This window comes from Kribbella sp. NPDC000426, from assembly GCF_040300265.1.
Taxonomy (GTDB): Bacteria; Actinomycetota; Actinomycetes; order Propionibacteriales; family Kribbellaceae; genus Kribbella.
Map to the genome: position 1 here is coordinate 837558 of NZ_JBEPDK010000005.1, position 55508 is coordinate 893065.

The following is a 55508-nucleotide window of genomic DNA, read 5'->3' on the forward strand; positions in this document are numbered from 1 at the left end:
AGATCCTCAACCTGACCCACATGTGGGGCTACGCGTTCACGATGCCGGTCGGCTCGCCCGGCGAGTTCGCGATCGACCAGATCGAGGTCTACGGCAAGGCCGACCCGGCGCTGAAGGCCAGTGTCACCACCGACGCCGGCGTGTACCCGGTCAAGGAAGGCGGCACCGCGCAGGTGAAGGTGTCCGTCACCACCACCGGCGGCACGCCGCTCGAAGAGCCGGTCACCGTCGACTACAAGACCGGCACGGGCAGCGCCGGCGCCACCGACTACACGCCCGTCGCAGGCACGCTCACCTTCCCGGCCGGTACGGCGTCCGGCACCAGCCAGACTGTGGCGGTCACGACGAAGAAGGACCACACCGCCGAGGCCGCCGAGACCATCCCGCTCGAGCTCACCGTCACCGGCGCGAAGGCGCCCGCGAACCCGGTCGTGGTGATCAACGCGCACGACCTGCCGTACCTGAACGCGAAGCTGCCGATCACGAAGCGCGTCGACGACCTCCTCGCCCGGATGACGACAGCCGAGAAGGTCGGCCAGATGACCCAGGCAGAGCGCAACGCGTTGCGGTCCCGCAGCGACATCGCGTCGTACGCGCTCGGCTCGCTGTTGTCCGGCGGCGGCTCGGTCCCGACACCGAACACCCCGGCCGCCTGGGCCGCGATGATCGACAACTTCCAGCTGAATGCGCAGGCGACCCGGCTGCAGATCCCGTTGATCTACGGGGTCGACGCCGTGCACGGGCACAACAACGTGGTCGGGGCAACGATCCTGCCGCACAACATCGCGATCGGCGCGACCCGCGATCCGGCCATCGCGCAGCGGGCCGGTGAGGTGACCGCGACCGAGGTCCGCGCGACCGGCATCCCGTGGGACTTCGCGCCGTGTGTGTGCGTGGTCCGCGACGACCGGTGGGGTCGCGCGTACGAAGGATTCGGCGAGGATCCCGCGCTGGTGCAGTCGATGGCGACCGTCGTCACCGGCCTGCAGGGCAAGGCCGACGGCAGCCAGCTCAAGCAGAACAACCACGTGCTCGCGACGGCCAAGCACTTCGTCGGCGACGGCGGTACGACGTACGGCAGCTCGACGACCGGCTCGTACAAGATCGACCAGGGCATCACGCAGGTCACCCGGCAGCAGCTGGAGACGTTGCATCTGGCACCGTTCAAGACAGCCGTCGACCTCGGTGTCGGCACGGTGATGCCGTCGTACTCGAGCATGTCGATCGACGGTGCGCCGCCGGTGAAGATGCACGGCGACGGTGAGCTGATCAACGGCGTACTCAAGCAGCGGATGGGCTTCGACGGGTTCGTGATCAGCGACTGGCAGGCGATCGACCAACTGCCGGGCGACTACGCGAGCGACATCCGTACGTCGATCAACGCCGGCCTGGACATGATCATGGTGCCGACGAACTACCAGGGCTTCACCCAGGGACTGACCGACGAGATCGCGGCCGGCCGGATCCCGATGACACGGATCGACGACGCCGTCCGGCGGATCCTGACCGAGAAGTTCAAGCTCGGCCTGTTCGAGCACCCGTACGCCGACACGTCGAACATCTCCTCGATCGGATCGGCCGCGCACCGGGCGGTCGGACGCGAGGCTGCGGCGAAGTCCCAGGTATTGCTGAAGAACGACGGCAATCTGTTGCCTCTTGCTCCGACCTCGAAGGTTTATGTTGCCGGTAGCAACGCCAACGACCTGGGCAACCAGATGGGCGGCTGGAGCATCACCTGGCAGGGCGGTTCCGGTGCGACGACCACCGGTACGACGATCCTCGACGGGATCAAGCAGGTGGTGCCGACGGCAACGTTCAGCGCGGACGCCTCCGCTCCGCTCGAGGGCCACGACGTCGGTGTGGTCGTGGTCGGCGAACGCCCGTACGCCGAGGGGATCGGTGACGTCGGCAACGGTCACGACCTGCAGCTCACCGCCGCGGACAAGGCCGCCGTCGACAAGGTGTGCGGTGCGATGAAGTGCGTCGTGCTGATCGTGTCCGGGCGCCCGCAGGTGATCGCGGACCAGCTCGGCAAGATCAACGCCGTGGTCGCGTCATGGCTGCCCGGGACCGAGGGCGCGGGTGTTGCCGACGTACTGTTCGGGAAGGTCCCGTTCAGCGGTCGCCTGCCGGTCAGCTGGCCGCACGCCGAGGACCAGGAGCCGTTGAACGTCGGCGACGCGTCGTACAACCCGCAGTACCCGTTCGGCTGGGGGCTGACGTCGCAAGCCGCTGCCCGGCAGGCGTTGACCGATGCCCGCAACAGCCTGCTGCGCAAGCACGATGCCTACGCGGTGGCGGCCGGGGTCGCGGCGAGCATCGCGCTCGGCGTGAAAGACTGGTCGGGGCCGCAGGCAACTATCGCACTGGCCGCGGCCGCCCAGTCCGCCAAGCTCCTCGAGCGCACCAAGGCCGACACCTTCGCCGAGGACGACGCCGTCGTCGGCGTCGCCCGCTGGATCGCCCAGAACCACGTCGGCCAGAACCTCGACGAGTCCGCGTCCAAGCTCATCTCGGACGCGGACCACCTGCTGCTCAGCGGAAGCCCGAGTGCCGCGGTCAGCAAGCTGACCGCGGCATCCAAGCTCTGATCGAGACTGGGGGTGGGCTCAGCTCACCCCCACCAGCTCACGATCGACTGGCGCCACGGCCTGCTTGTGCAGCCGGTTCGGCCACCACGCGCGACGGCCGAGCAGGACCATGATCGACGGCAGCATCACGATGCGGACCAGCGTGGCGTCGATGAGGACGGCCACCGCCAGGCCGACACCCATCTGCTTCATCTCCAGCATCGCGAGAGTGGCAAAGACGGCGAACACGGAGACCATCACCGCGGCCGCGCTCGTCACCACGCCGGCGGACTCGGTGATCCCCTTCCGGACGGCCTCGCTCGGGGTCAGCCCCGCCGCCACGCCTTCGCGGATCCGGTTCAGGACGAACACGTGATAGTCCATCGACAGCCCGACCAGGATGACGAACAGGAACAACGGGATCCAGGACACCACGAACCCACTGGACGTGAACCCGAGCAGGCCTTCCGCCCACGAATGCTGGAACACCAGCGACAGCACCCCGAAGCAAGCCGCGACCGAGGCAAGGTTCAGGACCGTCGTCACCACGGCGATCGCCACGCTCCGGAACGTCACGACCATCATCACCAACGTCAGCGCCAGCACGAAGGCGATCACCCAGGGCAGCTTGTCCCGCTGATTGTTGCCATAGTCAACCGACTCGGCCGAGTCCCCGCCGACGGCCCACCGGGTCGATCCCAAGGCGGCCGGCGCCAACTGCCCCCGCAACTGCCCGAGCGCCGTCTCGGCATTCGCACTGCCTTCCGGCAGCACCGAGACCAAGGTCAGCACGGCTGTGCCGTGCGCCTGCCGGATCGTCTGTCCCGGCGGTACGACGAACTTGCCGCTCTGCACAGCGGATTCCTGCAGTCCGGCCAGCTCCGCGACCGCATCTCCGCCCTGCGCGACGACGTTGTACGACAGACCTCCCTGCGACGGGAAGTTCTCCTGCAACGCCTTCAGCGTGCGCACCTCGGGAATGGTCTGCGGCAGCGTGTTCAGATCGGCCGACTCGGTCTTCATGCCCAGCGCGGGCACAGCGAGCGCCACCACGACGACTGCGGACAACGACAGCGCCGCACGCGGATGACGCAGTACGGGAGCGAGGATGCGGCGGCTGATGCCGGCCGGACCGATGCGCCGGTTGAGCCGCCACAGCAGCGGGACGCGCGGCCGGTCGACCCGGTGCCCAAGCTTCGCGAGCAGCGCCGGCAGGACAGTCAGCGAACCCAGGACCGCGACCGCGACGACGACGATCGTTGCCGTTGCCATCGAGGCGAAGGTGGCGTCCTGGGCGACGTACAGGCCGGCCATCGACACGATCACGGCCAGGCCGGAGACGACGACCGAGTGCCCGGACGTCGCCGCGGCGATCTCGACGGCGTCGAGCGTGCTGCGACCCTTCTGGCGTTCCTCGCGTTCGCGTTTGAGATAGAAGAGCGAGTAGTCGACGCCGACCGCCATACCGATCAGCAGTACGACGTTCGCGACCGAGCCGCCGTCCGGGAAGAGGTACGACAACGGCGCGTAGAACCCCAGGGCGGCGCCGACGGCCGAGAAGGCCAGCAGGACCGGGATCCCGGCCGCGATCAGGGCGCCGAAGGCGAGCAGCATCAAACCGAAGGTGATCGGGAGGCTGAGCTTCTCGGCCTTCGCCAGGTCGGAGCCCACCTGCTTCCAGACTCCTGCGTTCACCGACGCGTTCCCGGCCTGGGCGATGGTCAGCGCCGGGTTCGCCTGCTGGACCTCGGCGGTCGCGGCGACGACCTTGTCGATCGAGTCGGCCGCGTCGTCCGCCGTACCTTTGAGCTCCATCGGGAGGAGCACAGCTCTGCCGTTCTCGGACCAGACCGGCTTGCCGACGGCCTGGATCGAGGGCAGCGCCGTCAGCTTCTGCTGGAGCTGGCCGATGGCCGTGGTTGCGGCGGCCTTGTCCAGCGGGCCGTCGGGATCGGTGATCAGGACTGTTTCGGCGGGGCGCTCGCCCAGGCCTGCTTTCTCGATCAGCTCCGCGGCCTGGCCGGACTGACCGACCCAGTTGTCCTTGGCCTGCGTGTGTTGCTTCGGGATGGCCACCGACATCCCGACCGCGACGACGACGAGCAACAGCCAAAGGCCGATCGCCCGCCATGGATGGACAGCACTCCAGCGCGCGACGCGCACAGTCACTGATCCCCTGCTCATTGTCCCCACCTCTCCGGCGGCCGGGCCCGCTGCCCGGTCAACAAGAGCCTGGCCGGGTCGGCTGCGGATCTCAGGAGTCCTGGATCCCCGGCCGAGGTGGAGGTAGGTCTACCCGGCCACCGGTTCGGCTGTCCTGGCGCGGAGGCGGCGGAGCATGCGGGCGTCTTCGAAGCCGACTGTGCGGGCCGCCGTTTCGATGGTGGTGCCGTGGCCGATGAGATGTTCGGCGCGTTCGAGGCGGAGGAGTTGCTGGTAGCGGAGCGGGGTGAGGCCGGTGGCGGTGGTGAATATGCGGGTCAGCGTGCGTTCGCTGACGCCCACCTGGCCGGCGAGGTCGGAGAGCAGGAGGCGGTCGGCGTACCGGGTGTCGATGACGTCCTGGACGCGGTGGGCCAGATCGCTGAGATGACCGCGGTGGCGGAGCATGGCCGACTCCTGCAGCTCATCGCCGTTGCGACGGGCATAGACGACCATCTCGCGAGCGACCCGGGCCGCAGCCTCCGCGCCGTGGGCGACCGCGACCAGGTGGAGTGTGAGGTCGATACCGCTGGCGATGCCGGCCGAGGTGATGACGCGGTCGTCCTCGACGTACAACACATCACGGACGATGGCCGCCCGCGGGTAGCGGGCGGCCAATTCGTCCGTCAGATCGTGGTGGGTCGTGAACCGCCGGCCGTCGAGCAGACCGCTGGCGCCGAGCGCGTCGGCACCCGAGCAGACACTCGCGACCGTACCGCCTGCCGCGTGGTGGTCGCGTAGCCGCTGACGGGTCCCCGGCCCGATCGGCGGGACCGGCGACAGCCGCGGCGATCGCCACCCGGGCACGACGATCAGGTCGTCCGGTCCGACGTCCGGCCAGTCCAGTTGTGCCCGTAACGGCACGCCCTGCGCGGTTGTGATCTCTTCGGACTCGGCGACGTAATGCACCTCGTAGGAGTACCCGAAGTCGTTCGCGGTCGTGAACACCTGGGCAGGCCCGGCGAGATCCAGCAGGTGCACCTTGGGCACCAGCACGAAGACCACCCGAGTGGGACGCATCCGGTCAGGATGTCACGGGTACGGCGGTGAGCTCGTCAAGTGTCCGGATCGTGGCGAACCGGCCGGCCAGCACGTACTCCGTACGCTCGGCCACCTGCTCCGCCGTCAGGGTCCGCGGATCCGCCAGGATCTCCTCGACCGAGGCCTCGTCGCGGATCGACCAGTGCGCCAGCGCCATCGTCGCGGTCGCCTCGGTCACGAATACCACCTCGTACCCGAGGTCGGAGCCGACCCGGGCGGTCGTCTCGCAGCACTGCTCCGTACGGATGCCGCTGACAACGATCTCGGCGATGCCGTGCTGGGTCAGCAACTGCTGCAGATTCGTTGTGGTGAAGGCATTGTGGGACGTCTTGGTGATCATCGGCTCATCGGGCAACGGTTCGAGGCCGTCGATCAGCCGGACATGTCCGTTGGCCGGGTCGAACGCGCCGCCGGTGCCGGGCTCGGTGTGCAGCACCCAGACGACGAGGTCGCCCTTGTCGCGGGCGGCGTGCACCAGACGGTTGACCCGGTCGGCGATGTCCGGGTGGTTCACCAGCTGCCAGTTCGGGCGGGTCCGGAAGGACTCCTGGACGTCGATCACGATCAGTGCGGTTCGGCTCATGGCCCCAGGATGACCCCCGGACGGCGTACCGGAGAAGGCTCGATCGAGGCCGGGACCGGACCGATCCGGTCATCCCGTCGAGCACCGTGAAGAGATCGGACGAATTCACACCGATCCGAACTGTTCCAAACACCGGTCTGGCGCGCCTATCGTGCCAAGGGTCTGCTTCTACAACGATTGAGGGGATTGCGATGCCCGATCACCTGCCCCGCCGCCAGGTCCTGCGGACCGCCGGCGCACTGGGCCTCGGTGCCGCCGCCGCGGGCGCACTCACCAGCACCGCGGACGCCACCACCCGCACCAGGGGGACGCCGGATAGGTTGGCCGCCATGGGCGAACATCACGGCAAGCTCGAGATCCGCAAGGACCCGTTCGGCACCACCCCGGACGGCCAGGGAGTGGACGTGTACACGTTCACCAACGGCCGGGTGACGATTTCGATGCTCACCTGGGGCGCGACCATCCAGAAGGTCGTCACGCCGGACCGGCGCGGGAGGAACGAGAACATCAGCCTCGGCTTCGACAACCTGCCGGACTACGCGGCGCTCAGCCCGTACTTCGGCGCGACCATCGGCCGCTACGGCAACCGGATCGCCAAGGGCCGGTTCACGCTCGACGGGACGACGTACCAGATCCCGATCAACAACGGCGAGAACGCCCTGCACGGCGGCACCATCGGCTTCGACAAGAGGGTGTGGAAGGCCGAGGTGGTCAAGTCCGACAAGTCCGTCGGCGTCGCGTTCACCTACGTCAGCCCCGACGGCGAGATGGGCTTCCCCGGTGAGCTCACCAGCACCGTCACCTACACGCTGGACCGGCGCGACAACCTGCGGATCGACTACCACGCGACCGTCGCGGGCAAGCCGACCATCGTCAACCTGACCAACCACGTGTACTTCAACCTGCTCGGCGAGGGCAACGGCACCATCTACGACCACGTGCTCGAGCTCAACGCCGCGAAGTACACCCCGGTCGACGTGAACCTGATCCCGACCGGCGAGATCGCACCGGTCGCCGGTACGCCGTTCGACTTCAACCGGCCGACCGCGATCGGCGCCCGCCTGCGCGGCGACCACCAGCAGCTGGTCTTCGGTCGCGGCTACGACCACAACTTCGTCATCGCCGGCCACGCGGACCACGACGGCATGCGCCTGGCGGGCCGCTTCACCGAGCCCGAGCACGGCCGGACGATCGAGGTCCACACCGACCAGCCCGGGGTCCAGTTCTACAGCGGCAACTTCCTCGACGGCACCTTCCTCGGCATCGGCAACAAGGCCTACCGCCAGGGCGACGCCTTCGCCTTCGAGACCCAGCACTTCCCCGACTCCCCCAACCACCCCAACTTCCCGTCGACGGTCCTCCGCCCCGGCGAGACCTACAAGAGCACCACCATCTACTCGTTCGGCACGAAGTAGCCGTACCGAAGAACGGGTAGTGGTCGGGCCGGAGTACCTCCGCCGAGCCTGCCGACAGCGTGGTGGTCCTGCGCAAACGGGACCACCACGCGTTCTTCGGTACACGACGCGCTGACCGGCAAGCAAGGGTCACCTAACTTGCCTAGGGTTGGCCTTATGGTGCTGCAGATCCCGTTCGAGGATGCCTTCAGGTTCGATCCGTCGCCGACGTTCGCCGAGCTTCGGGAGCGTGAGCCGGTGGCGCGGGTGCGGACGTTGGCGGGGGCCGAGGTATGGCTGGTCACGCGGTACGAGGACGTGAAGCTGGTGCTGGCGGATCCGCGGTTCTCGCGGGCCGCGGTGGTGAAGCAGGGGGCGCCGCGGGTCGCGCTGGCGAAGCCGATGCCGAACAGCCTGACCACGACCGACCCGCCGGAGCACACCCGGCTGCGAAGGTTGGTGGTGCCAACGTTCGCGCACCGGAAGATCGAGCGGACCCGGCCGTGGGTGGCGGAGTTGTCGGCGCAGCTGGCCGAGGACGTCGCCCGGGCCGGTGACGGCGCCGACATCCGGCAGCTCGTCGCGTTGCCGTTGCCGATCCAGGTGATCTGCCAGCTGCTCGGCGTACCGTATGCCGATCGCGCCCAGTTCCGCGAGTGGACCGAGCTCGGGTACAGCATGAAGATGGCCGAGAAGGACCTGGTCGAGGACGCGATGACCAACCTGACGGCGTACATCGAGGACCTGGTCACCAAGAAGCTGGCGAACACCGACCAGCCGGCCGAGGACCTGCTCGACGAGCTCGTCCGGGCGCGCGAAGAAGGCGACCGGCTCAGCCAGGAAGAGCTGATCGCGTTCGGCGTGAACCTGCTCGTCGCCGGGCACGAGACGTCGGCGAACCAGATCTCGAGCTGCGTCGCCACCTTGCTGCGCTGGCCGGAGAACTGGGCCCGGCTGGTCGAGGAGCCCGAGCTGGTCCCGACTGCGATCGAGGAGCTGCTGCGGTTCAATCGGTTCAGCGAGGTCGGTCAGCTGCGGGTGGCAGTCGAGGACATCGAGCTGCACGGCGTACAGATCAAGGCCGGCGAGGGCGTGATGGCCGCGCTCAACTCGGCCAACCGGGATCCGCGCGCGTACGAGGCCCCGGACGAGCTGCGGGTGGATCGGCAGGACAACAAGCACATGTCGTTCGGCTTCGGGCCGCACTTCTGCCTCGGCGCACAGCTGGCGCGGATCGAGCTGCAGGAGTCGCTGCTCGCGCTGGTCCGCCGGTTCCCGCGGATGAGCCTCGCGAAGCCGGCCGAAGAGCTCGAGTGGCGTCGCGTGCTGGTCAGCGGTCTCGCAGAACTGCCGGTGAACCTGGGAGGTCCACCGGCAGCTGGATGACTCAGTTCTGCGAGGCGAACACGACCCCGTGCTCGGTCTCGTACTGCTCGATGAAGCGGGCGGCCATCGGCTCGCTCGACGCGATCGCGTCGGCCAGCGTCTTCGCCGTCCGCTCGTGGCCGGCCGGCCAGTCGGACAGCAGGGCGTACGCGCGCATCCGCTTCTTCTCCAGCGCGGTCGGCTCCGGCTGGTCCTCCACGACCACCGGCTCCGGGTCGGGCAGCACCGGCTCCACCTTCGGGGTGGTGATCAGCGCCGGCGGCTGCGGGTCGGCCGGTCCCGCGAACGGCGACGGCGGCTTGGGCTTCTCGACAGTCGGCTCGGCCTTCGGCTGCGGCGCGAACGGCTTGAGCTTGCCCGAGGCACCGTTGATGTTGCCGTTGACCACATGCTGCGGTTCGGCGGCGTCCTCGACCACGACCGCCTCGGCGACCGACTCGTCGCCCTCCGGCGGCTGGTCGACGATCGCCATCAGCTCGCCGGTCCAGGCGTCCTCGTCGCCGCGCAGCGACACACCGGTGTTGTCCACCCGCCGCGGCTGCCCGCCCTCGAGCACCCAGACGGCGGCCGGCACGGCCGGACCATCTTCGGGCTCCGGCGGCGGAGAGATCGCCTTGGTCAGCTTGTTGGTGATGACCTCGTAGTTGATCCGCTCCTCGAGCATCCCGGCCAGCCGGTCCGGGTCGTACGTCGTCTCGGCGATCTTCGCCAGCCGCTCGTCCTGGTGCTCGGACCGGATGTACTCCGCGACGGTGCCGGCGATCGCCTCGCGACGACTCCGGTTGCGGATCTGGTGCTGGGCCGCGCGCAGGCTCTCGTACAGGCCGTAGCCGTGCTCGATCGCCAGCGAGCGCGCCAGCCAGGTGACCCGCGGCTCGCGGGCCCACTGCACGACGCCGTACACCGGGCCGGTCTCGCGCATCTGCCCGGCGCGGCGCAGTGCGTCGCGGCGGCGGGCCGAGCTGTGGATCAGCCAGAGCACGTAGGCGAACGCGGACAGGCCGCCGAAGCCGAAGGCGAGGAACCGCTCCTCCGGCCGCCAGTGGCCGACCACGTTGAACACGACCGCGACGAGCGCCGCGAAGAACGACATCGCGCGATAGGCGTAGGCCTGCTCACCCTTGCGCCGGCGCAGGTCGGCCAGGGCCGCGGTGGCGACGCCACCGAGCTCGAGCACCGCGACCGCGGGCGTGACGAGGATGATCTTGAGCAGCGGTGAGAAGCCGTCGCTCGGCCAGGGGATGTGGGTCACGCCGGCCCAGACCTGGCCGACCAGCGCCGCGGCAGCCGCGGTCGCGTAAAAGGCGTAGGCGACTTTGTCCGCACCGGTAAGGGGTACGTTGACCAGTTCGCCAGTACTGGTGCTGCTGGTGTTCTCCTGCAAGACGTGCACTCCTGACCGGTTTGGGCTCTCCGGCAGTTCGTCGGGTGGGTGGAACGGCGGCCCCCATATAGCGCGCTGCACGAGGCTACCGGTTTCCGGCCCCGGAAGGGGAGGCGAATCCGGAAACGTCTCGAACCTCCCCACGACAGCTGTCATTCAAACGACTCATATCCTCGCATCCATGGTCCCGTCCGTGCGCTCCCTCCCCGACCCCGCCGCCCTCGCCGCGCACCTGGCCGGACGCTACGGTCTCGATTTCACCGGCGCCGTCCTGCTCCGTTCGCTGGTGAACGACGTGTACGAGCTGACCGCCGGCGACGGCGCGCGGTACGTCCTCAAGCTCTACCGGTACGACGGTCGCCATCCCGACGAAATCCGTTGGGAGACAGGGCTTTCGGCACATCTGCAGTCGGCCGGCGTACTCGTTCCGGCGGTGGTCCCGCTGCTCGACGGAGACTCTGTCGGGCTGCTCGACACACCGGAAGGACCTCGTGCGTTCACCCTCTCGTCGTACCTCGAGGGGAGCAAGCCGGAGCGGCCGTTCACCGACGAGTTGTACGCCGCGTTCGGCGCGCAACTCGCCGCATTCCACAATGCCGCCGGCAACTACACCTCGCCGTACTTCCGCCGGCCGGCCGACGTCGTCCACCGGCTCGACGAACCGCTCGAGCAGATTCTCGCTGTGGACAACTCGGAGGAAAACCTGCTCCGCTCGCTCGCGGGTGCTGTACGGAACAACCTCACGCAGTACTCAAAGGCAGGAACCTGCCACGGCGACGTCACGCTGGACAATGTCTTGTTGACCAAGCAGGGACTTCTCCTCCTCGATTTCGACCTCGCCGCGGTCGGCCCGCCGGCCGCGGATTTCACCGGCGTCGCGACCACGCCGCACTGGGACGCGTTCAAGACCGGGTACGGCGGGATCAGCGCGGAGGACGAGGCCGCGATCCCGTACCTGCAGGTTGTCGGGAGCATCTTCAACCTGCGCTTCCACCTCGTCGACAAGCCGCAGTTCCGCGGCTCGGAGTCGCGGGCCGAGGGATGGGCGGCGGCGGAGCTCGACGGGCTGCGCGCGGCCGCCGCAGTACTGCTCTGAGTTCACAGGAAGGTGCCAGCAAACGTGGAGCCTGTCTGAGGGCGCGCCGCACATGCTGGGGGTATGAGGGTTGCGGCGCGGTCGTTGAGTGTGCGGGTCGCGGCGGCGATGGTGGTGCTGGTTGCGGTGATGAGTCTCGTGATCGGGGCGCTGACGACCGCCGCGATCAGCTCGTACCTGACCAAGCAGCTCGACGGGAAGGTCGACGCGGCGCAGGGTCGCGCGATCGGCGGGCTGAAGAACGGCGGACCGCCTCCCGATTCGCCGCGCGGGCAGGACGCCGGCACCGTCACCGCCTACGTCCAGGGGTCTGCGAAGGCCGGCCTCGTGATCACCGCCGAGGGCAAACTCACCCAGCTGTCGGACCAGGCGATGGGCGTGCTCAGCGAGGTGTCGGCCGGCGAGAACAGTACGGTCGATCTTCCCGCCCTGGGCGAGTACCGGGTGCACGCGTCCAGCGTCGACGGGGTCACCGTGATCACCGGGCTGCCGACGAAGGACATCCAGAACACCGTCAACAGCCTGATCGGCTGGGAGATGCTCTTCGGCGGCATCGGCGTACTGACCGCGGGTGCGGTCGGGGTCTTCGTCGTACGGCGTCAGCTGCGTCCACTGCGCCGGGTCGCGCAGACGGCGCGCGAGGTGGCGGGCCTGCCGCTCGACACCGGGGCGATCGGGGTGACCGCCCGCGTGCCCGACCAGCTGACCGACGAGCGCACCGAGGTCGGCCAGGTGGCGGTCGCGCTCAACACGCTGCTCGGTCATATGGAGAACGCGCTCGACGCCCGGCATCGCAGCGAGCAGCAGGTCCGGCAGTTCGTCGCCGATGCATCCCACGAGCTCCGTACGCCGCTGACCACGATCCACGGCTACGCACAGCTGAGCCTCCGCCAACGCGATCCCGAGCTCTACGGGCACGCCATGGGAAAGGTCATGGTCGAGACCACTCGCATGGCGTCGTTGGTCGAGGATCTGCTGCTGCTCGCCCGCCTGGACGCCGGCCGCCCGCTCGACCGCCGGCCGGTCGACCTGTCCCAGCTCGCCCGCGACTCGGTCACCGACGCCCAGATAGTTGCCCCCAGCCACCATTGGGAGCTGGAGCTGCCGCCCGAGCCGATCGTCGTCATCGGTGACGAGCAGCGCCTCCATCAGGTCGTCGCGAACCTGCTCACCAACGCCCGCCGCCATACCCCGCCCGGTACGACGGTCACCGTCGCGGCCAAGCTCGCCGACCGGTCCGCCGTACTCACCATCCACGACGACGGCCCCGGCATCCCCGCGGACCTGCTCCCGAACGTCTTCCAGCGTTTCACCCGAGCGGACACAGCCCGCACCAGCACCACGGGCGGCACCGGCCTCGGCCTCTCCCTGGCCCGCTCCATCACCGAGGCCCACCAAGGCACCCTGACCGTTACCTCGACCCCTGGAGACACGACCTTCGCCGTGACGCTGTCTGCCTGAGTCGCTATCGTGCGCTGATGAGCGGCACACGTGAGGCGTTGCTGATTGCCAACGGCAGCTACCGGAGCCCGCTCCTCAACCAGCTGAGGTCCCCGATCGCCGACGCCTCCGAACTCGCCGACGTACTCGCGGATCCCGAGATCGGCTGGTTCTCCGTCGAACGCGTCGTCGACGAGCCTGCGCACCGCAACTCGCAGGCGATCGAACGGTTCTTCCGGGACCGGCAGCCGGATGATCTGCTGCTGCTCCACCTGTCCTGCCACGGCGTGAAGGACGACGACGGCTCGCTGTACTTCGCGGGCGCCGACACGGATCTGGAACTGCTCGCGTCGACCGCCGTCCCGGCCGGTTTCCTGCACAAGCAGCTGGACCGGTGCCGGGCGCGGTCGATCGTCGTACTGCTCGACTGTTGTTACAGCGGTGCGTTCTTCCCGGGGATGAAGGGGCCGGTCACGATCGACGCAAGTGACCAGCTCGCCGGCACCGGGCGCGTCGTACTGACCGCCAGCAGCCGGACCGAGTACGCCTGGGAGAGCGCGCGAATGGTCGACCTCGAGGCTGCCGGTCCGTCCGTGTTCACCGAGGCGGTCGTGCACGGCCTGCGTACGGGTGAAGCCGACCGCGATCGTGACGGACAGATCGGCGTCGACGAGCTGTACCAGCACGTCTACGAGCGGCTTAACCGTGCCGGCGCCAAGCAGACGCCACGGCTGTGGTCCGAGCTCGAGTACCGCGTATTCGTTGCCCGGAGCCCGCGCGATGCTCGTCAGACGGTGGAGGTCCCCCAGCCGGCGCAGCCCGTGTGGCCGCAGCGGCGAGCCCGGCGCGGTCAGGACGCGCTCATCAGGCTGGACTTCGGGTTGCACGAGATGCTGAACGGCGTCCAGCGTGCGGTGGTCGTCGACACCGCCGTCATCTGCGACGGCTGCGGCGGCCTCGGGACGGCCGCCGATTCACGGGTCAGCCGGTGCGCAACGTGTTCGGGGTACGGCCTGCATGACGACAAGGACTGCGACGAGTGCGCCGGTTTCGGCACGGTGATCGAGGAACCCTGCTCGCAGTGCGAGGGCCGCGGCCGAGTGCGGGTACGACGGACTCTGACCGTCAAGGTCCCGCCGGGGGTATACGAAGGGACGCGGATCCAGCTCAGCTCCGAGGGCGAGGTCGGACCGGGCGGTGGACCACCGGGCGACCTGTACATCGAGGTCGCCGAACAGACCGACGAGACGTATCGGCGATCCGGCCTCGACCTGCGCCGTACGTCCCCGCTGACGATCTCTGCCGAGCTCGCGGCGGCCGGCGGACTGGTCGATCTGGAGACGCCTGACGGCCCGAAGCGGCTGCGGGTTCCGCGCAGCTCGGCGTCGGGGCAGGTACTCCGAATCGCCGGGCTGGGGTTTCCCGAACTCAAGAACCGCGACAACCGTGGAGCGTTGCTCGTCGAACTCGACGTACAGACCTGAGGCTGCCGTCGTCTACAGCTGAGCGGCCGGGCTGCCGACCCCGCGGAGGAGCGTGTCGACGAGTTGGGTTGCGAGGGCGTCGGTGTCGTCGGGGTCTTCGTCGCGGCGGTTCTGGCAGACCTCGTGGAGGAGTGCGTAGTAGACGCGACGGGCCCAGACCGGGTCGACGTCGGCCCGCAGTACGCCGGCCTTCTGCAAGCGCTCGAAGAGGCGGTCACATGATGCGACGACACCGGCCATGAGCTCGTCGCTCTCACTGCTGGCGGCCAGAGCTGTGTTCATCGAGAAGCCCCAGGACAGCTTGACCCGGAGCGCGTTCGCGGTCGCCTGGTAGAGGGCGACCATCGGCGGCGCGGTTTCGAGCCGGGCCTCGTCGACGGCGCTCGCGAGCTGCTGCGACGCCCAGGTCTTCATCGCCGTCACCAGCGCCACCCGGGTCGCGAACCGCCGGTGCACGGTCGTCCGCGCGACGCCGGCCGCGGCGGCGATCTCCTCCATCGAGGCGGACGGATTGCGGTTCAGAACCCGCTCGGCCGCCTCGAGGATCGTCCGCACGGTCCGCTCGGCGTCAGCACGCAGCGGGCGGACGGCGCTCTCGGTCATGAGAAAAGACTACCCGGAAGTCACGTCTCCTCGCCTACTTGCAACAATTGTGTAGCAAGTAGTACGTTTTCAAGGTCATCACCGATGCGACTAAGGATGGTCATGGATCTTCAGTTGAAGGACAAGAACGCGCTTGTCACCGGCGCCAGCCGCGGTATCGGGCTGGCTGTCGTCGAGCAGCTGGTCGCGGAGGGCGTGCGAGTCGTCGCTGTTGCCCGGACCAGTACGCCGGAGCTGCGCGACACCGGGGCCTTCGTCGTACCAGCAGATCTCGCCACCGCGGACGGGCCCGAGCAGGCCGTGGCCGCGGCGCTTGCGGAGGTGGGCGAGCTCGACCTGCTCGTGAACAACGTCGGCGGTGGCGACGGCGACCTGGCCGGCGGATTCCTGGCGATCGACGACGACGCGTGGCGGCAGCTGTTCGACGTGAACTACTTCGCCGCCGTCCGTACGACGCGGGCCGCGCTGCCGAGCCTGATCCGGCAGGCCGGCGCGATCGTGAACGTGTCGTCGAACGGGGCGCGGATCCCCTCGGCCGGGCCGGCGCCGTACACGACGGCGAAGGCTGCACTCACCGCATTGGGGAAGGCGCTGGCCGAGGAGTTCGGTCCGCAGGGCGTGCGCGTGAACACGGTCTCCCCCGGGCCGGTGCGGACAGCGCTGTGGCTGGACCCGGACAAGTACGGCGGTCAGCTGGCGCGGACGCTCGGCATCCCGCACGACGATCTGCTGGCCGCCCTGCCCCAGCAGACCGGCATGCTCACCGGCCGGATGATCGAGCCGGCCGAGGTCGCCGCGCTGGTCGTCCAGCTGTGCTCACCGGTGACCGCAAGCATCGTCGGCGCCGACTACCTGATCGACGCCGGCATCGTGAAGACCGCCTGAACACGGACCCCCAGGGATTCGGTCCTCAGCTCGCCGCGAGCGCCTTGGTTGCCTGTGCGGCGAGGCCGGCCGCGCGGGTGTCGTCGGAGAGGCCGTCGGCTACTAGAACGGCGTAGCGGAGGTGGAGGGTGTCGGCGGCGGGGAAGGGGAGTTCTTCGGAGAAGAACGGGGCGGGGCAGACGGCGGCGAAGTCCTCGGAGCGGACGAACCATTCCGGTGGGTGGCGGACGTTGTCGGTGGCGTCGGCGATGATGATCGTCGATGCCGTGTCGGTCTCGTCCTGGCGGGCGGTGAAGCCCATCCACGGTGCGCGCTGCCCGCGGAGTTCGTCGCGGCCTTTGCCTTGCGGGGCGAGGATCGTGCCGTTGGTGAAGGCACGCGGCCCGCGCCAGAACAACCCGCCGTACCCGGCGTTCGGCCGGCCGGCCGTGGTTCTCCTTCGTGTACGTCGGTCCGCCCCAGAAGTTGTCGTGCCCGAAGTGCGGCAACGACCACGACATCCCCTAGTAGCCGCTCTCCCGTGATGATTGCGCGGTCCATGGCGCCCCGAGCTCGCTGAACAATGCCAGCTCGTCCGAGGCCCGGTCGATCCAGTTCTCGACGTCGAGAACGATCGGCCGGCGCTCCAGTCCTTCGCCTTCCCACCGCACGAACTCGTCCGGGATCCGCGCCGGATCCGCTGCCGTCCGCACGGCCTCGACCACCCGCGTGAACCCGCCCGTCGCAGCTAACGGCACATACAGCGGTACGGCGGGATCCGCCCGATGCGCGAGCAGATTCTCCAAGAGGTCCGCCCGGCCGTACTTCGTCTCGCCGAGCAGGTCCGAGGCGTACTGCAGGACGGCGTCGCCCTCGGACCCGTGCACGATGACCGACGGCTCGAGGTGCTCGTCCGCGCACAGCGTGACCGCGACGAGGATCGTCGTACCGCGCGCGGTCACGATCCGGACCGTGGACGTGTCGTCGGACTCGATCGGGTTCGCGCGGTACAACTCCGTCTCGACCGACCGTACGTCGTCCACGCCGGTCGACCGGTCCAGCAGCAACGCCGCCGCGGTCGCATGGGCAAGCGGATTCGTCACCGCGCCATCAACGACATCGACACCGTCGAGCCGCCGTTTCCCGGCCCAGCGCGCCCGCTGGAAATACTTCGCAGTGCGCACCCACTTGCCAACCGCACTGATCCCCCGGATCTCACCTAGCTGCCCCGCTGCCATCAGCTCCGCGAGCTTCAGCGTCGCCTCGGACGCCTGCGCCTGGAAACCGACCTGACAGGCCCGCCCGGTCTCCGCGACCACGGCAGACAGTTCCTCGAACTCCGCAAGCGACGCCGTCGGCGGCTTCTCCAGCAGTACGTCGGCGCCCGCGCGCATCGCGACCGCGGCCAGCGGGACATGCGTCTGGATCGGCGTACTGATGATCACGACATCGACTTCGGTTGCCGCGAGCAACGCCTCGAGGCTGTCGAAGGCGCGCACACCCTCGGTCGGGCGGGGATCGGCGACCCCGACGAGTTCGGCCCGGCCGGCCGCGGCCAGCCGGGCGACGTTACGAACATGGGAGGCGCCGTGGCCGTGGACTCCCGCCACGGCCACGCGCGGCAACACTATTTGAGCTCCCCGTTGACCTCGTCCAGGAACGCCTTGGCAGCCGCGTCCGGCGCCTGCCGGCCGAACAGTACCTCGGTCGTGTACCGCTGGATGATCTTCTCCACCTGACCGCCGCCGACCGGTGGCGCCGGCGACGGGTCGCCGAGCTCCTTGCCGATGTCCTGGATGAACTTCGCGGACGCGGCGTCGGCCGGCTGCAGCTTCGGCGTCACCTCGGTGCGGATGTCGGTGTTCGGCGGCACGCCCCGCTCGGCGAGCAGCACGTCCCCGGCCGCTGCGCTGTTGGCCAGGTAGTTGACGAACTCCGCGGCCGCCTTCTGCTGCTTCGACCGCGACGAGATCGACCAGAACATCGAGCCCTTGTAGTACGAGCCGTTGTCGGCAGCCTTGCCGTCGGCGCTCGGGATCCGCAGCAGCTTCAGCTGCTGGCCGGTCGCCTTGCTGAACGCGACCAGCTGGTTGCTCCAGATGAAGCTCATCGCGAGCTTGCCGGTCGCGAACGCGGACTGGTCGAGGGCCGCGTTCATGTCCTGCGAGACGGCCTCGGCCGACGGGATCGCCTTCTGGTCGCGCAGCTTCAGGATGTACTTGAAGAAGTCGGTGGTCTTCTCCGGCGACACGCCGAGCTTGCCGTCCTTGGTCCACAGCGACTCGCCGTTCTGGCGGGCCCAGAGATTCAGTCCGGCCTCGTTGCTGCCCAGTGTGCCGGTCCCGGTGATCTTGCCGCCGGTCTTGGTGGTGATCTCGGCGGCGATCCGGGCGAAGTCGTCCCAGGTCCAGGTGGTGTCGTCCGGGATCGCCACGCCGGCGGTCTTGAAGGCGGCCGGGTTCACCACGACGGCGAACGAGTTGATGCCCGCGTTGAGCCCGTACAGGCCGCCGTCGAACTCACCCGCGCCCAGCGTGTCCGGCTCGAACTTGCCGGTGTCCAGGCCCTGCGCCTTCTTCAGGTCGAGCAGCGCGCCGCGGTCGGCGTACTCGCGCAGGTACTTCTCGTCCATCTGGATGATGTCCGGGGCGTCGTTCGCCGCGACGGTGGTGGCGAGCTTGTCCCAGTACCCGGCCCACTCGCCGAACTCGCCCTTGATCGTGACGTTCGGGTGGTCCTTCTGGTACGCGTCGATCACCTGCTGGGTCAGCTTGGTCCGGGTGTCCGACCCCCACCAGGTGAATCGGAGCGTGACCTTGCCGCCGGCATCGTCCGACGACCCGCCCGGACCGCCGGAGTCGCCGCCGCAGGCGCTTGCCGCCAGCAACGTGGTGGCCAGGGCCAGGGCCGTTGCCACGCGAGGGATGTGCAGCCTCATGATGTGGACCTTTCAGGGGTTACTTGATGCCGGTGGTCGCGATGCCCTTGATCAGGAACCGCTGGCCGAACAGGAAGGCGAGGAAGACCGGGACCAGGGAGACGACCGACATCGCGAACATCGATCCCCAGGAGCTGCTGGAGGTCGAGTCGACGAAGCCCCGCAACGCGACCGGGACGGTGTACATGTGCGGGTCGGTCAGGTAGATCAGCTGGCTGAAGAAGTCGTTCCAGGTCCAGATGAACGTGAAGATCGTCGTGGTGGCGAGCGCCGGCACCATCAGCGGCAGGATCACCCGCAGGAAGATGCTGCCCCGGCCGCAGCCGTCGATCCGGGCGGCCTCGTCCAGCTCGCGCGGGATACCGCGGATGAACTGCACCATCAGGAACACGAAGAACGCGTCGGTGGCGAGGAGCTTCGGCACGATCAGCGGCAGGAACGTGTTGATCCAGCCGGCGTGCGAGAACAGGATGTACTGCGGCACGATCACCACGTGGATCGGCAGCATGATGCTCAGCAGCATGATCGCGAACCAGAACTTCTTGCCGATGAACTCCAGCCGGGCGAACGCGTACGCCGCCATCGAGCACGAGACCAGGTTGCCGAAGATCGAGCCGAGCACCACCACCGCCGAGTTCAGCAGGTAGCGGGTGAACGGCTCGGTCAGCGCGTTCCAGCCGACCCGGTAGTTCTCGATCCGCAGGTCCTTCACCAGGATGCCGGGATCACGGAAGATCTCGTTGCCCGGTCGCAGCGAGCTGACCACCATCCAGATCACCGGGTAGAGCATCACCAGCGCGGACACCGCGAGGACGACGTGGATCACCAGCGGCCGGATCCGGGCCCAGGTGACGACCGAGGTCCGGCGGGCGGCGACAGTACGGTGCAGAGTCTCAGTCGTCATAGAACACCCAGTACTTCGAGGCGAAGAAGTTCGCGGCGGTGAAGACCCCGATGATCACGAGCAGGAACCACGCCATCGCCGACGCGTAGCCCATGTCGAAATTCCCGAAGCCCCGGTCGTAGAGGTACAGCGTGAAGAACATCGTCGAGTCCGACGGCCCGCCGCTGCCCCCGGAGACGACGAACGCCTGGGTGAACGACTGGAACGCGTGGATGATCTGCAGCACCAGGTTGAAGAAGATGATCGGCGTCAGCAGCGGCAGCGTGATGCTGAAGAACCGCCGCAGTACGCCGGCGCCGTCGACCGACGCGGCCTCGTAGTACATCGTCGGGATCTGCCGCAGGCCGGCCAGGAAGATCACCATTGGCGAGCCGAACGTCCAGACGTTCAGTACGACGAGTGTCCCGAGCGCCGTACTCGGGTCGGAGATCCAGCCCTTGCCGTGGATGCCGACCAGATCGAGCACCTGGTTGAGCAGTCCGGTCGTGCCGAACACCTGCCGCCAGAGGATCGCGATCGCGACACTCGAGCCGAGCAGCGACGGCAGGTAGAAGACCGATCGGTAGAACGCCATCCCGCGGACGCCACGGTCGAGTACGACGGCCAGCAGCAGGGCGATCGCCAGCTGCAGCGGGACCGACACGAACACGTACGTGAACGTCACCCGGAGCGAGTTGTGCAGCCGCTCGTCGGACAGCATCCGGGTGAAATTCTCCAGCCCGATCCACTTCGGAGCCTGGATCAGGTTGTAGTCCGTGAAGGACAGATAGAGCGACGCCAGCATCGGGCCGATCGTGATCAGAAAAAGCCCCAGCAGCCACGGCGCCAGGAAGAGGTAGCCGGCCAGGTTGTCTTTCCTCTGACCTGCGCTTTTCTTCCCGCGGAGGCTGCCCAGTTCGCCCAGCGCGCTCATTGTCACCACCTTGGAAAACGCTTGCCTTGGCCGGTCAAACTAGTCCAAGAAACCGGTTCCCGCAAGAGTTCGCCTAGGTCGGGACTGACCGGATCCGGCCGCCCTGCGAGGTATTGACAGGACAAAGTTCCAGGGCGACAGTTCTGAGCATTTGGCAACCGCTTACCGCCAGGAGATGCCGATGCTGCGACGTACTTTCCTCACCGGTTCGCTGACCACAGTTGCGGTCGGCGCACTGCAACCGACCACGGCGCGTGCTGAGGTAGCTGCTGTGGACGAGGAATTCCTGACCCTGCTGACCAACGCCAACCAGGCGCAGATCCCGCTGGTGCTGGCGAATTACCAGAACGCCGGCGACAGCATCCGCACGGTCGCGCGAAAGGCCCGGCGGCTGATCTCCGCGTACGTGTGGGGCAGGTCGTCGTACCACCATGACGCCACGCTGCTCGGGCCGCTGGGATGGCTGGTCGATCAGCTCGCGGCGCGGCAGCACGAAGACGGTCTGTACGACGTCGGCAACCTGCACTCGCCGCCCGACAGCTCGTTCGCGATCCAGGACGTGTGCGTCCTGTACTCGCTGCTCGACGCGGATGCCTCGGCGGAGACGGCGGCGCTGCGTACGACGCTCGCCACCGTGATCCGCAAGGCGGCGCCCGCGCTGGCCGTCGGCGGCGTACACACACCGAACCATCGGTGGGAGGTGTCGGCGGCACTCGCCCGCGCGCACCACCTCTTCCCGGACCGGCGGTACGCGGCGCGGATCGACGACTGGCTCGACGAAGGCATCGACGCGACCCCCGACGGGATCTACAGCGAACGCAGCTCGACGTACGCCGCCGAGGTGACGAACCCGTGCCTGCTGACGATCGCATGGCTCCGCGACAAGCCGGCCCTGGTCGACTACGTACGACGGAACCTCGACGCGACGCTGTACCTGCTGGAGCCGAACGGCGAGGTCGACACGACGGCCTCCCGGCGCCAGGACCAGAAGGGTCTGCGCGAGGTCTGGTGGTATCTGACGCAGTTCCGCGAGCTCGCGCTGCACACGAACGACGGCCGCTTCACAACTGTTGCCAAGAGCATCGAAACCCGCGGCACGGGTGAGCTCGGCGACTTCCTGGCCGAGGTGCTCGAGCGGCCCGAACTCGCCGCCACCCTCCCGGCCGCAGCGCCGGTACCGACCGACTTCGTCCAGCATTTCGCGTCACAGGCATCGGTGCGGGTACGCCGTGGCGCGCGGACCGCGACCGTATTCGGCGGGACCGACTTCCACGACATCCCGGTGATCTCATCGGGGCTGTCGACCAATCCGACGTTCTTCAAGCTCCGCAACGGCGCGGCGATCCTGGAGTCGGTTCGGCTGTCGCCGCAGTTCTTCAGCACCGGGCATTTCCGCAGCGACGGTCTGCAGGTGTCGGGGAAGACGTTCAAGCTGTCGTCCGAGGTGAAGGTCCCGTACCACCTGCCGCTGCCGAAGCGGTACCGCCGGTCTGATGGGCGCTATGCGTTGACTCCGGACGGCCGCTTCTACGCGTCGATGGACTTCGGCCACCGTCCTAAGCAGTACCGGACGTTGCAGACCGAGGTGGCTGTTACGGAGGTTGCGGACGGCTTCGACCTGGTCTTCGACTTCGCCGGTGACGAGACGGCGTACGCGATCGAACTCTGTTTCCGGCCGGGTGGGACGTTGGCCGGAGTGGACACACTGGATGCCTCGGGCAACTATCAGCTCGTCGCCGGGACGGGCAGCTACACGGTCGGCTCGGACCGGATCGAGTTCGGTCCGGGGACCGGGCCTGCGCGAGTGGCGATGGATCCGGGCGAGCGGTACACCTACCTCGGCGGCAGCCTGACCCCGGACGGCCTGCGCGTCTACCTCACCGGCCGGATTCCCGGGCGCCAGGTACTGAGGTTGCGAATGTCTTAGTAATTCGAATTATCACTGTCATTTTCTTGACGACGGACCGTCGTCGGGCTACTGTCGGGCGATGCCACAGAAGGCGACCCGGCTGACCCAGCGCGACATCGCGCGACTGGCGAACGTCAGCCAGACGACGGTCTCACTGGTGCTGAACAATCGCAGTGACGCGACCGCCCGGATCCCGGCCGAAACCCGGGACCGGGTGCTCAAGGTGATCCGCGAGACCGGGTACCAGGCGGATCCGCTGGCCCGGCGGATGCTCAAACAACGCAACCAGATCCTCGGCGTGTTCACCTACGAGTCGGTGTTCCCGAGCACGAGCGGTGACTTCTACTACCCGTTCCTGGCCGGCATCGAGGACCGCGCCGAACGCCTCGGCTGGGACCTGCTGCTGTTCACCAGCGCCCCCGTCACGGACGGCCACCGCCGGATCTTCCACGAGAACAACCGCCTCCGCATCGCCGACGGCTGCCTCCTCCTCGGCCGCGAGGTCCCGTCCGACGAACTCGCCCGCCTGATCGCCGAGGACTACCCCTTCGTCTCCGTCGGCCGCCGCAACGACGCCGGCGCCCCCGTTCCCTACGTAGGCGCCGACTACACCACCGCCACCCACCTCCTGGCCGAGCGAGCCCTCCAACTGGGCCACCGCCACCTCGCTTACGTGGGCCCCGCCACCGGCCCGGGCCCCATCCCCGAATCCTCCGCCGACCGCCTCAAAGGCTTCCGCCAGATTGCCGGCCCCAAGTCCCTCGTCCTCTCAACCGCGCCGCATATGCGGTGGGTTGATGAAGTGCTTGAGAAGTTGGTCGAGCGGCGGATCACCGCCGTGTTTGTGGAGGAGCGGGCGGATGCGGTCGCCCTCCTGAGTGCAGCGACCGCGCGCGGGATCGACGTACCTGGGGATCTGTCTGTGGTCGCGCTGGGTGATTCGACCCGGCCGGTGGCGAGTGACGTGGACTTCAGTGGGTTTCACGTGCCGCGGCGGGCGATGGGGGTGCAGGCGGTCGAGTTGCTCGAGGCGATCCTGAGCGGCACCGCGGCATCGCAGCAGATCTTGCTCCCGTGTGAGCTCACCGAAGGAACCACTCTCACTCCACCCAAAGGTGTCTGAATGCATACAGAGGTACTTGTGGTCGGCGGCGGGCTCGGCGGCGTTGCAGCGGCCCTGGCTGCGCTGCGAGCCGGTCGATCGGTCGTGCTGACCGAGGAGTTCGACTGGCTCGGCGGACAGTTGACCAGCCAGGCCGTCCCCCCGGACGAGCACAGCTGGGTCGAGCAGTTCGGCGTGACAGCGTCGTACCGCGCTCTCCGCGACGGCATCCGCGAGTACTACCGCCGGCACTACCCGCTCACCGCTGCCTCCCGTGCGACCCCGCAGCTGAACCCCGGCGCTGGATACGTATCCAAGCTCTGCCACGAGCCGCGGGTCGCTCTCGCGGTGCTCGAGGCCATGCTCGCGCCGTACCGAGCGAGCCGTCGACTGCGGGTGCTCCAGCCGTACCGTCCCGTCGCCGCCGAGACCGACGGCGATCGTGTCACCGCGGTGACCGTGCAGCACCGCGAGTCGGACGAGCAGGTGACGGTCACAGCGCCGTACATCCTCGACGCGACCGAGACCGGGGAGCTGCTGCCGCTCACCGGGACCGAGTACCTGACCGGGTTCGAGGCGCAGAGCGAGACCGGGGAGCCCAGCGCGCCGGCCGGGGCGCAGCCGATGAACATGCAGGCGGTCTCGTACTGCTTCGCGGTCGATCACGTCGACGGCGATCAGGTCGGTGACAAGCCCGCCAACTACGCCTTCTGGCGGAACTACCAGCCGTCGTTCTGGGGCGACCGCCTGCTGTCCTGGACCGCGCCGAACCCGCGGACCCTGGCGACGTCGCAGCGTTCCTTCACGCCGAACCCGGACGACGATCCGCTCGCGGTGGTCGCCGATCAGCGGCTGACCGGCGGCGACACCAACCTGTGGACGTTTCGCCGGATCGCCGCGCGCCGGCACTTCGTCCCGGGCGCGTACGAGAGCGACATCTGCCTGGTGAACTGGCCGATGATCGACTACTTCGAGGGCCCGGTCATCGACGTACCGGACGCTTCGAGGCACCTGGCCGCGGCGCGTGAGCTCTCGCAGTCGGTCTTCTACTGGCTGCAGACCGAGGCGCCCCGGCCCGACGGCGGGACCGGCTTCCCCGGGCTGCGACTGCGAGGGGATCTGCTCGGTTCGGCGGACGGGTTGGCGCAGGCGCCGTACATCCGGGAGTCGCGGCGGATCAAGGCGGAGTACACGATCGTCGAGCAGGACCTCTCGGTCGCGGTGCGCGGCGACCGGGGCGCGGTCGAGTACGACGACACCGTCGGCGTCGGGATGTATCGCATCGACCTGCATCCGTCGACCGGCGGCGACAACTACATCGATGTCGCGAGCAGCCCGTTCCGGATCCCGCTCGGTGCGCTGATCCCGCAGCGGGTCGAGAACCTCCTTCCTGCCAACAAGAATCTCGGCACGACGCACATCACCAACGGCTGCTACCGGCTCCACCCGGTCGAATGGAACATCGGCGAATCCGCCGGCGCACTGGCCGCGTTCTGCCTGGACCGCCGGACGACGCCGCGGGCGGTCCGCAGTACGCCGGCCCTGCTCGCGGAGTACCAGTCCCGCCTCGCCGCGGACGGGGTCGAGCTGAGCTGGCCGGAGGTGGCGGGCTACTAAAATGGCGGCGTGAGCTTCCACGCTGCTGCCTTCATCGCCACCAGCCTCGACGGCTACATCGCCCGCCCCGACGGCTCCATCGACTGGCTCACCACCCGAGCCGAACAGGCCGGCGAGACCGGGTACGACGAGTTCATGTCGTCGATCGACACCGTCGTACTCGGCCGGAACACGTACGAACTGGCGCTGACCTACGACTTCTGGCCGTACGAAGGCAAGCAGGTAGAGGTCCTCAGCTCCACCCTCGACCCCGACACCGACGACCGCATCCTCGTCCACCGCACCCTGGACGCCCTGGTCGAAACCCTCACCGACCGAGGCGCCCAACGCATCTACACCGACGGCGCCCGCACCATCCAGACGTTCCTCACCGCCGGCCTCCTCAACGAACTGACCATCACCACCGCCCCCGTCCTCCTGGGCACCGGCATCCCCCTCTTCGGCCCCCTCCCCACCGAAATCCCCCTAACCCACAACGCCACCCGCACCTTGAAGGCCGGCTTCACCCAATCCGACTACACAATCCACCACTAGCCGACGGGTCGGGCTTCTACCTCTGGTTGAGGAGGTGGACGGCTTCGGTGGCCCAGTAGGTGAGGATTGTGTCGGCGCCGGCTCGGCGGATGGCGGTGAGGGTTTCGAGGATGGCGGCTTCGCGGTTGATCCAGCCGTTGGCGGCGGCGGCTTCTACCATCGCGTACTCGCCGGAGATGTTGTACGCGGCAACGGGGACGTTCACGTGATCGCGGACCTGGCGGATGATGTCGAGGTACGCGAGGGCCGGTTTGACCATCACGATGTCGGCGCCTTCGGCGATGTCGAGGTCGACCTCGCGGATGGCGTCGCGGGAGTTGGCGTTGTCCTGCTGGTACGTCTTCCGGTCGCCGGTGAGCGACGAGTCGACCGCCTCGCGGAACGGGCCGAAGAAGGCCGACGCGTACTTCACGGCGTACGCCAGGATCACGGTGTCGATGAAGCCCGCCGCATCCAAGGCTTGACGGACGACGCCGACCTGGCCGTCCATCATCCCGGACGGACCGACGACATGCGCGCCCGCGGTGGCCTGCGCGACACCCATCTCCGCATAGATCTTCAACGTGGCGTCGTTGTCGACCCGCCCAGAAGAGTCGAGTACCCCGCAGTGACCGTGCGACGTGAACTCGTCCAGGCACAGGTCCGACATCACCAGCAGCGAGTCGCCGACCTCGGCCCGAGCATCGGCGATCGCGACGTTCAGGATCCCGTGCGGATCCAGCGCCCCCGACCCAACCTCATCCTTCTGAGCAGGCACACCAAAGAGCATCACGCCACCTAGACCGAGCGACGCAGCCTCGGCGACAGCCTTCCGCGCCGTGTCCCGGGTGTGCTGCACGACCCCGGGCATCGACCGGATCGGGATCGGCTCCCGGGCGTCCTCCCGGACGAACATCGGCAGGATCAACTGCCGCGGCTCGATGACGGTCTCCGCGACCAGTCGACGTACCGCCGCCGACGACCGAAGCCGCCGCGGCCTGACCTCCGGGAAACCACCAGGCATGGAACTCAGCTCTTCCGACGAGATCCCGAGCGACGCTCGGACGGACGGGTGACCGGCTCACCGGCCTCCACCATGGTGTCACGCCGATCCGCACCGAACCGGGCGAGGGCGTCGGCCAGCTCCTCGACCGACGGCGACTCGGCCATCGCGTCGACCCGCAGGCCGTGTTCCTCGGCGGTCTTCAGTGTGGCCGGGCCGATCACCGCGATCACCGTCGACGCGTGCGGCTTGCCGGCGATACCGACCAGGTTCCGCACGGTCGAGGAGGACGTGAACACGACCGCGTCGAACTTGCCCGACTTGATCGCTTCCCGCGTCGGCGCGGGCGGCGGGGCGGCCCGCACGGTCCGGTACGCCGTGACGTCGTCGACCTCCCAGCCGAGATCGGTGAGCCCGGCAACGAGTGTCTCGGTAGCGATGTCCGCGCGCGGCAGGAAGACCCGGTTGATCGGGTCCAGCACCTCGTCGAACGGCGGCCAGTCCTCGACCAGCCCGGCGGCCGACTGCTCACCGGACGGGACCAGGTCCGGACGGATGCCCCAGGCACCGATCGCCTCGGCGGTCTTGTCGCCGACCGCCGCGATCTTCAGCCCGGAGAACGCCCGCGCGTCCAGCCCGTACTCGTCGAACTTCTCCCGGACCGCCTTCACCGCGTTGACCGAGGTGAACGCGACCCACTCGTAGCGTCCCTCGACCAGACCGCGGATCGCCTTGTCCATCTGCTGCGGGTTGCGCGGCGGCTCGACCGAGATCGTCGGCACCTCTTCCGGCATCGCGCCATAGCGCCTCAACCGGTCCATCAAAGGCCCGGCCTGGTCCTTGGTCCGCGGGACCAGGATCCGCCAGCCGAACAGCGGCTTGGTCTCGAACCAGGACAGCGCCTCGCGCTGCTCGACCACCGCGCCGACCACGATGACGGCCTCGCCGGTCACCTTGGAGGCCCGCAGGTCCGCGACGATCGAGTCCAGCGTGCCGACCACGCTGGTCTGCGCGGTCGTCGTACCGCCGACAGTCACCGCGACCGGGGTGGCAGCGTCGAAGCCGCCCTCGACCAGGGCCGCGACGGTGTCCTTCAGGGTGTCGACAGCGTTCAGCAGGACCAGCGTCTGCTTCGGCTGCAGGCGGGTCAGGTCGAGCTTGTTCTCGGCCAGGTCGACGACGGTGACCTCGCGGTCACCCTTCATCGTCAGCGGGATCCCGGCGTACGTCGGGACCGCGCTCACCTCGCTCACACCGGGGACGACGTTGAAGCCGATCCCCGCCTTCTTGCACGCGGCCGCCTCCTCGGCGCCGCTGGAGAAGGTGAACGGGTCGCCGCTCAGCAGCCGGACGACGTTCGCCGCAGTCTTGGCCGTCTTCACCACGAGCCGCGCCCGGGCGGCGATCCGCAGCGCCCGGCTGCCCTCGGCGCCGGAGCCGTCGACAACCTCGACCCCTGCCTTGCAGTAGGTCAGGAACGGGTCGTGTTCGGGGCCCTCGACAACGACCGCGTCGGCGTTGGCGAGCACGTCACGGCCGGCCAGCGTCAGCAGTGCGGGGTCACCGGGGCCGACACCGACGAATGTCACGTGGCCGAGTGGTCTGGTCTGCTTGACGGTACTGGCCGCAGCCTTCTGAGGTGCCGCGGTGGCCGCTGTCTTCGCGCTCACGTCTGCCTTCGCCCTCGTCGTTTTCCTGCTCGTCTTGTGGGCCGTCTTGTGGGCCGCCGTCGTAGTGCCCTGTGCCGGTGTCATGTTCGCTCCAGCAGTTCGTTCGCCAGCGCCTTGCCGAGAGACACCGGGTCGTCCACCGGCCCGTTCGCCGAGAGCCGTCGTACGCCGTCCTCCTGGCCGAGCGCGCCCCGTAGCCATAGCTCCGGGCCGTCCTCACCTTCGACCACCTCGGCGAGTGCGCCGACCGGAGCCGTGCAGCCTGCCTCGAGCGTGGCCAGCAGTTGCCGTTCCGCCGTCACCGCCGCGCGGGTGGCCGGGTCCTCCAGGTGCGCCAGGGCGGCCAGCACCTCGGTGTTGTCCGACCGGCACTCGATCGCCAGCGCGCCCTGCCCCGGCGCGGGCAGCATCTGGATCGGGTCCAACGTCTCGGTGACCTCGGACAACCGTCCCAGCCGGGACACCCCGGCACGGGCGACGATCACCGCGTCGACCTTGCCGTCGGTGACCAGCGAGATCCGGGTGTCCACGTTGCCGCGGACTCCGGTGCATTCGATGCCCAGGCCGAGCGCGTCGATCTGGGCGACGCGACGCGCAGCGCCGGTGCCGATCACGGAGCCGCGCGGCAGCTCGCCGAGCGTCAGACCGTCACGGGCAATCAGTACGTCGCGCGGGTCCTCGCGGAGTGGGATCGCGCCGAGCACAAGGCCGTCGACCGGCGCGGTCGGCAGGTCCTTGAGCGAGTGCACCGCGATGTCGATCTCGTCGGCCAGCAGGGCGTCGCGCAGTGCGCTGACGAAGATGCCGGTGCCGCCGATCTGCTCGACCGGGGCGCGGTTGACGTCGCCGGTGGTCGTGATCAGGACGAGCTCGACCTCGTGGCCGAGCGCGCGCAAGTCGTTCGCGACGAGGGTCGACTGTGCGGTCGCGAGCGCGGAGCGACGGGTGCCGAGCCGGATCATGCCTGCTCACCTCCACCGTGCCGGGCGTCCGCGGGGGTCTTGCTGGTGTCCTCCGGCGACTTGACCGCTGTCACCGCGTCCACCGTCGCCTGGTCGAGCGCGAACAGCTCGCGCAGCGCATCGGCGTACGTCGGTCCGCCCGGGTCTCCCCCGAGCTCCTTCACCCGGACCGTCGGGTTGTGCAGCAACTTGTCGACGACACGGCGGATGGTCCGTCCGACCTCGTGCCGCTGCTGCTCGTCGAGGCCGGGCAGCCGGCGATCCAGCCGGGCCAGCTCGGAGTCGACCAGCTCGGTCGCCATCGTCCGCAGCGCGACCACGGTCGGCGCCACCGACGCGGCCCGCCGGGTCGCCTCGAACGCGCCGGTCTCCTCGCCGACGATCCGCCGTACCTCGTCGATGTCGGCCTCGCTGCCGCCCGCCGTACCGGCGAGGTCGGCGAGCGTGACCAGCGTGACGCCTGGGATCCGCGCCGCCTCCGGCGCGACGTCGCGCGGCAGGGCGACGTCGAGGACGCCGAGCGCCCGTCCGTCCGCCGCGTTCCGGATCATCTCTTCGGTCAGTACGACGCCACGCGCGCCGGTGCACGACACGATCAGATCGGCCTCGCGCAGCGCGTCCGGCACGCCGGCCAGCGGGATCGCCGTACCGCCGATGCGATCGGTCAGCGCGACCGCGCGCTCATAGTTGCGGTTGGCAATGGTCACGCTCGCGGCGCCGCCGTTGATCAAGGTCTGCGCGGCCAGCGAGGCCATCGAACCGGCGCCGACGATCAGCGCGCGGCGGCCTTCGAAACCGCCGACCGCCTCCAGGCCGGCCGAGACGACCGAGCGGCCGGCGGAGTCGATGCCGGTCTCGGTCCGGGCCCGCTTGCCGACCCGCAACGCGTGCTGGAACAGGGCATTCAGGTCGGTGCCGATGGTCTCCAGGTCCTGGCCGACGCGCAGCGTCTCCTTCACCTGGCCGAGGATCTGGCTCTCGCCGACGACCATCGAGTCCAGCCCGACCGCGACCTGGAACAGGTGTGCGACCGAACCCTCTTCGAAGTGCACGTAGAGGTGCTCGGCCAGATCCAGCAGCGGCACACCGGTGATGTCGGACAGGATCGCGGTGACCTCGTCCATCCCCGCGTGGAACCGGTCGACGGTCGCGTAGACCTCGGTTCGGTTGCAGGTGGCAATGACTGCGGACTCGGCGACGGCCGGCGTGTGCTGGACCGCCAGGGCCAGCTTGGTCGCCGCGTCCGCGTCGAGCGCCACCCGCTCGAGAACGTTGATGTCAGCGGAACGGTGACTGATGCCGACGACCAGGTAACTCATGCGCCGACACCTCCCCCGACACCGGGCAGATCGGCCAGACCGTTCATCGCTGGTAGTTCGGGCACCTGGGGGAGCGCCGCCTCTCCGGACTTTCGTTGTTCGTGGTACGCCAGGATCTGCAACTCGATCGAGAGGTCCACCTTGCGGATGTCGACGCCGTCGGGCACGGACAGCACCACCGGCGCGAAGTTCAGGATGCTGGTGACCCCGGCGGCGACCAGCCGGTCGCAGACCTCCTGGGCCGGACCGGCGGGCGTGGTGATCACGCCGATCGAGACCCGGTCGCGCTCGACGATGTCCTCGAGCTCGGCGAAGTCGCGGACCTCCATGTCGCCGATCCGCTCGCCGACCAGCTTCGGGTCGGCGTCGAGCAGGGCGACGATCCGGAACCCGCGGGTGCCGAAGCCGGAGTAGTTCGCCAGCGCGTGGCCCAGGTTTCCGATCCCGACGATGACCACGGCCCAGTCCTGGGTGACGCCGATCTCGCGGGCGATCTGGTAGCGCAGGTACTCGACGTCGTACCCGACGCCGCGGGTGCCGTAGGAGCCCAGGTAGGACAGGTCCTTACGGAGCTTGGCGGAGTTGACCCCGGCCGCGGTGGCCAGATCCTCGCTGGACGCGGTCGCGATGCCGTTGTCCGAGAGCGCGGTCAAGGCCCGCAGGTAGACCGGCAAGCGCGCGACAGTCGCCTCGGGGATGCCGCGTTCGGTTCTCGTCGGCGGGCCGGGGCGACGGCTGCTGGCACGCGTCACAATTCTCCTGGGAGCGGTTGGTTCACCGCGGTCTGACGGCCGGCGGCGGTTCTTACTCTAGGAGCTTGTGAACGTGAGAACAAAATCGGCGACAGGTGACCTGCAAGACACGCCCTAGCTTGTCAAGGCCTTCCTGAGCCTCGCGGGGTCCACCCGCCAGAAGTCGTGCTGCTTCCCGTCGACGAACGTGACCGGGATCTGTTCGCCGTACTGCGTGAACAGCCGGTCATCCTGGGTGATGTCGACCTCGGTCCACTCCACGCCGAGCTCGCCGCAGACCGCGCGGATGACCTCCCGGGCGTCATCGCAGAGGTGACAGCCCGGCTTCCCGTACAAGACGACCTTGCTCATCGCTCCCGCAACCGTCCCTTCGCGACCTTGCCCGTGACCGAGTGCGGCAACTGGTCCACGACCTCGATCTCGACCGGGGACTTGAAGCGGGCGAGCCGGCCCTCGGCGTACTCACGGACCGCCGCGACGTCGACCGTGGTGTCCGCCTGCGGTACGACGAACGCCTTCACCGCCTCGCCGGTCTCCTCGGACGGCATGCCGATCACCGCCGCCTCGCGTACGCCGGGAGCCGCGACCAGCACCTCCTCGACCTCGCTCGGGAACACGTTGAAGCCGGACACGATGATCAGCTCGCGCAGCCGGTCGACCAGGAACAGGTCGCCGTCGGAGTCGAGGAATCCGACGTCACCTGTGCGGTACCAGCCCGCTGAGTCGGGACCGTCGACGCCGTCCGGCCAGTAGCCGGAGAAGAGGTTGCCGCCGCGGATCAGGATCTCGCCGGGATCGTCGCCCTCGACGTCCTCGCCCTGCTCGTCGGCGATCCGGAGCTCGACGTTCGGCAGCGGGCGGCCGACCGAACCGGGCTTCGGCTCGGACTCGCCCAGGGTCGTCGTCACACCCGGCGAGGCCTCGGTCAGGCCGTACCCCTGGTGCACGAAGTGGCCGCTGACCTGCTCGAAGCGGTCCGCGAGCGTGCGGTCGAGCGTGGACGCGCCGGTCAGCACCACCTTGACCGACTGCAGTGCCGCACGCAGATCGGGTCGACCCAGGAGGGTATGGAGCGCCGGCGGGGCGAGCGGCAGGCGCGTCACGCCATACTTCCCGACCAGGCCGAGGGTCTCGTCGGGGTCGAACCGCTGCTCGACGATCAGCGCCGCGCCGGTGGCGACGGCCCAGCCCAGGACGGCGTTCAGGCCGAACGCATGGAACATCGGCAGCACCCCGAGAACCACGTCCTCGGGCCCCATCCGGTCCTCGCCGAGCTCGGTGAGGTTGTGCACATTCGCCGAAAGTGCCCGATGGGTGAGCATCGCGGCACGCGGATCCCCACTGGTTCCGGACGTGTACAGCAGCACCGCGAGCGCCTCGGGATCGATCGTCGAAGGTAACGGAGCGTCACCTTCGAGCTGTCCCGGCGCCACCGTCCGGACGCCCTCGAACCGGTCCGCCAAGCCCGGTCCGGCGACCGCCAGCCGGGCGCCGGAGTGCGCCGTGACGGTCGCGACCTCGGGCTTGGTGAGCCCGGTGTTCAGCGGCACCGCGACCAGGCCGGCCCGGAGAATGCCCAGGTAGGACGTGACGAAGTCGATGCTGTTGGCAACCAGCAGCAGGACCCGGGCCCCAGGCACCAGACCGGCCGCGGCGAGCCCCTGCGCGGTCCGGTCGACGGCCGCGTCGACCTCGCTCCAGGTCAGTCGGCGGTCCCCGTCGACCAGCGCGGGACGATCGCCGTGCCGTTGCGCTGTGTCACGAAGAATGTCCGCGAAATTCACGTTCACCAGGTGAGTCTGTCACGGCCCCGGGTGCCACGGACTTTCAACCGGCTTGCCCAGAACGGTTGCAGCAGAGCGTAACCACCGATATACAGGTGACTTCGCGGGCGCGCTTCTGTCGAACCTCACACTGCAGAAACCCGGCCGCGCGGGGAACCTCATGCGCGATGCTCCACCCTCCCCGACAGCAGGCTGCTCCGACGTGCGGACGCAGTCCGCTGGCGCATTCGTGACGACCAGACCGGACGGAAGGCGGCACGCCTCAGGCTGTTGACAGTATGTGTCCGAGCGACGACGCTCGGTGCTGCCTCAGCCACTGTGGCCATTCGCGGATGTGTCAGAAGACGTGTCAGTTGAACGGGGAGAAAACTTGACCACGCCGGAGCCAAGCCCGGACGGGATGAGACGTGCAGAGCTCGTCGATCGCGCCCAGGCCGGGGACGTCGGTGCCTTCGGTGAGCTGTACGATGAGTACTCGCTCACCGTCTATCGCTACATCTATGCGCGGGTGTCCTCGTCGGCACTCGCAGAGGACCTGACCAGCGAGACCTTCGTCCGGGCGCTGCGCGCGCTGGACTCGTTCCGCTGGCAGGGCCGGGACTTCGGCGCCTGGCTGGTGACGATCGCCCGGAACCTGATCACCGACCACTACAAGTCCGGCCGGGTCCGGCTGGAAGTGGTCACCGACGAGATCGAGACCCACGACCGGCAGACCGAGGGTCCGGAGATCGATGTGCTCGCCGCCGCGACCGCCGAAGTACTGCGGGACGCCGTCGCGGGCCTGCCGGACGAGCAGCGCGACTGCCTGACGATGCGGTTCTTCGCCGGCCTGTCGATCGCGGAAACGGCCAAGGCGCTGGAGAAATCCGAGGGCGCCGTCAAGCAACTGCAACTGAGGGCCGTGAGGCACTTGGCGAAGGTTATCCCCAAGGACTTGAGGTGAGGCGGATGACAACGAATGTCTTTCGTAACCCGTCAGCGAGTTTCCTCGTTCCTCTTCATGAGGACCTGTCGGTGACCCCGACTGGCCATTGAGGAGAACGAACATCATGAGTGACCTACACAGGGCTCGAGCGCGCGCGGAGTCATTCGCGCACGCCGTCGATCACGGGCCCCGTCACTCCGCGCGACTGAGCGAAGACCCCGAGTTGCTGGAAGCTGTGGAGCTGGTCGGACGGCTGAGGACCGCCGGCGCAGTTGCACCGCGACCGGAGTTCAGCGCCGAGTTGCGGCACCGTCTGCTGGAGCAGGCGGCGGCGCGCGCGGCGACCACTGCGACTCCGACGATGGTGCGCAGCGCACCGGACAGCTCGGACGACCCGCCGGGTCGCGAGGACGTTGGCGCGTCCGTGACAGATATCCGCCGCCGACAGGGCCGGAGGATCCGGCTCGTGGCCAGTACCGCCGCGCTCGTCCTGCTCGGAGGTGGCATCGGTTCTGCCGCCGCCGCCCAGCAGGCGATGCCCGGCGACACGTTGTACGGAATGAAGCGCAGCATCGAGAACGTGTCGACCAATGTGAGCGTCGGAGACGACTCGCGCGGCCGGCGCGACCTCGAGCACGCGATGACCAGACTGTCCGAAGTCCGCCAGCTCGCCGACAACGGCGGATCGGTGGGCACGATCAATGCGACCCTGGACGACTTCTCGGCGCAGTCCCGCAAGGGCGTGTCCCGATTGGTCGCGTCGTACCAGCAGGACGGCGACGAGAGTTCGATCAGCGCGATCACGACCTTCATCACCAGCGCCCGCCAGGCTCTTGTGGGGCTCGCGCCCAAACTCCCGCCGGAGTCGCTGAAGTCCGGAGTGGAGGCGCTGGCGACGATCGAGCAGCTGGCGCAGCACACGACGGCAGCCTGCCCGAAGTGCGCGGCGCCGAAGTCGGCCACCACCGGCGGCGGCACCACCAGCAAGCCGAACCGGACGACACCCGGCAACGGCGAACCGAGTGATCCGGCCAAGCCGGGGACGAGCACCCAGGCGTCCTCGACCATCCCGACACCCGGTGCGTCGACCACGCTGCAGCCGAGCACGTCACCGACCAAGATTCCCAACACCACGATCGTCGAGGAGTCCACCGGACCGCCTCCGACGGCCCTGAAGACGCCACCGAAGCCGTCGTCGTCAAACTCGCCGATTGCGACGCCTACCGTGCTGCCTTCGCTGACCCCGACCACGCCGTCCTGGCCGTGGCCGTTCCCGACTACACCGCTGATCGATCTCCCAGGGATCATCAACACCCTGCTTCCACCCTGGAAGTAGCGCACGACGCACAGAAGCCCGGCACACCGATCGTGTGCCGGGCTTCTTCGTTGTTCCAAGCTCAGAAGAAGACGCTGCGGCGTTGCATCAGCAGGGTGTAGAGGGTCTGCTGGATGGTCTCGCGGACCTGGTCGGTGACGTTGAAGACCAGCATCGGGTCGTCCGCGGCGCCGTCGGCGAAGTCGTCGGTGCGGATCGGCTCGCCGAACTCGATCAGCCACTTCGACGGCAGCGGGATCAGCCCGAGCGGTCCGAGCAGCGGGAAGAACGGCGTGATCGGGATGTACGGGACGCCGAGCAGCCGGGCCAGTGAGGCGATGTTGCCGACCAGCGGATAGATCTCCTCGGCGCCGACGATCGAGCACGGGACGATCGGTACGCCGGTCCGCATCGCGGCGCTGACGAATCCGCCACGCCCGAACCGCTGCAGCTTGTACCGCTCGGAGAACGGCTTGCCGAGGCCCTTGAAGCCTTCGGGCCAGACGCCAACCAGGTTGCCCTGGCGGAGCAGCCGTTCGGCGTCGTCGTTGTTGGCCAGGGTGGCGCCGCCCTTACGGGACAGCTCGCCGACGAACGGCGTCTGGAACACGAGGTCCGCCGCCAGCGTGCGCAGCGGCCGGCCGGTGTGGTCGGCGACGACGACCTGGGTCACCAGTCCGTCGATCGGCATCGTGCCGGAGTGGTTCGCGACGATCAGCGCGCTGCCGTCGGTGGGGATGTTCTCGATACCGCGCACCTCGACGCGGAACCATTTCTCCACCATCGGGCGCAGCATCGGCAGCAGCACCTGGTCGGTCAGGTCGGAGTCGTACCCGAACTCGTCGAGCTCGTAGTCACCGCTCAGCCGCCGGCGCAGGAACGCCAGCCACTCGGCGACCCGGCGCTCGCCGTCCTCACCGAACAGCTCCCGCACCACCCGCTCCAGGCGACCGAAGTCCAGCCCGCCCAGGTCCAACCCAGACAGGTCGGGCCCGTCGACGTCCGGCACGTCCTCCCGCTCGACCCGGGTCGAGGTCGAGTCGGCCGCGCCGAGCTCTTCACCCTTCACCTTGGCCCGGCCGCTCTTCTTCTTATGAGCGCCCGGCCCCGCGAGGGCTCGGGCCGCGGCGGACGGCGTCGTACGCCGGTTGCCGCGCCCGGGGCGGCCGCCGGAGCCGATCGGGATCACGTCCGCGTCAGCCACGCAAGGCTCCCAGCCCCGCGCCGAGCAGGCCGGAGACCCGCGTCATCGCACCGGTCCCGAGCGAGGAGCGGAAGTCGTCGAACGCCTCCGCGGTCGTGTACTTCGGCTCGAACCCGAACTCGGTCCGCATCCGGGTCGTGTCCACGCCGCGCCCGTACGTCAGGAAGGTGATCTGGTCCGGCGAGAAGTCCGCGAGCCGGGCCCGCCGGACGGCGGCGGCCGTGCTGGACGCAGTGAACGACGGCAGCCGCAGCGTCGGGCGGCCGAGCCGGCGGATCGCCTGGGACAGCGAGAGCATGCCGTCGCCGGCCAGGTTGAAGGTCCCGGGAAGGTCGTTGACGGTCGCGCGCTGGATCGCCTCGACGCCGTCGTCCTCGTGCAGGAACTGCAGGCGGGCGTCGTACCCGAAGACGGTCGGCACGACCGGGAGCGCGAAGTACCGCGTGATGGGCGAATCGGTCTTGGGGCCGATCCAGTTCGCCATCCGGAGCGTGGTGACGCAGACATCGGGGCGGCGCCGGGCGAAGCCGCGCACGTACCCCTCGACCTCGACGGCATCCTTGCTCAGCCCGTGGTGGTGGATCGCCCGCGGCGCCATCTCCTCGGTGAACATGGCCGGGTCGCGCGGACCCGCGCCGTACACCGTCGTGGAGGACTTGACCACCAGCTTGGCCACGCCGGGCGCCTTCTGGCACGCGGCGAGCAGCTGCATGGTGCCGATGACGTTGATCTCCTTCATCGACGAACGACCGCCGGCACTGCCGGGGGTCGCCACGACGCCCGTATGGACGACCGTATCCACGCCTTCGGCCGCGATCACCTTGGCGATCACGGGGTTACGGATATCGGCCCGGACGAACCTGACCCGCCCGAGCTCGGCCCGTGGCGGGACCACGTCGATCCCGAGCACGGTGCCGATCGCCGGGTCGTCGGCCAGTCTGCGGGCACAGCGAGCACCGGCGTCCCGCGAGACGCCGGTCACCATCACTACCTGTGCCACGAGCTACCCCCAGCCGGACCGGGCGCGGCGGAACAGTACCTGCCGGCTACTTGCCGAGCTTGCGGCGCTGCACCCGCGTCTTCTTCAGCAGCTTGCGGTGCTTCTTCTTCGCCATACGCTTACGGCGCTTCTTGATTACGGAACCCACGTCTGACCATCCAAACTCAAAGAGAACGTCGGCAAAGCTTACCTGCAGGTCACTCCCCCGACCTAAAGCAGCCTCCTCCACTAAACTTGAGGACGACCTGGGGAGGCACTATGACGGCAGGTACGACGGCTCGCTACGACGGTCTGGCCGACTGGTACGACGACCGGTTCGTGGTGAATGCGGAGCCGAATCAGCCCGGTGTGCTCGAGTTGCTCGGGCCCGGATCCGGGCCGTGCCTGGACATCGGCTGCGGCACCGGCCGCAACTTCGCGACGATCCGGGAAGCGGTCGCACGGTGGTCGGCCTGGACTTCTCCGTCGATCAGCTCAGGCTCGCCCGGACCCGCACCGACGGGCCGCTGGTGCACGGCGACGCCGCCGCGCTTCCGTTCGCCGACGCGTCCTTCGACACAGCGATCGTGATGTGGATCTCGACCGACGTGGACGACTTCAGCAGGCTGCTCGGCGAAGCCGCGCGCGTGCTACGGCCGGGCGGGGTGCTGGTGGTCTATGGCGTTCACCCCTGTTTCAACGGGCCACACGTCGTCTACAACGAGGACGACGGCAGCCGGCTGATTCACCCGACCTATCGGACCGCCGGCTGGCACGAGCCCGCGCCGTGGTGGGCCGATGACGGCATCCGCCGGCGGATCGGCATGAGCCACGTCCCCCTGGCCGAGTACCTGAACGCCATCATCAGCTCCGGCCTGACGGTCGAGCGCTTCGAGGAACCGATCGGTCCGGAAATTCCGCACGCGCTGGCGTTCCGCGCACGCCGTACCGGCTAGGCGGCTTTCCGGACCGTGACCTCGGCGACCGGCTTGGTGAGGACCGCCAGGTGTGGGGCGGCGGTGGTCTTGGTGGTGCTCGCGTAGGCGGCGGGGGTGAAGGCGACGGCGGCCAGGCCCAGGGTGGCGATGGTGCCTACGGCAACTGTTTTGACGATTCGGATCGGCATCGGGAGCCTCCTTCCGGTTGGTGGTTCCATCCTGGAGGCGCGGGCTGCGACCGTCCTGGAAGGAACCTGGGAGCCCGCTGGGAACGGCGCAGTACGGTGGTCGCATGGCGTACGTCGTGTTCATCGCCGCCCTCGTGGTGGTGCTCGCCGGGCTGACCTGGTTCGCCTCTTGGGCGAAGCGGCGTGGGCACGGGTCCGGGGTGGCCGGTGCGCTCGCGGCGTACGACGAGGCTTATCGGACGACCGCCCATCAGTCGCACCACGAGTTGCGGCAGCAGGCTGACCGGAAGTCCGAGAGCGGCTCGCCGGACGATCTCTAACGCAGGAAGCTCGCTACCGGGCCGAGCGTGAGCAGACCACTGCCGGCCGCGTGCTCGTCTGCTGCCGGCGCCAGGGCTGCCTGTGCTGTCTCCAGCAGCTTGCCGTCGCCGGACTGCCGGGCCGCGTGCGCGGTCAACGCCCAGTAGGTCTCGAGCAGGAGCCCAGGCGGCGGGTTCGGCGATCCGATCACCCACGGGGTGTGCGGGCCGTAGTCCGCCTTGGGGATCGGCTGGTCGTGCCGGATGGCGTGCGCGGCCAGTGCCAGCGGGAGCAGGCCGTCGCTCAGTCCTGGCATGCCGGCGCCGGCCAGGGATGCAGCGGCTGCCCGGTACGACTCGGCGGTGTCGTCGCGGAGGGCGGCGTACCAGCGGGTGAAGACGGCGACGAGTGGGAGCTCGTGGCGGGCGGCCAACGCGTCGGCGGCCGCGGCGTGTTCGTCGGCCGCCGTGTGGTCGGCCCGCGCGCAGGCGGACTGGAGCCGGATGAGGTGGCCGAGAACCTCATAGGTGAAGAGGTTGTGGCGTTGCGAGAGGGCGACGAGTTCGGCGCCGATTGCGTCGCGTTCGGGGGCGAGACCGGCCCGGTAGCAGGTCTGCATGAAGACGCCGTTCAGCGTGAACGCCAGCAGCGCAGGATCGTCGAGCCCGCGCGCGAGCCCCTCGGCCTCGAGCGCCGCCTCACGGGCCCGCGGTGACCGCGAACCGCGCGACTCGAGCGCGATCGTCGCGAGCAGCCGAGCCCGGATGCTCGGGTGGTCCTGCGTCGGCAGAACCCGTTCGGCCGCAGCGACGATCGCCCCGGCCTGCGTCTCGTCGTCGGAGCGCGTCCAGATCGCCGGTACGTCGTACGCGCCGATGACCCGCGCCGTCAGATCGGGGTCGCCCAACTCCTCGGCGGCGGTGATGGCAGCGAGGCGATGTCCACGAGCAGCCTCCAAGCCACCGCCGCCGGTGACCGCGAGGTTCCGCAGGAGGCCGACCGTCGACTCGATCCGGGCGCGCGTCCCGCCGACGACGCGGTCGTACATCGCGGCCGTCTCCGCCCACACGCTCCCAGCCGGCCTGAGGTGCGCGGCCTGGTTGAGGATGTCCGTCTCGAGCCGGCTGAGCGCCGGACCAGGGTCGACGCCGAGCTGACCGACCAGAGTCTCCCGGGCACGACGCAGTACGGCGAGAGCGTCGCCTTGACGCTCGCTCCGATACAACGCCAACGCCAGCAACCGCCACGCGTCCTCGCGCCACGGGTGCTCGGTCACATGCGCATCCAGGTCCGGGACCGCCTCCGCCGCGAGCCCCAACGCCAGCCGCGCCTCGCCGACCCGCTCGACCGCCCGCAGCCGCAACTCGTTCAACCGCGAACGCTCGGCCAGCGCCCACCCTTCATCGGCAAACTCCGCGTACGCCGGACCGCGCCACAACGCCAACCCTGCAAGCAGCTCCGGCAACGACCCCTGCACCGCCGCCTCGAACCGCCACGCGTCCACCGCCTCGGTCCGCAACGCGTACCCAGGGCCTTCGGTGACCAGCACCTCCGCCGGCGTCCGCGGTTCCCGATCCGGCTCGATGGCCCGCCGAAGCGCAGCCACAAACGTCCGCAAGGCGCTCAACGCCCCCGCCGGCGGCTCCACCCACAAGTCGTCCACCAGCACCGCCGCCGGCACCACCCGCCCCCGCGCCACGACCAACCGAGCCAACACCGCCCGATGCCGAGGCCCCTTCAAATCAACCGGCTCCCCGTCCCAGGCCACCACCGACCCCAGCACCCCGAACTCCACGCCGCCACGGTAGCTGGCGCTCATCCAACACTCATCCGCACCCGCCACAGTGGCAGGCATGAAGATCGAAGGGTTCCAATACCGCAGAGTCCCGGGTGCGGATGGCGTCGAGCTGAACGTGGCCGTCGGTGGGTCCGGTACGCCGGTTGTGCTGCTGCATGGGTTTCCGCAGACGCATTTGATGTGGCGGCGGGTGGCCGGGCAGCTGGCTTCCGACCACACGCTGATTTGTCCGGATCTGCGGGGGTACGGCGACAGTGCGAAGCCGGACGGGGGCTACTCGAAGCGAGCGATGGCGGCTGACGTTGTCGCGGTGGCTCGGGAGTTGGGGTATTCGCGGTTCGGGTTGGTCGGGCATGACCGGGGTGCATTGGTGGCGTTTCGGGCTGGTCTTGATCATCCGGAGGCGGTGTCGCACCTGATGTGTCTGGACGTGTTGCCGACGCTCGACATGTGGGAGGTGATGCACGGGACGAGTGCGGCGGTCGGGTTTCATCTGTATCTGATGGCTCAGCCGGCCGGATTGCCGGAGAAGATGATCGCGGCGGCGTCCGACGAGTTCTTCGGGTACTTCCTGGATCTCTGGGCGAAGGATCCCGCGGCGATCCCGCCCGAGGTGCGGTCGGTCTACCTGGAGGCGTCGCGGCGGGCGGTGCCGTCGATCGTCGCGGACTATCGGGCCTCGGCGACGATCGACGTCAGCCACGATACGGAAGACCTTGCTCAGGGCAACAAGCTGCGGATGCCGGTGACGGTGATCCAGCAGGACTGGGGCGCAACGCTCGGCTTCGACGCGGCGGCCCGCTGGAAGGCCTGGGCGACCGACCTGCACCACCAGACCACGACCGCCGGCCACTTCATGGCCGAGGAAGCACCGGACGAGATCAGTACTACGATCCGCGAGCTCCTCAAGCGGTGAGGTAGGCCGTCGATTCGGCCAACGAATCGAGTGCGCGATCGACCGACGTACTGATCAGGTGGCCGTCGCGCTTCACCGGCGTACCTCCGACGAGGACTGTGTCCACGTTGCCGGGATGCGCTGCGGTCACCACCGTCGCGACCGGGTCGTGCAGGCCGCCGACCAGATTGAGGTCCGTACTGCGCAACAGCACGACGTCCGCCTTGTTGCCGATAGCAAGCGAACCGACGTCGGACAGCCCAAGCGCACGAGCCCCGCCGAGCGTCGCCAACTGCAGCACATCAGCCGCGGAGAACGCCTTATAACCAAGGGCAAGCACCTCGTGCATCGCGCGGAACATGTCACCGCCGGAGGTCGTCACAATATCGATCCCGAGGCTGAAGTCGACCCCAGCCGCGCGGAGCCGCCCGGCCAGCGGCTGCCCCATCTCCATTCGTGCTTCTACGGTCGGCGTGATCGAGACGGCAGCACCGGTCTCGGCGATCACCTTCAGTTCGGAATCCGGCAGGTTGTTGCCGTGCACGTAGAGAGTGTTCGGCCGGGCCACGCCGGCGTCGCGTAGCTGCGTGATCGGATCCGGCGTCTGCGAACTGCTGCTGATGTGCACCACAACCGGCACACCCAGCGAGTCCGCCAGCTCCCAGTCCGCCTGGACGGTCTCGAACGCCGCGAACGAAGGCCCGATCGCCGCGACCGCAAGACCAAGGTGATCGGACTGCCGCGCCATGATGCGCCGCATCTCGGCCGGGTCGACAGCCCCACCACCAAGCGGCGACGGCCCGTACCCGAAGACCGCCCGGATCCCGCTGCGCTCCAACGCATCCAGGGCGGCGTCGGCATGGTCCGGCGTCCGCTGCACGTGTGAGTAGTCCTGCACGGTGGTGATCCCGCCGTCCAAGCACTCCAGCGCGCCAACAAGGTTGCCTGCCGCAACATCTTCCGCGCGAAACCGGGATCCGTACGCCCCCAGCACGCGCTCGAAGTATGTCCCGAGATCGTCGTCGACCGTGATCCCGCGCAACGCGGTCTGCCACAGATGCCGGTGTGTGTCCACGAACCCCGGCAGCACGATCCGCGCACTCGCGTCGATCACCTCGGCATCCACGTTCAGCCCCGGCCCGACCGCGGCAATCCGCCCGTCCTCGATCAGTACGTCGGTCTCCCGCCGCACCACCACCTCCGGGAAGGTGTCGATCACCGTCCCACCCCTGAGCAACAACCGCACCAGCATCTCCCTCACTAGAAAGCTTTCCTAAAAGCTATCACCAAAGCATTCTAGGATGCCAACCATGAAAGACGATCCGGTCGACCGGCTGATTGCTTCCTGGTGGCAGGAGTTGCCGGAGGTGCTGTATCCGAGCAGCGAGCTGGCGAAGCGCATCATGCTGCTCGCCGGCCAGCTGAACGAAGCGACCCGGCGCGTGCTGCGCGACCTCGGGCTCACGACAGCGGAGTTCGACGTGATCGTCTCGTTGCGGCGCGGCGGCACGCCGTACCGGCAGAAGCCGTCCGACCTGAGCCGGAACCTCCTACTGTCCTCCGGCGGCACCAGCAACGTGACGAATCAGCTCGTACGCCGAGGCCTCGTCACCCGCGAACCGGACCCCGACGACGGCCGCGGCACCCAGATCCGCCTGACGCCGGAGGGCATCAGCCTCGCCGAGCAGGCAGTGAAGGCGAGCTCGGCCGCGCATCACGAGCTCTGGGCGGACCTGCCCGACGAGACCGTCGACCAGGCCACCAAGGCGCTCCGAGCGCTCTTCCGGTCGCAGGCGTGACGAAGGGGCCGGTCCGCGCTCGGATCCGGCCCCTTCGACTCTCGTTGTTATCCGGCCTGGAAGAAGGCGCCTTTGAGGTAGTCGTGCACGGCGTCCTCCGACACCCGGAACGAACGACCTACCCGCACCGCGGGGAGCTCTCCGGAGTGCACCAACCGGTACACAGTCATCTTGGACACGCGCATGGCCGTGGCGACTTCCGCCACGGTCAGGAACTTCACCTCGGCGAGCGGCTGCTCACCACCGGACTTCTTTGATGCCATTGCGCACCGCACTTCCAGCACGGATCGTGCGCCGGCTTCCCCTCCGGCACCTCCGTCCGTGCATGCAACGAGCGTAGTGGCTGTTGGTACGAATGGGAAAGAGGGGGACTCCTGTGACTCAATAGGTTGAATCAAGACCTAACAGCGGGAAGCTCGCGTCGCGTGTCGCCTTGATTGCGCGGTCGAGCCAGGTGTTGGGGTTGTAGCCGGTCGACCAGTCGACGTACTTCGCGTCCTGGCCGTCGGTCATCCGCATCGGGGCGACCCGCCCGAACCGGATCTGGACCTCCTCGCGCCACCCCTCCGGCACCGCCGTCAGCGGGTCGACCGGGCTGCCCGCGACGATCGACAGCAGGTGCGTCCAGGCCCGCGGTACGACGTCGATGATCGCGTACCCGCCACCGCCGGTGGCGACCCACTTCCCGTCCGCCACCTCGTGCGCGAGGTCGTGCAGGGCCGCGTACGCCGCCCGCTGCCCGTCGATCGTCTTCGTCAGGTGCGCCAGCGGGTCCTCGACATGTGAGTCGCAGCCGTGCTGCGTGACGAGCACCTGCGGCCGGAACGCCTTCACCACATCCGGCACGACGGCATGGAACGCCCGCAACCAGCCCGCATCCCCCGTCCCCGGCGGCAGCGCGACGTTGACCGCCGTACCCTCGGCGCCCGGCCCGCCCGTCTCGCCGGCGCTCCCGGTGCCCGGGAAGAGCGTGGTCGGCGACTCGTGCAGACTGACGGTCAGCACCCGCGGATCGTTGTAGAACACGGTCTGTACGCCGTCCCCGTGGTGCACGTCGACATCGACGTACGCGACCCGCTCAGCGCCGTGGTCGAGCAGCCACTGGATCGCGATCGCCGGGTCGTTGTACACGCAGAAACCGCTGGCCTGGTTGGGCATTGCATGATGCAGACCGCCGGCGATGTTCGCGGCGTGCAGTACGTCGCCTTCCCAGACCGCACGCGCCGCCTCGACCGAAGCGCCGACGATCTGCGCCGAGACCTCGTGCATCCGCGGGAAGCAGTACGTGTCCGAGGTGCCGAGTCCGTGCACCGGATCAGCCTCGTCAGGGTGCTCGCCCGCGCTCTTGACCGCGGCGACGTACTCCGGAGTGTGCACGGTCTGAAGCAGCGTGTCGTCCGCCGTCGGCGCCGGCACGACCTTCAGCTCGTCGAGTACGCCGAGCGCCCGCGCGAGCTTGATCGTCAGCTCCACCCGAATCGGACTCATCGGGTGCCCCCGGCCGAAGTCGTACGCCGTCAATCCGTCGTCGAAGACCAGCAACGCCTCACCACTCATGCCCCCGACGATAGCCGTCAGGCTTCGGGAAGTGGCTTCCCGAACCTTGCACTCAGCCAGTAGGCGCCTCGCCGGGCATGGAAGACCGTCATCACCACAGCGCCGACAGCCCCGGCAATCAGCGCGGCCCACACGTGGTCGGCCACGTGGGCCAACGCGAGCAAGGCGCCCGCGATCGCAAACGCGGCCAGGCCGCCAACCGCGTTGTTGGTGGCCGAGTTGCCGGTCAGGTTCGGGAACTCGCGCCCGGAGATGCCCACCACGAAGTGCGGTACGCCGTTGAAGCTCATCAGGCCGGCCAGGAAGGCCAGCACGATCGCCTGGATCATCGGAACATCCTCGATTCAGTCTACAAGTGTTGACTGAACCGTAAGCCGCATCTTCCCATTGAGTCAACATGCGTAGACTGAACCCCATGGCGACCAGGGTGGAACAGCGGCAGCGGACCGAGGCGCGGATCCTCACCGCCGCACGCCGGCTGTTCGGCGAACACGGCTTCGACCGGACGACGATCCGCGCGATCGCCACCGAGGCCGGCAGCGACCCCGGCCTGGTGATGCGGTACTTCGGCTCCAAGGAGAAGCTGTTCGCGCAGGCCGCCGCGATCCCCGCGGACGGACCGATCGAGGGTTCGCCCGATCAGATCGCCCAGCAGCTCACCGCCGCACTGACCGACAAGCTGGCCGACGAACCCACGGCCGCCCTCGCTGCTCTCCGGGCGATGTTCAGCCATCCCGAGGCGGCCGAGGATGTTCGCGCGGCGATGGCCGCGCAGCAGCGGCAGGTCGCGGCGCAGTTGCCCGGCGACGACGCCGTACTGCGGTCCGGGGTGATCGGAGCGCTGACCCTCGGGCTGGTGGTCAGTCGCCACCTCGTCCGGCTGGACGGACTGGACGCGTCGCCGGACGAATTGATGGCGGTCGTCGGCCCGCTGATCGAGGAGCTGACCACTGGTCGGTGACGAAGAGCGACGGGGCGGCGCAACACCCCTCCCTGGTCGCGCCGTCCCGTCGGTGGTCCAACAGTCGATTCATCGCTGCCGCGCTGCAAAGCGTTACAGGATTTTGCAACTTCCTGCAGAACTGACTGCAGACAGTGAGATTGAGACTTGCGGGCGTGACCGCTCAACCCGCAAAGTACTCTCCGTGAGGCAACTGAAACCCAACCGGCGGCAGATCTTCACAGTCGGAGCGGCAGCCGCCGTGACTGTGGCCGTCTCAACCGAAACCGCTACCGCAACCGAAACCGCAACCACCACCACCGCCGCCACATCCACCGGCCCGTACGGCTCGGGTGTGCTCGGCTCCTGGGCGAACGGCACCCGGGCCATCTCGACCACCGCGCAGATCCATCGTGTCCTCGAGACCGACGGCGTCTATATGTTCGGCGACAGCATCTCCGTCCAGGACGGCAAGTCGCTCGCGACCCGGCTGCTCGGTCGCGACGGCAGCCAGATGGCCGTGAACAACTGGTCCAGCCGACCCACCTCCGGCGCCGTCGACGCGCTGCAGCAGTGGGCCTCGGCGTACGGCCTGCCGCGCCGGATCCTGATGGCGAGCGGATCGAACGACATCTTCGACCCGCCGAAGTTCGCCGCCCAGCTCGATCGCGCGATGGGCATCGCCGGCCGCAACCGGATCGTGTACTGGGTCAACATCCAGGCCGTCCGCAAGAGCGTCGGCGCGACCATGCAGCTCGCCGACCAGCGCAACAGCTCGTGGCTCAACATGCAGATGTACGACGCCCAGGAGAAGTACCCGAACCTGCGGATCATCCGCTGGGCCGAGTGGCTGTGGGTCAAGCCGTACCGGTTGCTGAACTACCTGCGCGACGGCGTCCACCCGTCGGTGCCGTTGGGTCAGGACGCCCGCAACGAGTTGATCGTCCAGGCGCTCACAGCGCGATGAGGTACGCTCGTTCCGTGAACACGAACTTGCAGCTGTGGTGGGCCGCCTAGGGCGGTCCACCCCAGCGTGTTCGCACGCAGCCACCAAGGCCGCCTCGCCGAGGCGGCCTTTTTGTTTGCCCTCGGTGGGGCCACATCACCGAAAGGGCACGATCATGACCTCGCTTTCCGGCATCACCCCGTCCGGCCGGCTGACGCTCGGCAACCACCTCGGCGCGCTGCGCCGGTTCACCGACCCGGACGGCTTCTACTTCGTCGCGAACTTGCACGCGATGACGACCAAGCACGATCCCCGAAGACTCGCCGCGCTGACGCGGGAGTTCGCGACGCTGATGCTCGCGGCCGGCGTCCCCGAGGGCACGGTCTTCGTCCAGTCCGACGTCCCCACCCACGCCCAGCTCGCGTACCTGCTCGAGTGCACGTCGTACGTCGGCGAGCTGTCGCGGATGATCCAGTACAAGGAGAAGGGCAACCGCCCGATGACCCGGGCGTCGCTGTTCACGTACCCGTGCCTGATGGCCGCGGACATCCTGCTGTACGGCGCGGAGCGGGTCCCGGTCGGCGGCGACCAGGACCAGCATGTCGAGCTCGCCCGGGACATCGCGATCCGCTTCAACCGCGAGTACGGCGAGACGTTCGTCGTACCGCAGCTGAACAAGGCGGCGCTCGCGACCCGGGTGAAGGACCTGGCCACCCCGACCGCCAAGATGAGCAAGTCGGCCGCGGACGACGCGATCGGGACGATCCGGCTGCTGGACCCGCCGGACGTGATCCGCCGGCAGATCATGCGGGCGGTGACGGACTCCGAGAACGAGGTCCGCCACGACGAGGCGAACAAGCCGGGCGTCACCAACCTGCTGGACATCCTGGCCGCGTGCACCGACGGCGACCCGGTCGAGCTGGCCAAGTCCTACGCGTCGTACGGCGCTCTCAAGCAGGACGTCGCCGACGCCGTTCTCGCGGTGATCGACCCGCTGCAGAAGGAGTACGCGCGCCTCACGACCGACCCCGGCGCGGTCGAGAACCTGCTCGTCCAGGGCCGGGACCGGGCGCTCGAAGCGAGCACTCCCCGACTCCAGGCAGCGACGCGTGCGATGGGTTTGGCAGGATCGGCACCATGAAGCTTCGTGCCGCCACCTTCAACATCCGCAACTCCTCCGCACCCGACGGCGACAACGCCTGGCCGGTACGGCGGAAAGCGACCGTGGCTGCGATCGAACACCTGGACGCGGACGTGGTCGGGCTGCAGGAGGTCCTGCCCGACCAGCTCGAGTACCTGCGGTGGCGGTTCCCGAAGTACGAGATCGTCGGCGCCGGCCGGGACGACGGGATGAGTGCGGGTGAGCACTCCGTCGTCCTGGTCCGGCCGGGCGACTGGCGGATCGACAAGCACGAGACCCGCTGGCTGTCCGACGATCCTGGCACGCCGGGATCGGTGGGCTGGGACGCCGACCTGACCCGGATCGCGACCCTGGTGTGGCTGCGGCATCGCAACGGTACGACGGTCGGCGTCGTGAACACGCACTACGACCACGCCGGCGAGGTCGCCCAACTGCAGTCGTCGCGGCTGATCGCCCGCTGGATCAGCGGGTCGCTGCCGTGGATCGTGATGGGCGACCTCAACGCGACACCCGACTCTCCGCCGGTGAAGTCGCTCGTCGAGTCCGGCCTGTCCCTCGCCGTACCGCAGGAGGCCGGTGGCAGCTGGCACAACTTCACCGGCGCCGTCGACGACGACCGCATCGACCACATCCTCGTCACGTCGGCGTGGACGGTGACCGACGCGGCCGTCTCGCACTACCGCCCGGACGGCCGCGTGCCCAGCGACCACTGGCCCGTGGTCGCGACCCTAGATCTTCTGTAGCACTTCCTCGCGGAGTCGCTCGAGGGCCTCGAAGCGCCGGTTGCCGTCACCGAGCTGCGAATCCGGCACGAGCAGCTCGTCGATCCCGGCCGCCGGGTACTGCGCGACCACGTCGAGCACCTCCTGCGCCGACCCCATGATCACGTGCGCGCCGATGCCCTCCAGCCGCGCCTTCCGCTCGGCCGCCTCGGCATCTCCCGGCACGACGACTTCGAGGAACGTCTGCGCCGACCGCCGCACCGTCTTCGGATCGCGGCCGATCCGCTCGCAGTGCTCGGCGAAAACCTCACCCTTGTGGGCCGCGAGGTCGGGCCGGCCCCAGTGGTTCCACTCGTCCGCGTACTTCGCAACGATGCCCAGGGCAACCTTCTCGCCGGACGCGCCGATCAGGATCGGGAGGTGCGCGGGCTTCGGTTCGCACGGCGCGTTCTGCAGTTGGTAGTAGGTGCCGTCGAACGTCGTCCGCTCCTGCGTCAGCAGGCCCTTGATCACCTGACAGGCTTCCTCGAACCGCTTCAGCCGCGGGCCGATCGCCGGCAGCTCGATCCCGTACACCTCGTGCTCGTTGACCTGCCAGCCCGCGCCGATCCCGAGCACGAACCGCCCGCTCGACATCTGGTCGATCGTCGCGGCCGCGTTCGCGACCACCGCCGGGTGCCGGTACGTATTTCCGAGCACCATCGATCCGACCCGCACCCGGGACGTCCGGGCCGCGACGCCCGCGAGCAGCGCGAGACACTCGTTGACCGGAACGGTCAGGTCCTCGCCGTTCTGCATGAAGTGATCAGCTATCCAAACGCCGTGCCACCCGGTGCGTTCGGCGTACTCCGCTCCCTCGAGTACGTCGTTCCAGGTCCGGGAGGCCGCAGGCCACAAAGAGAAGTCCATGCGGTCATCCTGCCTCCTGCGCCGCGAGGACCGCGTCTCCGTTCTGTTCTGCCCATTCTGTGAGCGTCCTGATGGGACCCATCAACGTGCGCCCAAGCTCGGTGAGCTCGTACTCGACGCGTTGCGGTACGCCGCCGTAGTCGGTCCGGGCGATCAGACCGTTGGTCTGTAGTCGGCGCAGGGTCTGCGTCAGCACCTTCTTCGAGATGCCGCCGATCAGCTCGATCAGCTCGGAGTGCCGTCGCGGATGGTCGTTGAGTCCCCAGAGGACGACCACCGCCCACTTGTCCGCGATCACCTCGACCGCCAACCGCGCCGGGCAGTCGGCCAGGAAGACGTCGCCGGGTTCCACACCGTACATAGCTGTCAGGGTACCCAGCGGTTCCCACGGCGCTGTCTAGCGTCGTGGTCATGATTCCGGAAAGCACGTATCGGCTCTTCGAGGAGCCCAAAGACGTCACGATCATCACCATCGACCCGGACGGGTCGCCGCAGGCCTCGCTGGTCTGGGTCGAGCGCGACGGCGACGAGCTCCTGATCGGTCTGCAGGCGCCGCATCGCAAGACCCGCAACCTGTTCCGCGATCCGCGGGTCACGCTGCTGATCCAGGACGACCAGGTCGGCGCGCGCGGCATCACGCAGTACCTCGTGATCCGGGGTACGGCGAAGCTCCACGGTCCCGGCGTCGCGGACGACTACAAGGCCCTCATGGATCGCGAGACCCAGCGGTACCTCGGCCTGCCGGAGTTCCCGTTCGGCGAAGGGATCTGGGACACAGGCGTCGTCGCACGGGTGACCGTCGACCGGATCGCCGGCGAAGGACCGTGGACGGTCAGATGACGATGTGCCAGCGGAGCAGGAAGGCGCCGATCGACAGCACGAGGTACAGCAGGACGAGCGCGGCGCCGATGCCCGGGCGCGGACGGTGGCGGCGTACGGGCTCGGTCACGGCCTGCTGACGGATCGCCTCCATCACGGCACCGACCTCGGCAGTGCGGTCCTGGGGGATGCCGTTGATCTCGTGCTCGTCCGGGCCGCGGGTGAGCACGACGTTGTCGTCGCCGACCTCGATCTTGCCGACGTCCTGCCAGGCCAGGCTGCGGATCAGCATGCTCGTGCGGGCCTTCAGGCCGCTCGGGTAGAGCTCGACCCGGTAGAGCACGACGCCGCCGGCGACGCGGACGACCGAGGCGCCGATGATCGTCAGCAGAGCGACCGCGAGCATGTCGCGGGCGCCCATCCAGAGCCAGGAGTTCAGCCCTGGCACGACGATGAACGGCAGGATGAACAGTGCCCAGGCCCACCACGGCGCCGGATCCAGCGGCACGCGCCACGGGAGTTGGGGCACGTCAGCCTGCTGCGCAGGCGCGGTGTCGGGCTCGACCGACCGATTACCCATGGGCGGGACCATAGCGACTCAACCCTTGAACAAGGAAGGAACTGCGGCGCACAACCATAACGCCAGCAGCGCGAGAGGTGTTATTCGGCAGCTATTCCGCGGCCAGGTCGCGGGAACGGTTGCGGGCGGCCTCTATCGCCGAGAGGAACGCGGCGCGGACCTTGTGGTCCTCCAGCTCGCGTACGGCGGCGGCCGTCGTACCACCCGGGGAGGTGACGCGTTCCCGCAGTACCGTCGGGTGTTCGCCGGTCTCCCGGAGCAGCTTCGCCGAACCGACGACGGTCTGTACGACGAGATCTGTCGCCGTGCCACGCGGAAGCCCCATGTGGACGCCGGCCTCGATCATCGACTCGACCACGAAGAAGATGTACGCCGGACCCGAACCGGAGATCGCGGTCACCGCGTCCTGCTGCTTCTCCGGCACCCGCACGACCCGGCCGGTCGCGGCCAGCAGGCTCTCGGCCAGCTCGAGGTGGCTCTCGTCGCAGTGCGCACCGCGGGAGATCGCGGCCATGCCCTCGTCGACCAGCGCCGGCGTATTCGGCATGACGCGTACGACGGCGACGCCCTCGGGCAGGCGGGACTCGACGAACTTGGTGGTGATGCCTGCCGCCAGCGAGACCACGGTCTGGCTGGGCTGGACCGCCGGAGCGATCTCGGCGAGCAGATCCGGCATGTCCTGCGGCTTCACCACCAGGACCAGCGTCTCCGCCTGCTTCGCGGCGTCCAGGTTCGAGACGACGTCGACGCCGTACCGCTCACGCAGCTCGGCGGCGCGCTCCTCCCGGCGCTCGGTGATCAGGAGATCCTCCGGTCGCCGCCCGGCCCGAATCAGCCCGGACAGCAACGTCTCCCCCATCACTCCGGCCCCGAGAACGGCCACCTTTGCACTCATGGAGCAAAGGCTACTTCTTGCTGATCAGAGAGCGAGCAAAGAACTGCAGGTTGGCGGGCCGCTCGGCGAGGCGGCGGACGAGGTAGCCGTACCAGTCCTCGCCGTACGGGATGTAGACGCGCATGGTGTGGCCGAGGCCGGACAGGCGGAGCTGCTCCTCAGGGCGGATACCGAACAGCATCTGGTACTCGTAGCTGCCCGGCTGCCGGTTCGCACGGTCCGCGAGCGCGCCGGCGATCGAGATCAGCCGCGGGTCGTGCGAGGCGATCATCGGGTAGCCGGTGCCGTTCATCAGGATCTTCATCGCCCGGACGTACGCCTTGTCGACCTGGCGCTTCTCCTGGAACGCGACCGACTCCGGCTCCTTGTACGCACCCTTGCAGAGACGGACCCGGGAGCCGGCGTGCGCGAGGTCGCGGCAGTCGGCCTCGGTACGCCGGAGGTACGCCTGCAGGACCGCTCCGGTCTCGGGGAAGTCCTGGCGCAGCTCGCGCAGGATGCCCAGCGTGGAGTCGGTCGTCGTGTGGTCCTCCATGTCGAGGGTCACCGTCGTACCGGCGTTGCGGGCGGCGAGGCAGATGGTCCGGGCGTTCTCCAGGGCGATCTTCTCGCCGTCACCGGGCAGCGCCTGGCCGACCGCGGACAGCTTGACCGAGACCTCGGCGTTCTTGGTCAGGCCGGCGGCGGCGAGCTTCTTGAGCAGGTCGAGGTACGCGTCGGCGGTAGCCTGCGCGGCGGCCAGGTCGGTGACGTCCTCGCCGAGGTGGTCGAGGGTGACGTTCAGCCCGTTGCTGACCAGCTTCTCGGTGGCCAGCACGGCCTCCGGAGCGGTCTCGCCGGCCACGAACCGCGCCACGATGCCACTGGACACCGGGAGCGACGACACTGCTTTCTTGATCTGGGGGCTGCGGGACATGCCCAGCAGGACTCGCCGAAGCACTACGTGTTCCTCCTCATCAACCCACCCATTTGCCAGTGGTGTCTGCAGGTTACGCGCCTGAACCTGGCTTTGCGGAATCCTGTGGCCCGGGCCACACGCACCCCACGTTGTTAGAAGATGCGCTCATGCCCATCTTCAAGCGTCGCCGTCGCAACGCCGTGGACGCCGATCCGATCGGCGCGTTCTGGTCCTGGTGGTCGGCCTCCGGCGCCACGGCCGTCGCCGACGCGATCACCCGCCGGCAGCCGACCGACGTGAACGTGGAGCTCAACGAGCGGATCGCCCGGATCAACCCCGACCTGGAGTGGGAGCTGGGCCCGGGACTGCACGCTTCGCACGTCCTGATCGTCACCGCCGCCGGCAACCCGGCCCAGCGCGCGGTCGCCCGCCGCTGGCTCCGCGCCGCCCCGCCCTCGGACCCGATCTGGGAGTACGCCGATCTGCGCCGGCCCGGGCCTGCGGTGACGATCCAGTTCGACGGGTTGCCCCCAGTCGCCACGGACGAGTCGGTGGTGTCGATCGAACCGGACAGTGCGTCGGTGCATGTCGGCGTACACCATCCTGTGTTCGCGTCGCTGTCGGTGGATGCGCAGCGGCGGGTGACGTTCCTGATCCTGGACCTGGTGCTCGGCGAGGAGATGGTGGAGACGTGGGTCGGCGCCATCGACACGCTGGCTCTGTCGCCCGAGGACGCCGTACCGATCTCGGAACTGCTGCCCGCGGTGGCCGGGTTCGCTGCGGAGCACACGCTGGAGGACGGCAGCCCGGCGTGGAAGATGCTGGAGGGCACGCGTGACGGACAGCGGGTGATCGCGACCGCGGAGTACCCGTTGCGCTCGATCCGGCGGCCGCACCTGGACACGCATGTCGCCGTGACGATCCACTATCCGGTGGTCCGCGAGGACGGGCTGCCCGAGTCGGAGATGCTCGACGAACTGCGGGCCTTCGAGGACCACCTGACCGATCGCTTGGGCGGCTCCGGCAACCTCCTGGCCCACGAGACATCGGCCGGCACCCGCATCCTGCACTACTACATCGACGGCACCACCCCCGCCGACGCCCAACTCCAAGCCGCCACCACCGGCTGGCCCCACGGCAAAGTAACCCTCACCACCGACCCCGACCCCGCCTGGCACAACGTCGCCCACCTCTCGGGGTAACTCCTTGGACCAGGGACGTCAGGCTTCGGGGATCGGTCTTCCGAACTTTTCCAGGGTCATGGTTTCCGGTTCGGGTCCGCCGCGTTCGGCGGTGTCGAGAGCGTCGATGGCCGCGAGCTCGTCGGCGGTCAGTTCGAAGTCGAACACGTCGAGGTTCTCGGCGATCCGCTCGGGTTTGGTCGACTTGGGGATGACGGAGCGGCCCTGCTGCAGGCCCCACCGGAGCATCACCTGGGCCGGCGATCTGCCGTGCGCTCGGGCGATCTCGCCGATGACAGGATCCTCGAGGGCGCTCGTGTGGCCGCTGTCGCGATAGAAGGTGATGCCGCCGATCGGCGACCAGGCCTGATTGAGAATGCCGTGCTCGCTGTCGAACGCCTGCACCTCGCGCTGCTGGAAGTACGGGTGGATCTCGAGCTGGTTGACCGCCGGAACCACGGTCGCGACGTCCAGCAGAGAGCGCAGATGTTCGACCATGAAGTTGCTGACCCCGATGGCGCGGACCTTGCCGTCGGCCAGCAGGGTTTCGAGAGCGCGGTAGGCCTCGAGGGTCTTGCCGAAGTCGCTGGGCAGGGCCTGGTGGAGGATCAGCAGGTCGAGGCGCTCGACGCCGAGCTTGCCGGCGCTCTTGTCGAAGGCGTGCAGCGTCTCGGCGTACCCGTAGTCGCTGATCCAGACCTTGGTCTCGACGAAAAGCTCGTCGCGCGCCAGACCGGAGTCGTGGATCGCCTGACCGACCTCACGCTCGTTGCCGTAGGCGGCAGCCGTGTCCACGTGGCGATAGCCGGCCTCCAGTGCCGCACTGACCGCGGCGCGCGTCTCCGCCGGCGGCGTCTGGAACACGCCGAGCCCGAGGGCCGGCATCTGTACGCCGTTGTTCAGCGTCAAGGTTTCCATCATCAGTCCTTCAGTGCCGGCGGCGTTGGTCGGGGCGGAGCTCGTGGTCGCCGTAGCTGTTGTCGGCGGGGTTGACGGTCACACCGGGCGCGACGATCTCGTCGATGCGGTCGAGCACGTCCGCACCTGGTACGACGTCAGCAGCGGTCAGGAATGCGTCGAGCTGTTCCATTGTGCGCGGGCCGATGATGGCCGACGTCACGCCGGGGTGATTGATCACGAAGGCGA

At 68.6% G+C, this 55508-nt stretch carries 56 protein-coding genes (2 of these 56 cut by a window edge); 23 read left to right on the top strand and 33 right to left on the bottom strand.

The features are described 5' to 3' along the window. Positions 1-2591, top strand: partial view of a glycoside hydrolase family 3 N-terminal domain-containing protein gene (locus ABT313_RS28290; protein WP_350860077.1) — the 3' portion only. It extends 544 nt beyond the left edge of the window; the window shows 2591 of its 3135 coding nt (coding positions 545-3135); its start codon lies off the left edge, out of view; it ends in the stop codon at positions 2589-2591. 18 nt (positions 2592-2609) lie between these two features. Here ABT313_RS28290 and ABT313_RS28295 read toward each other — a convergent pair whose 3' ends face one another. The 3 genes from ABT313_RS28295 to ABT313_RS28305 form a co-directional block, all read right to left on the bottom strand. After that, the gene (locus tag ABT313_RS28295) at positions 2610-4754 is read right to left on the bottom strand and encodes an MMPL family transporter (protein WP_350860079.1); all 2145 of its coding nucleotides are present in this window, start codon (positions 4752-4754) and stop codon (positions 2610-2612) included. 108 nt (positions 4755-4862) lie between these two features. Then, on the bottom strand, positions 4863-5792 hold the full coding sequence (locus ABT313_RS28300; protein WP_350860081.1) for a GlxA family transcriptional regulator: 930 nt from the start codon (positions 5790-5792) through the stop codon (positions 4863-4865). A 4-nt stretch (positions 5793-5796) separates the two neighbouring features. Further along, on the bottom strand, positions 5797-6396 hold the full coding sequence (locus ABT313_RS28305; RefSeq protein WP_350860083.1) for an isochorismatase family protein: 600 nt from the start codon (positions 6394-6396) through the stop codon (positions 5797-5799). Positions 6397-6587: 191 nt separating this feature from the next. Here ABT313_RS28305 and ABT313_RS28310 point away from each other — a divergent pair, with 191 nt between their 5' ends. Further along, a complete protein-coding gene (locus tag ABT313_RS28310) occupies positions 6588-7811 on the top strand; it encodes an aldose epimerase family protein (RefSeq protein ID WP_350860085.1) in 1224 nt (407 codons plus the stop codon). Between the two features lie 156 nt (positions 7812-7967). Continuing rightward, positions 7968-9176: a cytochrome P450 gene (locus ABT313_RS28315; RefSeq protein ID WP_350860087.1), complete on the top strand. Its 1209-nt coding sequence runs from the start codon at positions 7968-7970 to the stop codon at positions 9174-9176. A gap of 1 nt (position 9177) precedes the next feature. On the opposite strand, the gene ABT313_RS28320 is transcribed toward ABT313_RS28315, so the two are convergent. Then, on the bottom strand, positions 9178-10560 hold the full coding sequence (locus ABT313_RS28320) for a hypothetical protein (RefSeq protein ID WP_350860089.1): 1383 nt from the start codon (positions 10558-10560) through the stop codon (positions 9178-9180). A gap of 181 nt (positions 10561-10741) precedes the next feature. Here ABT313_RS28320 and ABT313_RS28325 point away from each other — a divergent pair, with 181 nt between their 5' ends. From ABT313_RS28325 to ABT313_RS28335, 3 genes are all read left to right on the top strand, one after another. Next, entirely contained in the window at positions 10742-11656 is a 915-nt protein-coding gene (locus tag ABT313_RS28325; protein ID WP_350860090.1) for a phosphotransferase enzyme family protein, read from the top strand. A 63-nt stretch (positions 11657-11719) separates the two neighbouring features. Beyond that, on the top strand, positions 11720-13117 hold the full coding sequence (locus ABT313_RS28330) for a sensor histidine kinase (protein ID WP_350860092.1): 1398 nt from the start codon (positions 11720-11722) through the stop codon (positions 13115-13117). A 17-nt stretch (positions 13118-13134) separates the two neighbouring features. Then, a complete protein-coding gene (locus ABT313_RS28335; RefSeq protein ID WP_350860094.1) occupies positions 13135-14580 on the top strand; it encodes a caspase, EACC1-associated type in 1446 nt (481 codons plus the stop codon). Positions 14581-14592: 12 nt separating this feature from the next. Here ABT313_RS28335 and ABT313_RS28340 read toward each other — a convergent pair whose 3' ends face one another. Beyond that, a complete protein-coding gene (locus ABT313_RS28340; RefSeq protein ID WP_350860096.1) occupies positions 14593-15183 on the bottom strand; it encodes a TetR/AcrR family transcriptional regulator in 591 nt (196 codons plus the stop codon). Positions 15184-15285: 102 nt separating this feature from the next. On the opposite strand from ABT313_RS28340, the gene ABT313_RS28345 reads away from it, so the two are divergent. Further along, the gene (locus ABT313_RS28345) at positions 15286-16068 is read left to right on the top strand and encodes an SDR family NAD(P)-dependent oxidoreductase (RefSeq protein WP_350860098.1); all 783 of its coding nucleotides are present in this window, start codon (positions 15286-15288) and stop codon (positions 16066-16068) included. A 25-nt stretch (positions 16069-16093) separates the two neighbouring features. On the opposite strand, the gene ABT313_RS28350 is transcribed toward ABT313_RS28345, so the two are convergent. From ABT313_RS28350 to ABT313_RS28370, 5 genes are all read right to left on the bottom strand, one after another. Next, on the bottom strand, positions 16094-16465 hold the full coding sequence (locus tag ABT313_RS28350; protein ID WP_350860099.1) for a DUF6807 family protein: 372 nt from the start codon (positions 16463-16465) through the stop codon (positions 16094-16096). 106 nt (positions 16466-16571) lie between these two features. Further along, positions 16572-17663, bottom strand: a complete 1092-nt coding sequence (locus tag ABT313_RS28355; RefSeq protein ID WP_350860102.1) for a Gfo/Idh/MocA family protein — start codon at positions 17661-17663, stop codon at positions 16572-16574. 11 nt (positions 17664-17674) lie between these two features. Continuing rightward, entirely contained in the window at positions 17675-18985 is a 1311-nt protein-coding gene (locus ABT313_RS28360) for an ABC transporter substrate-binding protein (protein ID WP_350860104.1), read from the bottom strand. Between the two features lie 19 nt (positions 18986-19004). Next, positions 19005-19889, bottom strand: coding sequence for a carbohydrate ABC transporter permease (locus ABT313_RS28365; protein WP_350860106.1), 885 nt, complete (start codon positions 19887-19889; stop codon positions 19005-19007). Beyond that, positions 19879-20802 carry a carbohydrate ABC transporter permease gene (locus ABT313_RS28370; RefSeq protein ID WP_350860108.1) on the bottom strand — a complete coding sequence of 308 codons (924 nt, stop codon included), beginning with the start codon at positions 20800-20802 and terminating at the stop codon, positions 19879-19881. The genes ABT313_RS28365 and ABT313_RS28370 overlap by 11 nt, the downstream gene beginning before the upstream one ends. Before the next feature lie 181 nt (positions 20803-20983). On the opposite strand from ABT313_RS28370, the gene ABT313_RS28375 reads away from it, so the two are divergent. The 4 genes from ABT313_RS28375 (at position 20984) to ABT313_RS28390 (ending at position 25964) form a co-directional block, all read left to right on the top strand. After that, positions 20984-22729, top strand: a complete 1746-nt coding sequence (locus ABT313_RS28375) for a hypothetical protein (protein ID WP_350860110.1) — start codon at positions 20984-20986, stop codon at positions 22727-22729. Positions 22730-22790: 61 nt separating this feature from the next. Next, a complete protein-coding gene (locus tag ABT313_RS28380) occupies positions 22791-23834 on the top strand; it encodes a LacI family DNA-binding transcriptional regulator (protein WP_350860112.1) in 1044 nt (347 codons plus the stop codon). Further along, positions 23835-25430, top strand: coding sequence for an FAD-dependent oxidoreductase (locus ABT313_RS28385; protein WP_350860114.1), 1596 nt, complete (start codon positions 23835-23837; stop codon positions 25428-25430). 9 nt (positions 25431-25439) lie between these two features. Then, positions 25440-25964 (top strand): dihydrofolate reductase family protein, encoded by a 525-nt coding sequence (locus ABT313_RS28390; RefSeq protein ID WP_350860116.1) that lies wholly within the window; start codon positions 25440-25442, stop codon positions 25962-25964. Positions 25965-25980: 16 nt separating this feature from the next. Here ABT313_RS28390 and hemB read toward each other — a convergent pair whose 3' ends face one another. From hemB to ABT313_RS28425, 7 genes are all read right to left on the bottom strand, one after another. Next, a complete protein-coding gene (hemB, locus tag ABT313_RS28395) occupies positions 25981-26967 on the bottom strand; it encodes a porphobilinogen synthase (RefSeq protein WP_350860118.1) in 987 nt (328 codons plus the stop codon). A 5-nt stretch (positions 26968-26972) separates the two neighbouring features. Beyond that, on the bottom strand, positions 26973-28700 hold the full coding sequence (locus ABT313_RS28400; RefSeq protein ID WP_350860120.1) for a bifunctional uroporphyrinogen-III C-methyltransferase/uroporphyrinogen-III synthase: 1728 nt from the start codon (positions 28698-28700) through the stop codon (positions 26973-26975). Next, the gene (gene hemC / locus ABT313_RS28405; protein ID WP_350860122.1) at positions 28697-29578 is read right to left on the bottom strand and encodes a hydroxymethylbilane synthase; all 882 of its coding nucleotides are present in this window, start codon (positions 29576-29578) and stop codon (positions 28697-28699) included. The genes ABT313_RS28400 and hemC overlap by 4 nt, the downstream gene beginning before the upstream one ends. Continuing rightward, positions 29575-30897 (bottom strand): glutamyl-tRNA reductase, encoded by a 1323-nt coding sequence (locus ABT313_RS28410; protein ID WP_350860124.1) that lies wholly within the window; start codon positions 30895-30897, stop codon positions 29575-29577. The genes hemC and ABT313_RS28410 overlap by 4 nt, the downstream gene beginning before the upstream one ends. After that, the gene (locus ABT313_RS28415) at positions 30894-31649 is read right to left on the bottom strand and encodes a redox-sensing transcriptional repressor Rex (RefSeq protein ID WP_350860126.1); all 756 of its coding nucleotides are present in this window, start codon (positions 31647-31649) and stop codon (positions 30894-30896) included. Before ABT313_RS28415 ends, ABT313_RS28410 begins: the two co-directional genes overlap by 4 nt. 114 nt (positions 31650-31763) lie before the next feature. Beyond that, the gene (locus ABT313_RS28420; RefSeq protein ID WP_350860128.1) at positions 31764-32000 is read right to left on the bottom strand and encodes a glutaredoxin family protein; all 237 of its coding nucleotides are present in this window, start codon (positions 31998-32000) and stop codon (positions 31764-31766) included. Next, positions 31997-33439 carry a class I adenylate-forming enzyme family protein gene (locus ABT313_RS28425; RefSeq protein WP_350860130.1) on the bottom strand — a complete coding sequence of 481 codons (1443 nt, stop codon included), beginning with the start codon at positions 33437-33439 and terminating at the stop codon, positions 31997-31999. Before ABT313_RS28425 ends, ABT313_RS28420 begins: the two co-directional genes overlap by 4 nt. A gap of 394 nt (positions 33440-33833) precedes the next feature. Between ABT313_RS28425 and ABT313_RS28430 the strand changes: the two genes are divergently transcribed. Together ABT313_RS28430 and ABT313_RS28435 are read left to right on the top strand one after the other, a co-directional pair. Further along, the gene (locus tag ABT313_RS28430) at positions 33834-34376 is read left to right on the top strand and encodes a sigma-70 family RNA polymerase sigma factor (protein ID WP_130384882.1); all 543 of its coding nucleotides are present in this window, start codon (positions 33834-33836) and stop codon (positions 34374-34376) included. 106 nt (positions 34377-34482) lie between these two features. Continuing rightward, a complete protein-coding gene (locus ABT313_RS28435; protein WP_350860132.1) occupies positions 34483-35694 on the top strand; it encodes a DUF5667 domain-containing protein in 1212 nt (403 codons plus the stop codon). A 61-nt stretch (positions 35695-35755) separates the two neighbouring features. On the opposite strand, the gene ABT313_RS28440 is transcribed toward ABT313_RS28435, so the two are convergent. The 3 genes from ABT313_RS28440 to ABT313_RS28450 are packed head-to-tail and all read right to left on the bottom strand — an operon-like array spanning position 35756 to position 38025. Further along, complete coding sequence (locus ABT313_RS28440) at positions 35756-36877, bottom strand: lysophospholipid acyltransferase family protein (RefSeq protein WP_350860134.1); 1122 nt, start codon at positions 36875-36877, stop codon at positions 35756-35758. Continuing rightward, on the bottom strand, positions 36870-37877 hold the full coding sequence (locus tag ABT313_RS28445) for an NAD-dependent epimerase/dehydratase family protein (protein WP_350860136.1): 1008 nt from the start codon (positions 37875-37877) through the stop codon (positions 36870-36872). Before ABT313_RS28445 ends, ABT313_RS28440 begins: the two co-directional genes overlap by 8 nt. A 46-nt stretch (positions 37878-37923) precedes the next feature. Then, on the bottom strand, positions 37924-38025 hold the full coding sequence (locus ABT313_RS28450; RefSeq protein WP_008356322.1) for a 30S ribosomal protein bS22: 102 nt from the start codon (positions 38023-38025) through the stop codon (positions 37924-37926). A gap of 232 nt (positions 38026-38257) precedes the next feature. On the opposite strand from ABT313_RS28450, the gene ABT313_RS28455 reads away from it, so the two are divergent. Then, positions 38258-38812, top strand: a complete 555-nt coding sequence (locus ABT313_RS28455) for a class I SAM-dependent methyltransferase (RefSeq protein WP_350860139.1) — start codon at positions 38258-38260, stop codon at positions 38810-38812. Here the strand turns inward: ABT313_RS28455 and ABT313_RS28460 are convergent. After that, a complete protein-coding gene (locus ABT313_RS28460; protein ID WP_350860141.1) occupies positions 38809-38982 on the bottom strand; it encodes a hypothetical protein in 174 nt (57 codons plus the stop codon). The two genes, ABT313_RS28455 and ABT313_RS28460, sit on opposite strands and share 4 nt — an antisense overlap. Before the next feature lie 104 nt (positions 38983-39086). On the opposite strand from ABT313_RS28460, the gene ABT313_RS28465 reads away from it, so the two are divergent. Beyond that, the gene (locus ABT313_RS28465) at positions 39087-39302 is read left to right on the top strand and encodes a hypothetical protein (protein WP_350860143.1); all 216 of its coding nucleotides are present in this window, start codon (positions 39087-39089) and stop codon (positions 39300-39302) included. On the opposite strand, the gene ABT313_RS28470 is transcribed toward ABT313_RS28465, so the two are convergent. After that, the gene (locus ABT313_RS28470; protein WP_350860145.1) at positions 39299-41101 is read right to left on the bottom strand and encodes an AfsR/SARP family transcriptional regulator; all 1803 of its coding nucleotides are present in this window, start codon (positions 41099-41101) and stop codon (positions 39299-39301) included. The genes ABT313_RS28465 and ABT313_RS28470 overlap by 4 nt on opposite strands. Positions 41102-41135: 34 nt before the next feature. On the opposite strand from ABT313_RS28470, the gene ABT313_RS28475 reads away from it, so the two are divergent. Next, positions 41136-41996: an alpha/beta fold hydrolase gene (locus ABT313_RS28475; RefSeq protein ID WP_350860147.1), complete on the top strand. Its 861-nt coding sequence runs from the start codon at positions 41136-41138 to the stop codon at positions 41994-41996. Here ABT313_RS28475 and ABT313_RS28480 read toward each other — a convergent pair. Continuing rightward, complete coding sequence (locus ABT313_RS28480; RefSeq protein ID WP_350860149.1) at positions 41986-43221, bottom strand: amidohydrolase family protein; 1236 nt, start codon at positions 43219-43221, stop codon at positions 41986-41988. The two genes, ABT313_RS28475 and ABT313_RS28480, sit on opposite strands and share 11 nt — an antisense overlap. A 64-nt stretch (positions 43222-43285) precedes the next feature. Here ABT313_RS28480 and ABT313_RS28485 point away from each other — a divergent pair, with 64 nt between their 5' ends. Continuing rightward, the gene (locus ABT313_RS28485) at positions 43286-43774 is read left to right on the top strand and encodes a MarR family winged helix-turn-helix transcriptional regulator (protein WP_350860151.1); all 489 of its coding nucleotides are present in this window, start codon (positions 43286-43288) and stop codon (positions 43772-43774) included. 47 nt (positions 43775-43821) lie between these two features. Here the strand turns inward: ABT313_RS28485 and ABT313_RS28490 are convergent, their stop codons facing one another. From ABT313_RS28490 to ABT313_RS28500, 3 genes are all read right to left on the bottom strand, one after another. Further along, positions 43822-44037 (bottom strand): helix-turn-helix domain-containing protein, encoded by a 216-nt coding sequence (locus ABT313_RS28490; protein WP_012923942.1) that lies wholly within the window; start codon positions 44035-44037, stop codon positions 43822-43824. A 118-nt stretch (positions 44038-44155) separates the two neighbouring features. Further along, positions 44156-45331: an acetoin utilization protein AcuC gene (locus tag ABT313_RS28495; protein ID WP_350860153.1), complete on the bottom strand. Its 1176-nt coding sequence runs from the start codon at positions 45329-45331 to the stop codon at positions 44156-44158. A gap of 17 nt (positions 45332-45348) precedes the next feature. Next, complete coding sequence (locus ABT313_RS28500) at positions 45349-45660, bottom strand: hypothetical protein (protein WP_350860155.1); 312 nt, start codon at positions 45658-45660, stop codon at positions 45349-45351. 86 nt (positions 45661-45746) lie between these two features. Between ABT313_RS28500 and ABT313_RS28505 the strand changes: the two genes are divergently transcribed. The 4 genes from ABT313_RS28505 (at position 45747) to ABT313_RS28520 (ending at position 49101) form a co-directional block, all read left to right on the top strand. Continuing rightward, positions 45747-46292, top strand: coding sequence for a TetR/AcrR family transcriptional regulator (locus ABT313_RS28505; protein ID WP_350860157.1), 546 nt, complete (start codon positions 45747-45749; stop codon positions 46290-46292). A gap of 184 nt (positions 46293-46476) precedes the next feature. Further along, positions 46477-47238, top strand: a complete 762-nt coding sequence (locus ABT313_RS28510; RefSeq protein WP_350860159.1) for an SGNH/GDSL hydrolase family protein — start codon at positions 46477-46479, stop codon at positions 47236-47238. A 154-nt stretch (positions 47239-47392) separates the two neighbouring features. Next, on the top strand, positions 47393-48358 hold the full coding sequence (gene trpS / locus ABT313_RS28515) for a tryptophan--tRNA ligase (RefSeq protein WP_350860160.1): 966 nt from the start codon (positions 47393-47395) through the stop codon (positions 48356-48358). Beyond that, positions 48355-49101 (top strand): endonuclease/exonuclease/phosphatase family protein, encoded by a 747-nt coding sequence (locus ABT313_RS28520; RefSeq protein ID WP_350860162.1) that lies wholly within the window; start codon positions 48355-48357, stop codon positions 49099-49101. Before trpS ends, ABT313_RS28520 begins: the two co-directional genes overlap by 4 nt. Here ABT313_RS28520 and ABT313_RS28525 read toward each other — a convergent pair. Together ABT313_RS28525 and ABT313_RS28530 are read right to left on the bottom strand one after the other, a co-directional pair. Then, positions 49087-49989, bottom strand: coding sequence for a TIGR03560 family F420-dependent LLM class oxidoreductase (locus ABT313_RS28525; protein ID WP_350860164.1), 903 nt, complete (start codon positions 49987-49989; stop codon positions 49087-49089). The two genes, ABT313_RS28520 and ABT313_RS28525, sit on opposite strands and share 15 nt — an antisense overlap. Positions 49990-49993: 4 nt before the next feature. After that, positions 49994-50350, bottom strand: a complete 357-nt coding sequence (locus ABT313_RS28530) for a winged helix-turn-helix transcriptional regulator (protein WP_350860166.1) — start codon at positions 50348-50350, stop codon at positions 49994-49996. 50 nt (positions 50351-50400) lie between these two features. Here ABT313_RS28530 and ABT313_RS28535 point away from each other — a divergent pair, with 50 nt between their 5' ends. Further along, the gene (locus tag ABT313_RS28535; protein ID WP_350860168.1) at positions 50401-50829 is read left to right on the top strand and encodes a TIGR03618 family F420-dependent PPOX class oxidoreductase; all 429 of its coding nucleotides are present in this window, start codon (positions 50401-50403) and stop codon (positions 50827-50829) included. Here the strand turns inward: ABT313_RS28535 and ABT313_RS28540 are convergent. The 3 genes from ABT313_RS28540 to ABT313_RS28550 form a co-directional block, all read right to left on the bottom strand. Next, a complete protein-coding gene (locus ABT313_RS28540; RefSeq protein WP_350860170.1) occupies positions 50822-51388 on the bottom strand; it encodes a hypothetical protein in 567 nt (188 codons plus the stop codon). The genes ABT313_RS28535 and ABT313_RS28540 overlap by 8 nt on opposite strands. Before the next feature lie 91 nt (positions 51389-51479). Next, positions 51480-52283, bottom strand: coding sequence for a pyrroline-5-carboxylate reductase (gene proC, locus ABT313_RS28545; RefSeq protein ID WP_350860172.1), 804 nt, complete (start codon positions 52281-52283; stop codon positions 51480-51482). Between the two features lie 10 nt (positions 52284-52293). Further along, positions 52294-53223, bottom strand: a complete 930-nt coding sequence (locus tag ABT313_RS28550) for a proline dehydrogenase family protein (RefSeq protein ID WP_350860174.1) — start codon at positions 53221-53223, stop codon at positions 52294-52296. A 125-nt stretch (positions 53224-53348) separates the two neighbouring features. Here ABT313_RS28550 and ABT313_RS28555 point away from each other — a divergent pair, with 125 nt between their 5' ends. Beyond that, positions 53349-54383 (top strand): DUF695 domain-containing protein, encoded by a 1035-nt coding sequence (locus ABT313_RS28555; RefSeq protein WP_350860176.1) that lies wholly within the window; start codon positions 53349-53351, stop codon positions 54381-54383. An 18-nt stretch (positions 54384-54401) separates the two neighbouring features. On the opposite strand, the gene ABT313_RS28560 is transcribed toward ABT313_RS28555, so the two are convergent. Both ABT313_RS28560 and ABT313_RS28565 read right to left on the bottom strand, forming a co-directional pair. Beyond that, positions 54402-55280, bottom strand: a complete 879-nt coding sequence (locus tag ABT313_RS28560; protein ID WP_502884024.1) for an aldo/keto reductase — start codon at positions 55278-55280, stop codon at positions 54402-54404. 10 nt (positions 55281-55290) lie between these two features. Beyond that, a protein-coding gene (locus ABT313_RS28565; RefSeq protein ID WP_350860181.1) for an aldo/keto reductase crosses the window boundary here: on the bottom strand, positions 55291-55508 show its end. It continues 805 nt past the right edge of the window; the window shows 218 of its 1023 coding nt (coding positions 806-1023); its start codon lies off the right edge, out of view; its stop codon occupies positions 55291-55293.

What these genes read in the sequence shown, in the direction of transcription:
- ABT313_RS28295 (WP_350860079.1), bottom strand. Translation starts at nt 4,754, where the DNA reads ATGAGCAGGGGATCAGTGACTGTGCGCGTCGCGCGCTGGAGTGCTGTC.
- ABT313_RS28300 (WP_350860081.1), bottom strand. Translation starts at nt 5,792, where the DNA reads ATGCGTCCCACTCGGGTGGTCTTCGTGCTGGTGCCCAAGGTGCACCTG.
- ABT313_RS28305 (WP_350860083.1), bottom strand. Translation starts at nt 6,396, where the DNA reads ATGAGCCGAACCGCACTGATCGTGATCGACGTCCAGGAGTCCTTCCGG.
- ABT313_RS28310 (WP_350860085.1), top strand. Translation starts at nt 6,588, where the DNA reads ATGCCCGATCACCTGCCCCGCCGCCAGGTCCTGCGGACCGCCGGCGCA.
- ABT313_RS28315 (WP_350860087.1), top strand. Translation starts at nt 7,968, where the DNA reads ATGGTGCTGCAGATCCCGTTCGAGGATGCCTTCAGGTTCGATCCGTCG.
- ABT313_RS28325 (WP_350860090.1), top strand. Translation starts at nt 10,742, where the DNA reads ATGGTCCCGTCCGTGCGCTCCCTCCCCGACCCCGCCGCCCTCGCCGCG.
- ABT313_RS28330 (WP_350860092.1), top strand. Translation starts at nt 11,720, where the DNA reads ATGAGGGTTGCGGCGCGGTCGTTGAGTGTGCGGGTCGCGGCGGCGATG.
- ABT313_RS28335 (WP_350860094.1), top strand. Translation starts at nt 13,135, where the DNA reads ATGAGCGGCACACGTGAGGCGTTGCTGATTGCCAACGGCAGCTACCGG.
- ABT313_RS28340 (WP_350860096.1), bottom strand. Translation starts at nt 15,183, where the DNA reads ATGACCGAGAGCGCCGTCCGCCCGCTGCGTGCTGACGCCGAGCGGACC.
- ABT313_RS28345 (WP_350860098.1), top strand. Translation starts at nt 15,286, where the DNA reads ATGGATCTTCAGTTGAAGGACAAGAACGCGCTTGTCACCGGCGCCAGC.
- ABT313_RS28360 (WP_350860104.1), bottom strand. Translation starts at nt 18,985, where the DNA reads ATGAGGCTGCACATCCCTCGCGTGGCAACGGCCCTGGCCCTGGCCACC.
- ABT313_RS28365 (WP_350860106.1), bottom strand. Translation starts at nt 19,889, where the DNA reads ATGACGACTGAGACTCTGCACCGTACTGTCGCCGCCCGCCGGACCTCG.
- ABT313_RS28370 (WP_350860108.1), bottom strand. Translation starts at nt 20,802, where the DNA reads ATGAGCGCGCTGGGCGAACTGGGCAGCCTCCGCGGGAAGAAAAGCGCA.
- ABT313_RS28375 (WP_350860110.1), top strand. Translation starts at nt 20,984, where the DNA reads ATGCTGCGACGTACTTTCCTCACCGGTTCGCTGACCACAGTTGCGGTC.
- ABT313_RS28380 (WP_350860112.1), top strand. Translation starts at nt 22,791, where the DNA reads ATGCCACAGAAGGCGACCCGGCTGACCCAGCGCGACATCGCGCGACTG.
- ABT313_RS28385 (WP_350860114.1), top strand. Translation starts at nt 23,835, where the DNA reads ATGCATACAGAGGTACTTGTGGTCGGCGGCGGGCTCGGCGGCGTTGCA.
- hemB (WP_350860118.1), bottom strand. Translation starts at nt 26,967, where the DNA reads ATGCCTGGTGGTTTCCCGGAGGTCAGGCCGCGGCGGCTTCGGTCGTCG.
- ABT313_RS28400 (WP_350860120.1), bottom strand. Translation starts at nt 28,700, where the DNA reads ATGACACCGGCACAGGGCACTACGACGGCGGCCCACAAGACGGCCCAC.
- hemC (WP_350860122.1), bottom strand. Translation starts at nt 29,578, where the DNA reads ATGATCCGGCTCGGCACCCGTCGCTCCGCGCTCGCGACCGCACAGTCG.
- ABT313_RS28410 (WP_350860124.1), bottom strand. Translation starts at nt 30,897, where the DNA reads ATGAGTTACCTGGTCGTCGGCATCAGTCACCGTTCCGCTGACATCAAC.
- ABT313_RS28420 (WP_350860128.1), bottom strand. Translation starts at nt 32,000, where the DNA reads ATGAGCAAGGTCGTCTTGTACGGGAAGCCGGGCTGTCACCTCTGCGAT.
- ABT313_RS28430 (WP_130384882.1), top strand. Translation starts at nt 33,834, where the DNA reads ATGAGACGTGCAGAGCTCGTCGATCGCGCCCAGGCCGGGGACGTCGGT.
- ABT313_RS28435 (WP_350860132.1), top strand. Translation starts at nt 34,483, where the DNA reads ATGAGTGACCTACACAGGGCTCGAGCGCGCGCGGAGTCATTCGCGCAC.
- ABT313_RS28460 (WP_350860141.1), bottom strand. Translation starts at nt 38,982, where the DNA reads ATGCCGATCCGAATCGTCAAAACAGTTGCCGTAGGCACCATCGCCACC.
- ABT313_RS28465 (WP_350860143.1), top strand. Translation starts at nt 39,087, where the DNA reads ATGGCGTACGTCGTGTTCATCGCCGCCCTCGTGGTGGTGCTCGCCGGG.
- ABT313_RS28470 (WP_350860145.1), bottom strand. Translation starts at nt 41,101, where the DNA reads ATGAGCGCCAGCTACCGTGGCGGCGTGGAGTTCGGGGTGCTGGGGTCG.
- ABT313_RS28475 (WP_350860147.1), top strand. Translation starts at nt 41,136, where the DNA reads ATGAAGATCGAAGGGTTCCAATACCGCAGAGTCCCGGGTGCGGATGGC.
- ABT313_RS28485 (WP_350860151.1), top strand. Translation starts at nt 43,286, where the DNA reads ATGAAAGACGATCCGGTCGACCGGCTGATTGCTTCCTGGTGGCAGGAG.
- ABT313_RS28490 (WP_012923942.1), bottom strand. Translation starts at nt 44,037, where the DNA reads ATGGCATCAAAGAAGTCCGGTGGTGAGCAGCCGCTCGCCGAGGTGAAG.
- ABT313_RS28495 (WP_350860153.1), bottom strand. Translation starts at nt 45,331, where the DNA reads ATGAGTGGTGAGGCGTTGCTGGTCTTCGACGACGGATTGACGGCGTAC.
- ABT313_RS28500 (WP_350860155.1), bottom strand. Translation starts at nt 45,660, where the DNA reads ATGATCCAGGCGATCGTGCTGGCCTTCCTGGCCGGCCTGATGAGCTTC.
- ABT313_RS28505 (WP_350860157.1), top strand. Translation starts at nt 45,747, where the DNA reads ATGGCGACCAGGGTGGAACAGCGGCAGCGGACCGAGGCGCGGATCCTC.
- trpS (WP_350860160.1), top strand. Translation starts at nt 47,393, where the DNA reads ATGACCTCGCTTTCCGGCATCACCCCGTCCGGCCGGCTGACGCTCGGC.
- ABT313_RS28520 (WP_350860162.1), top strand. Translation starts at nt 48,355, where the DNA reads ATGAAGCTTCGTGCCGCCACCTTCAACATCCGCAACTCCTCCGCACCC.
- ABT313_RS28525 (WP_350860164.1), bottom strand. Translation starts at nt 49,989, where the DNA reads ATGGACTTCTCTTTGTGGCCTGCGGCCTCCCGGACCTGGAACGACGTA.
- ABT313_RS28530 (WP_350860166.1), bottom strand. Translation starts at nt 50,350, where the DNA reads ATGTACGGTGTGGAACCCGGCGACGTCTTCCTGGCCGACTGCCCGGCG.
- ABT313_RS28535 (WP_350860168.1), top strand. Translation starts at nt 50,401, where the DNA reads ATGATTCCGGAAAGCACGTATCGGCTCTTCGAGGAGCCCAAAGACGTC.
- ABT313_RS28540 (WP_350860170.1), bottom strand. Translation starts at nt 51,388, where the DNA reads ATGGGTAATCGGTCGGTCGAGCCCGACACCGCGCCTGCGCAGCAGGCT.
- proC (WP_350860172.1), bottom strand. Translation starts at nt 52,283, where the DNA reads ATGAGTGCAAAGGTGGCCGTTCTCGGGGCCGGAGTGATGGGGGAGACG.
- ABT313_RS28555 (WP_350860176.1), top strand. Translation starts at nt 53,349, where the DNA reads ATGCCCATCTTCAAGCGTCGCCGTCGCAACGCCGTGGACGCCGATCCG.
- ABT313_RS28560 (WP_502884024.1), bottom strand. Translation starts at nt 55,280, where the DNA reads ATGGAAACCTTGACGCTGAACAACGGCGTACAGATGCCGGCCCTCGGG.